Origin of the sequence: Bacillus sp. SH5-2 (assembly GCF_008368905.1) — a bacterium.
In the GTDB taxonomy this organism is placed as follows: Bacteria; Bacillota; Bacilli; order Bacillales; family Bacillaceae_G; genus Bacillus_A; species Bacillus_A luti.
On record NZ_QOSD01000032.1, the window covers coordinates 1 to 57,671 of the forward strand.

Below are 57,671 nucleotides of genomic sequence, written 5' to 3' on the forward strand. Positions count from 1 at the left end.
CCTTTTTGACACTGTTAATCCACCAGCTGTAAGCCCGCCAAACCCGCCCCCTGCAAAACTCCCAGGGAAAAACCCGCCACCCCAAGACCCACCTCCCCAGCCCCATCCACCACCGTGATGATGATGGTGATGATCATAATGATTGTGTCCACCATGATGATTATGTCCGCCGTGATTATGGTGCCCTCCATGATGATTACGATAATACACACCGTTATGTTCTACATAGTTCATTTTCCCCTCTCCTTTTCAATTTCCTCACCTTAATAGGTTTTGTATGAATAATATGGATCTTGTTGATAACCTGTATAGTAAGAATAATCCTGGTAATACGGATAACTATATCCCCCATAACCAAAACCAGGGCTTAGTAATGCACCTGCTACAAATCCAGGAAAGAAACCTCCGCCAAAAAATGGTGAGTGTCCAAAACCACCCTGGAAGCCTCCATGCCCAAAACCACCGCCGTGACCAAATCCTCCAATTGGACGACCATACATTGTATTCATCCCCCTTTTTTATATAAAGACGTAATAAGATACTGTATGTAGGACAAATGCGGAAAGTACAGGGGAATACCTATATTTTGTAAAAAATAAAAAACACTTTATAATAAGGATGTCACATTACATCTCTTATTTAAAAAGTCTATATTCAAGAAAGATTAGAGGAAATATATAAAAATGAAGAAACCTATCGTTCAATTATTATTAGTATTTACAATTGTCTCTATCGTTCTCTTACTTTTAGATATATCGGCTATCTCGCTATATACATTTGTGGGTGCCCTATGGTCTATTACAATCGTAGGGATTTCATTTGTTATTTTTATCGAAAATAGGTCTCCCCAAAGTACATTAGCTTGGTTTTTAGTATTAGCGCTTCTACCGATTGTCGGTGTACTTTTATACTCCATTTTCGGTCGTAGCCGTTGGAGAAGAAAAAAACATCTCCATCGTTCAGAAGAACAAAGAAAATTATTCCGTGAAATATTAGAAGGAAGACGAGTAGAATTATCACTCACAGTCCCCTTACATGAGCGTTCTACACACTTAACAAAAGTCATACAAAAATTTGGAGGTGGACCTGCCGCAGACAAAACAACTACAAAACTTTTAACAAATGGAGATCAAACATTCTCAGAAATTTTGCAAGCTATCGAGCAGGCAAAACATCACATACATATCCAGTACTATATTTATAAATCTGATGAGATTGGTACAAAAGTTCGGGATGCGTTAATCAAAAAGGCAAAAGACGGTGTTATTGTACGATTCCTTTATGATGGACTCGGAAGTAATACTTTAAGAAGACGATTTTTACAACCTATGAAAGAATCTGGTATTGAAATTGTAGAATTTGACCCTATTTTTTCAGCTTGGTTACTTGAAACAGTCAATTATCGTAACCATCGTAAAATCGTCATTGTGGATGGAGAACTTGGTTTTACTGGCGGGCTCAACGTTGGTGACGAATATCTCGGCCGTTCAAAAAAATTCCCAGTTTGGCGTGATAGCCATTTAAAAATAGAAGGAAAAGCGTTATATAAATTACAAGCAATCTTCCTAGAAGACTGGCTCTATGCCTCTAGCGGGTTGAATACTTATTCTTGGGAGCAATTTATGAATAGAGAATACTTCCCGGGTAAAGAAATTTCGAATGCAGACGGTGCTGTGCAAATTGTAGCGAGCGGACCAAGCTCAGATGATAAAAGTATTCGTAATACGTTACTAGCTGTTATGGGCTCTGCCAAAAAATCTATTTGGATCGCTACACCATACTTTATTCCAGACCAAGAAACTTTAACATTATTGCGCTTAAGTGCAATTTCCGGCATAGATGTACGCATTTTATATCCAGGTAAAAGTGATAGCATCATTAGTGATCAAGCATCGCAATCCTATTTCACTCCACTTTTAAAAGCTGGTGCTTCCATCTACAGTTATAAAGATGGTTTTATGCACGCAAAAATTGTACTCGTTGATGATAAAATTGCGACAATTGGAACAGCAAATATGGATGTACGCAGCTTTGAATTAAATTATGAAATTGTTGGTGTTCTTTATGAATCAGAAACTGTTCATGATATTAAACGTGATTTTGAAGAAGACTTTAAACATTCCACTGAAATTAAATGGAACGCTTTCCAAAAAAGAAGTATCAAAAAACGAATATTAGAGTCTTTCATGCGACTCATTTCTCCTTTACTATAAGCAATCAATATACTATTGATTGCTTTTTCTTTTATATTTGGCCTTCTCCTTTTCTTTGCATACCATATTAAAACAAGTTATCATAAGATGTATTGCTTTATGAAAATAATGTTAGGTGGGAAATACATGTTAGAACAATTTCATATACATGCTGATTTAAAACAGCAGCTTTCTACAATTCATGAAAAGAATAAAAAAGAAGCTGGTGAAAATGCACATTTAATCGGTACAAAAATATATAAAGCGTCTGATAACAGCATTATCGAAGACGCTATTACAGCTCTTCTTCTTGGCAAAAACATTCTATTAAAAGGACCGACTGGTAGTGGAAAAACAGTACTAGCGGAAACTCTTTCTTCTTTATTCCAAAAACCAATGCATAGTATTAACTGTTCTGTCGACCTAGATGTAGAAGGTATTTTAGGATACAACACATTGCAAACGAAAGGTGGCGCATCTGAAGTTACCTTCGTTAACGGTCCTCTTATGAAAGCAATGCAGAACGGTCATTTCCTATATATTGATGAAATCAATATGGCAAAACCTGAAACGTTGCCACTTCTTCACGGTGCATTAGATTATCGTAAAATGATTACAAACCCGTTTACACAAGAAGTTGTATACGGTGATGATGAGTACCGTGTAATCGCAGCAATTAATGAAGGTTACGTTGGTACGAGTGAACTAAACGAAGCGTTAAAAAACCGTTTCGTTATTATTGAAGTTCCTTACATCCAAGGTGATACATTAAAAGAATTATTATTAGCAGAATCAAAATTGAAAGACACTGCAACAATTGAAAAGTTCGTTGCATTTGCAAGCGACCTTATGCCTTTAGCTCACGATGGACGTGTAAGTGAAGAAGCAGCAAGTATCCGTGGTATTATCGACGCATGTGATTTAGGTGTATATATTCCTGTTATGCGCGCTATTGAACGAAGCATTATTGCAAAATTAAATGATGAAACAGAACAAATGACTGTCCGTGAATTAGCAGAAAGTTATTTCTTTGAGGGATAATTCATGAGACAAATTTTTAGTGACAAAAAAATTGATGCGTCGCTGTTTCTACAAATGGAAAACTTAATGTATGCCCTTCTAAAGGAAGATGACGCCTATCTTGAATATGGCTATAAAGCATACTACGACGAAATTGAAAAGAAAGTTGTCATTAGTCATTTTTGGGATGATCGAAAAGAAGAAGATACAGTAATCGGATTAAAAAGCGAAGTGTTCTTAAAAGCACTTGGTAATAAACATTACTCGGACATGACTTTAATTCGTTCTTATGCGATTGAATTACAAGAATCGCCCCTAAAAAAGTTTTTAACACAATTATTTGTTCTATTAGAAGATTTACGCGTTGAGGAAATCGTAAAAAGCTTACGCCCTGGCACAAAGCATATTTTTAGACGCCGAAAAGAAATGTACCGCAATTACTTCGGCTCACAAAATGAAATAAACCGTGTTCGTAACTATCATGGTGATCGTCTATTTTGTCTCTGTTACCTTTCATTAACGAGCGACAAATATGAAATGTTTAATAATGAATATTTCGAGCAAATTGAAGCTATTCTGCATGAAACATTCCAAGCTCGTAATACGGAAGATATTATGTATATCGTTGAGAAAATTCGCTATCGCTTAGAGGAGCTTCTTGAAAGTGATATGCTTAACAACTATTTCGGGCATGCACCGCTTTATTTATCTGTCATTACAGACGAAAAAAACTGTCGCGTCGAAGATTTAGCAAATGATGATACGCAGCTCATAGATGACGATGAAAATAAAAACAAAATGGATGAAAGCTTCTCAACATGGCACCGTGAAAATAAAAACAATGAAAACGAGAACTTCTTACGCTTTGAATTAGAAAGCGGAACAAAGACAAATATGATGGGTGATACTGCTCGTGAATCGGAAGATGGCGATCAGGCACTAGGTTCCGTACAAGGTACTTCTCAAAAAAGTACACAATCTAACTTTGATGGTGCTGACACAGAAGAAGCACGAGCTTCACACGCTTCTAGCCAAAACGACGGTGCATACGGTAAGTATAACACTGGCGCTTCTCATACATTTAAAGAAGCACGTAAACCAAATCCTGACGAGAAAAAAGATTACCAAGCTATCAAATCAGTCGTTAATAAAGATGTAAAAGAATTAAAGAAAATTATCGAAAAAACGATTGAAAATAAAACAAACGCAAACAGTGATAAATATTACGGAAGACTTCGTAATAAATTCCTTCGTATTTATACTGAAAAGCAGCCTCGCATGTTTTATAAAAAAGGGCAAGAATCACAAGAGCTCGACGTTGCATTCCAACTACTAGTGGACTGCTCTGGTTCTATGTATAACAAAATGGAAGAAACGAAAAAGAGTGTGGTCCTATTCCATGAAGCGTTGAAATCTTTAAAAATCCCGCACGCTATTAGCGGATTTTGGGAAGATGCTTCTAGTGCTAAACCTGAAGATAAGCCGAACGTTATCCATGAAGTTGTAACGTATAAAAACTCAACGTTACCAAACGTTGGTCCCGAAATTATGCAGCTTCGTGAAGAAGAAGATAATCGCGATGGATATATTATTCGTATCGTTTCTGAAAAGCTTGCAAAAAGACCAGAAAAGCATAAATTCTTACTTGTCTTCACAGACGGTGAGCCTTCTGCACTAGACTACCAACAAGACGGTATTTTAGATACGCATGAAGCTGTCAAACTTGCTCGTAAAAGTGGTATGGAAGTAATCGGGATCTTCATCGAAGAAGGCGAAGCGAAAGAAGCAACTTATCAATTAATGAAGAACATTTATAACCATCACTTCTTAGTTGCAAATCACGCTGAAGATTTACGATTGAAGATTAAACCGCTATTGAAAAAGTTATTACTGAAGACGATTGAATAGAAAAACAGGAGCGTTGTCGCTCCTGTTTTTTTCTTTCAATCACTTTGTTTCTGGTTGAAACTTGTATGGAATGGCTATTTCTAATAATGATTCAAATCCCCCGTCATAGTATGGGAATCGCTCATTTGCGATTGTTCGATCCACCCACTCTATTGCAGAAATTTCCTCTTCATCTTCTGCCATAAGTTCACCTTTTACTACATTTGCTCGGAATGTAAAAAATAGCGCATGATTCCCTGACTCTTCAAAGAATTTTTCATTGATCGCAACAAGTCCACCTTCCACAGCAGTTAAACCTGTCTCTTCTTTTACTTCCCTTACTAGAGCTTCCTCTAACGTTTCAGCCTTTTCAACAGCCCCGCCTGGCAATGACCAAACGTTTTGTTCTACATTATGTACCATTAATACTTTATCCGTTTCTTCATCATGTATGAGTGCATATACGACGTCAACTCTCTGCATGTTGCTTTTTTCCTTCAATTAACTCATCCATTGTAAATAAAGAATGTAGTTGTAAGCCATCTTCTAATAAATTTTCTCTTCCCTCTTTTGTTCGTTCAATTACACCTAGAACATGATGTACTTTCGCACCTAGTTCTCTTAAATCTTTCGTGCTTAATAATATTTGACCACCTGTCGTAATAACATCTTCAACAATACAAACATTTTTCCCAGTAATATCAACGCCTTCTGCTAACTTGCATGTACCGTACTTCTTCGCTTCTTTTCTTACAAATACAACTGGTATACCTGTTTGTAAAGATAATGCTGTTGCTACTGGAATTCCTCCCATCTCTAAACCTGCGAGCACTTCTGTCTCAGGAGGAATGAGCTCTTTCAATTGTTTAGCAATTTCTACTAGCAGTACTGGATTAGATTCAAATAAGTACTTATCAAAGTATTGATTTGATACTTGTCCTGATCGAAGCTTAAATGTTCCCGTTAAACGTGACGTATTGTAAATTTCCTTTGCTAACTCCCATTTCTCCATTCCCTGTCTCCCCTTTACACACAAATTAACTCATTCTATCACATTTGTAATTATTTGTATATTCCTAAAATACAAATAAAAAAGGGTCGATTCCTAAGAATCGGCCCTTCCTATTAATTCATCACTAACTCAGCTGTGAGCTTTTTTTTTAACTTAGCCAACATGTCCGTTGTCATTTTGTCTAAATCGTATTCTGCTTTAAAGCCCCACTCTTTCATTGCTGCTGTTGCATCAATAGAGTTTGGCCAGCTATCAGCGATTGTTTGACGAGCAGGATCTACAGCATAATCCATTGTAAACGTTGGAATGTGTTTACGAATTGATGCTGCGATTTGCTCTGGCTCAAAGCTCATTGCTGTAATATTAAATGCATTTCTATGCACTAGCTTACTTGGATCAGCTTCCATTAATGAAATGATCGCTTGTAAAGCATCTGGCATGTACATCATATCCATGTATGTTCCTTCTGCAATGTATGAGGTGTATGTGCCTTTTTTAATCGCCTCATAATAAATTTCAACTGCATAGTCAGTTGTTCCGCCTCCTGGAGGAGCTACGTAAGAAATTAAGCCTGGGAAACGTACACCGCGCGTATCAACGCCAAACTTTTGATGATAATAATCACATAGTAATTCTCCTGCTACTTTGTTTACCCCATACATCGTAGTAGGACGTTGAATTGTATCTTGTGGCGTATTATCTTTCGGCGTTGATGGACCAAATGCACCGATAGAACTCGGCGTGAAAAACTTACAGTTTAATTCACGAGCTGCTTCTAATGCATTTACAAGTCCGCCCATATTTAAATTCCATGCAAATAGCGGATTTTTTTCCGCCGTTGCTGAAAGTAAAGCTGCTAAATGAATAATTGTATCTACTTCATTACGCTTTGCGATATCATGTAGTTTTTGTCCATCTGTTACATCTAACGTTTCAAATGGACCAGACGTTACTACTTCACTATCTGTTTCACGAATATCTGTTGCAATAACATTTGATGCGCCGTATACATCACGAAGTTTCATTACTAGTTCAGAACCAATTTGCCCTAAAGAACCGGTTACTAGAATTTTTTTCATTTTCCCCACTCCTCATTTGCAAGCTATTCAAAAGATGTCTTTACTTAAATGATGCCCATTTCTTTCCCTACTTTTTCATACTTACGAATTGCTTCATCTAACATTTCTTTCGTATGAGCTGCTGTAGGCATATTACGAACGCGTCCTGTACCTTTAGCTACAGTTGGGAACACGATAGATTTTGCGTATACGCCCTCTTCATTTAGACGTTTACTAAATTCTTGTGTTAATACTTCGTCACCAATAATACAAGGTGTAATTGGCGTTTCACTTTCTCCGATGTTAAAGCCAAGTTCTTTTAATCCTTGTTTTAAATAGCGACCATTTTCCCATAAACGATCGTGCAACTCTGTGCTTTCCATTAAGATCTCAATTGATCTCATGCAAGCTGCTGCATCAGCTGGTGTTAATGCTGTAGAGAATAAGAATGGACGTGAACGAACTTTTAACCAGTCAATTAAGTTTTGTTTCCCTGCTACATATCCACCAATTACCCCAATTGCTTTTGATAATGTACCAATTTGGAAATCAACTTTGTCAGACAGACCGAAATGTTTTACAGTTCCTGCACCTTTTCCAAGTACACCCGAACCATGTGCATCATCTACATATGTCATTAAATCTAATTCTTCTGCAATCTCAACAATCTCTGGTAGTTTTGCAACATCCCCATCCATTGAGAAAACACCGTCTGTAATTACCATTAATTTATTGTAAAGCCCTGATTCTTTCGCCGCGATTGCTTTTTGGCGTAAATCTTCCATATCAGAATGTTTATAAACAATAATTTTTGCTTTTGATAGACGACTACCATCAATAATAGAAGCATGGTTTAACTCGTCTGAAAGAATCGCATCATTTTTATCCATAACGGCTGAAATCGCTGCCATATTACAGTTAAATCCTGATTGGTAAGCGATCGCTGCTTCTGTATGTTTAAACTTTGCAATTGTTTCTTCTAATTTAATATGCAAATCTAAAGTACCGTTAATTGTACGAACAGCTCCTGCTCCAACACCGTACTTATGAATGGCACCAATTGCCGCTTCTTGCAAACGGCTATCTGTTGCTAATCCAAGATAGTTGTTTGAAGATAAGTTAATATATTCTTTTCCGCCAATTGTAATGATCGGTCCATTTGAACTCTCAAGCGGATCAATTACGTTATAAAGCCCCTTTGATTTTAAATCCTCTAAATTTTCTTCTAAAAATTTCGCAAGTGTTTTACTAGACATCGTGAAGCCTCCCATCGTTCATGTAAGCGAATTATTGTCTTAATAGTTCTAATAATCCCTCTACTAGCTTAACACGTTTTCAGAATTTATTATAGAAAAATAGTTTAAAGTAACCGCTTACAACTTTAAATTATAAATGATTCATTACAAGAAATCTATCTTTTACTTTTCATATTTGATAGAATAAAAAAAATATTTAGGAGGGCTTCAAACATGGCATTTATAGAATCTGATGTATATAATAACGAAGCATTTTTTGAACAATATATGAAACGAAGATACCGAGAAAATAGCCCAAATGAATCGATTGAAAAGCCAGCATTCTTTCAACTCATTGGTGACGTAAAAGGAACACAAATTCTCGATTTAGGTTGTGGTGACGCCAAGTTCGGCGAAGAATTATTAGAAAATGGCTGCCGCTCATACACTGGTATTGAAGGCTCACAGCTTATGTATGAAAAGGCTGTAAAACAACTAGAAAACAAAAATGGTGCCGTTCATTTTTTAAACCTCAAAGACTACACATACCCTCCTTCTACTTTTGATTTAGTAACATCTAGACTCGCTTTACATTATATTGAACATCTTGATATCATTTTTCAAAATGCGTACAAAACTTTAAAAACAAATGGAACCTTTACCTTTAGCGTTCAGCATCCTGTTATCACCTCTTCATTTGAAAGCTTGCAAACGAGCGGAAAAAGAACGAGCTGGCTCGTCGATAATTATTTTAAAACGGGAAAACGCGTTGAACCTTGGATTGATCAAGAAGTTATTAAATATCATCGTACAACAGAAGAATATTTCACACTATTACAACAAGCTGGATTCACGATTACAAACTTAAAAGAAGCTACACCAGATCAAACCTATTTTCAAAGCGCGGAAGAATATGAACGTCGTTTGCGTATTCCCCTCTTTCTCTTATTCTCGTGCCAAAAATAAAAAAGACGATGACCCTCATCGTCTTTTTCTTTATCTCATTGCCTGAGCAACCTCTTTACGTACACGTCTTCCTTTTCCATGCGGGATACAAAGTGGTGTCCCAAATAATGGATCCGTACTGATTTGACACTCCATTCGGAATACATCACGTACTAGCTTCTCGTCTACCACTTCTTCCGGCTTACCTTGTGCATATATTTGTTTATCTTGAATGGCTACAATATTATCTGCATAGCGACATGCTAAATTTAAATCGTGTAATACCATAACAATTGTTCGTTGTTCTGTTTCATTTAATTCGAATAATAAATCTAACACTTCAATTTGGTGAGTCATATCTAAATATGTAGTCGGCTCATCCAGTAAAATAATATCTGTATCTTGTGCAAGTGTCATTGCAATCCAAGCACGTTGACGTTGCCCACCTGAAAGAGCATGCACATCACGCTCAGCAAATTCTGTCATACCTGTTGCTGCAAGTGCCTTCTGTACCATTTCTTCGTCTTTTTCTGACCATTGCTTCAGCCATGTTTGATATGGATAACGCCCTTGTTTTACAAGTTGCAATACTGTAAGACCTTCTGGTGCTTGCGGTCCTTGCGGTAAAATTGCCATTTGACGAGCGATTTGCTTCGTTTGCATACTTTGAATTGCTTGATTATCTAACAAAATGTCACCAGTTGTCGGCTTTAATAATCTAGCTAGTGAACGTAATAAAGTTGATTTTCCGCAACCATTAGAACCAATAAAGATTGTAATTTCACCTTTTGGAATTTCTAAATTCAACTCATCAATAATAATTGTTTCATCATAAGAAAGCGTCAAACGTTTCGTCTCCAATGCTTTTTGCATATTCATCTCCCTTTATGAATTCCGACTTTTATAAAGTAAATAAATAAAATAAGGTGCACCAATTGCTGATGTAAATACCCCTGCTGGAATTTCAAGGGGTGTGAAAACTGTGCGCCCAATTAAATCTGCAGCAAGTACTAAAATTGCACCAACGATAGCCGCGACTGGGAGTAATGCACCGTATAAAGAACCAACTAGTCTTCGTGAAATATGAGGTGCCATTAAACCGACAAATCCAATTCCTCCGGCAAAGGCAACTGCTCCACCAATTAAAGCTGTACTAAGTAATAACATGAATACGCGTGACTTCGTTAAAGGAACACCAAGTCCTACCGCAATATCATCCCCTAGCTCTTGCGCATTTAAATGTCTAGCAGCTATAAATGATATTACCGTTAAAATAAGAACCCACGGCGCAAGTACCATAACGTTTTGCCATGAAGACCCGTAAACAGTCCCTGTAATCCATACATTCGCTTGACTCGCTTGATAAATTGGCGCTAACAACATAAATAAAGTCGTTGCTGCTTTCGTTAATGCCCAAAAACCAACACCAATTAAAACAAGACTAATCGGTGATAACCCATCATTTCTCCATGCAAATAAATATACAAAAAGCGCTACAATCGTTGCCCCAACAAAGGCTGCTAACGGCATATAATGAATGCTTACAGTTAGCGCATTATTTTTATCACTAAATATAGCTAAAAATAATACAACTGCAACACTTGCACCACCTGTAATCCCGATGATATCAGGAGAAGCTAGTGGATTTCGAACGAGGCCTTGTAAAATACATCCTGCTACAGCAAGTGCGATTCCTACAAGGATGGCAATTAAAATACGCGGCATACGAAATTTATTTACAACCATATTTGACATCGCATCGCCATTTCCAGTAATCGCTTGCCATACATCATAAGGAGCAATTTTCATATCCCCCATGCCTGCACTCGCAAAAAATAATCCTATTAAAACAACTAGTAAACTCACTAAGACGATACAAGCTCGTTTATACATTAAAAACGAAAATCCGTCTTTTCCTATACGAAACGGGATATACTTCTTCATTTGCTAAGCCCTCTCTTACGTGCAATATAAATAAAGAATGGTGCCCCGATAAATGCTGTCATAACCCCTACTGGTACTTCTTGTGGCATGATGACGTACCTTGCTGCTATATCAGCCAAGATTAATAGTATTGCACCTAACAAACCACTATATGGTACTCTCCATCTGTGATCGACCCCAACAAGAAATCTAGCAAAATGTGGGATGACAATACCAATAAATCCAATCGGACCAGCGACCGCAACTGAACCACCAGATAACAGGACAATAATAAGTAGTACAAATGATTTCATTAAAATCGTTCTTTGTCCAAGTCCTTTTGCAACGTCTTCCCCCATCATTAATGTATTTATTTTCCCTGCCATCATAAGAGATGCGATCCAACCTATTAATAAATATGGGAATACAGATTGTAAAATTTCTAACTTTCTTCCTTGCACAGATCCGGCAAGCCAAAATAATACTTCTTCAAGCGCCTTTTCATTTAAAACAAGTAATCCTTGTGTTAATGATGAAAATAACGCACTAATTGCGACCCCTGCTAATGTTAACTTAAGAGGTGTTGTCCCTTCTTTTCCTAAAGAACTAGAAGCAAATACAAGTACAGCTGCAACCGCTGCTCCTAAAAAGGCAATCCACGTGAAAGCTGATAATGACGTTACGGAAAAAAGTACAATTGCCACAACGATGAAAAACGCAGCGCCTGAATTTAATCCAATAAAATCTGGAGAAGCAAGCGGATTCTTAGTTAAAGTTTGCATAAGACAACCTGCAATGGCTAAACTAGCACCAACACTCGCTGCAATTAACGCCCTTGGTAGACGCACATTTTGAATAATAATATGTTCATTGGAACCATTAAAATGGAAAAAAGCATCTAACGCTAATTTCCAACTCGTATTTGTATATCCGAAAATAATACTTCCCCAAATACAAGTAATGACTGCAATGATCCCAACAAATAATCCAATCCATTTTGCTCGATTTGTTTTTAATAACATGCAGCGTTTCCCCTTCAATGTATAATGATACGTTGTAAGTGTATTTCAACTTAATTCTCATTGTCAACGGAAATGAGAATTATTTTCAACCTTATGTATTGACAATCAAAAGATAAAGGATTAATATCATGCTTGCTATTGAAAAAACTTCTCAGTATGTAGGGGGTACATAATGAAATTCATGCAAAAGAAATCGTTTACAGCATTTGTATTTTTACTAGCTTTTTCATTACTTTTAAGTGCTTGTGGAAAATCAAATACGAAAGATGAAACAAAAGAAGATACAAAAAAAGAAATGATTACGGTTGAACATGCAATGGGTAAAACAGAAGTTCCTGCTAATCCAAAACGTGTAGTCATTTTAACAAATGAAGGTACTGAAGCTTTACTTGAATTAGGTGTGAAACCAGTTGGAGCTGTAAAATCTTGGACTGGTGACCCATGGTATCCACATATTAAAGATAAAATGAAAGATGTAAAAGTTGTTGGTGATGAAGGACAAGTGAACGTGGAAACAATCGCTTCTTTAAAACCGGACTTAATTATCGGTAACAAAATGCGTCACGAAAAAGTGTACGAGCAACTAAAAGCAATTGCACCTACTGTGTTCTCTGAAACGCTACGTGGTGAATGGAAAGATAACTTCAAATTTTATGCAAAAGCATTAAATAAAGAAAAAGAGGGGCAAAAGGTTTTAGCTGATTACGACAAACGTATGAAAGATTTAAAAGCCAAACTAGGCGATAAAGTAAATCAAGAAATCTCTATGGTTCGCTTCATGCCTGGTGATGTTCGTATTTATCACGGTGATACATTCTCTGGTGTTATTTTAAAAGAACTTGGATTTAAACGTCCTGGTGATCAAAATAAAGATGACTTTGCAGAGCGTAACGTATCTAAAGAACGTATTTCTGCAATGGATGGCGATGTATTATTCTACTTCACATTCGATAAAGGCAATGAGAAAAAAGGATCTGAACTAGAAAAAGAATATATCAATGATCCTCTATTTAAAAACTTAAATGCAGTGAAAAATGGTAAAGCATACAAAGTTGACGATGTTATTTGGAATACAGCTGGTGGTGTAATGGCTGCTAACCTACTATTAGATGATATCGAAAAACGATTTGTTAAATAATATGTTTCTAACCAGCTCCCCTTCTATGGAGCTGGTTATTTTCAATTTCACGTAAATGTCATATTATTTCGTTTTGTATTTTTATTCCCAATATGTTATATTAAAAAAGTAAATAAAATATATTTTCTCTATATCGGAATAAATATTTTAATCTAAATTTTCTGATTAATCACTATTTTATTTTCTTTTAGAATTCAATTATTACATTTGAAAACGCTTATTATATAGTTTTCAGGGAAAAATACAGTAACGGTTGAAGAAAAATAGATTTTTTTAGAAATTTTCTTTCTATTTCCATATAATTCTATTGACTTCTAAATATTTTGTGAATTAAAATAATTACATAAATATCCGTTATACAGGATTAGGGGGAAACAAAAATGGATGCAGCTTTAAAATTAGAAAAAGCTGGAGAACAACAATCACCAAAAAAACATCCACCAGGATTATATTTGTTGTTCTTAACAGAAATGTGGGAAAGATTTAGTTATTATGGAATGCGTGGCCTTTTAGTTCTTTATTTAACAACAGCTGCCGTTAGTGGCGGATTAGGATTTGATAAGGCATTCGCAGTGCAATTATATGGTACTTTTACAGCGGCAGTATATTTCATGCCAATTATAGGCGGATGGCTAACTGATCATTATATTACGAGACGTCATGCCATTACTCTCGGCGGAATTATTATGGCGATTGGTAACTTTGTACTATTCTCCATGAATACAAAAACAGGACTATTCCTTGGATTAGTACTATTAGTTATTGGTAATGGATTCTTCAAACCAAATATTTCTACACTGTTAGGTGAATTGTATAACGAAAATGATTCACGTCGTGACAGTGCATTTACTATCTTCTATATGGGTATTAACGTAGGTGCTTTCTTCGCTCCACTTATTTGTGGATTTTTAGCAGAAGATTTCTTTAAAACAAGCGTTGATGGCGTTATGGTTATGGGATATAAATACGGATTCTTAGCAGCTTGTATCGGTATGATTATTGGACAAATTGTTTTCAACTTATTAGCTCCTCGCTACCTTGGTACAGCAGGAACAACAGTTGTTGGTAAAAAAACAAAAAATCAACCTGCAATCGAAAAGAAACCTTTAACAAAACAAGAAAAAAATCGCACTTGGGCAATTGTAATTTTAACTTGTTTCGTAGTATTCTTCTGGGCAGGCTTTGAACAAGCTGGTAGTTCTTTAACACTTTATACAGATAAATTTGTTGATCGTACAATTTTTGGATGGGAAGTTCCAACATCTTGGTTCCAATCCGTTAATCCAGCGTTCATCGTACTACTTGCACCATTCGTATCTATGCTATGGTTAAAACTTTCTAAATCAAAGCGTGGCGATTTAAAAATACCAACAAAAATGGCATTTGGTATGATTTTACTAGGTATAGGTTACCTTGTTTTAACATTAGCGGTTCTAAAAACTGGAAGTAGTGAAGCTGATATAACTGTTAAAGCAAACTTATTATTCATCGTTATCACTTATATGTTCCATACAATTGGCGAACTATTCTTATCACCAATCGGTCTATCAATGGTAAGTGCAATTGCACCTGTTAAATTAGCATCATTACTAATGGGTGTATGGTTAGCTGGTTCAGGTATGGCTAACTGGTTAGCTGGTAAACTTGCTTCCTTTACACAATCATTAGGCTATCTTGAAGTATTTGCAAGTATTGGTATTATCGTTATCGTCCTAGGATTTGTACTTCTTCTCTGCTCTAAAAAAGTTGCAAGTATGATGGAATAACAAATAAAAAAGACGCTTCTAAAATTAGAAGCGTCTTTTCTATTACCTCTCTTCTAAAGCCGTCACGTCCACGTGAACGCTTTCTCCTGGATTAGATACATCATACACTTGAGCAATACCTCTCTGCTCATCACAACTCTCAATCCATACTGGTACACCCTCATATGTAACATCAACTCTACTTGAAGAAGATAAAATTTGTTGTACACGTTTTACGTCCATCCTGTTATTCCTCCTTTTGCTTACTACACTCCTTTCTATCTTTTCTTTTCCCTTTAGAATATATTCGATAAAGCAGTATGTTGATGAATAGTCTTTTCTTCCAAATAAAAAAGACGTATATTTCACACGTCTCTTTCCATAATATTCAAATTTTAAGAAAATAATGTTTTCACTACTTCACTTACTTTATCATTATGAATTTGATAATACACTTCTAATCCTCGTCTTTCAAAGCGTACTACTTTATTTTGCTTTAATTTCGTTAAATGTTGTGAAACCGTTGATTGTGGGATTTCTAATACTTCCTGTAATTGCGTTACATTACAAGTTCCACGTTGCATTAATTCCATTACTAGGCGTAGACGCAATGGATGTGCTAACGCTCTTAACATTTGTACATCTTCTTCTGAAATACGACATTCAAATTGATTTTGGCTCATAAAGTTCCCCTCGTTTTCGTTTTTATTTTCTTTTTATTTATTTATATATCTGTTCTTATATTTCCTGTTACGACATAACTTTATCAACCTAGAACGCTGAAAATTTTTTCCACTTTCATCAACAAAGAGTTCAGGAAAAATCCCTGCTGATTTTGAATATTATACTATATGATATAACGAAAAAGCAAAACAAAGGGTTATGAATACATTGCTTACAAATGTTGTTTTATCAGGCTTTTTGTTATATTTTCACCTCATTGAAACGTATAGTAACGATATTGTAAAATACCGTCTATAATTGATAACCTATCGTAACGTATTTGGGTTATATTTAACCTCCTTGTTACGCTAAAAGGAATTTTCAGTAAAAAGAGCTGCCGTAACATTAAATATTAACTTATTACTTTTTAATTAATATTCACTAGCTTGAACTATGATGGAATACTTCCTATTAAGTACATGTACTGTCCCACTCCTGATTTGATCAAATGGGATAAGCGGTACATTCTGCAGCTCTATATTCGATACAAAGATGGTCTCTACTATAGAGCTATAGGATCTATAATATATAAACAACTACACGAAAGGAATATGCAAATCATTTATCCCGCCCACTCAAATAGATTTGAGTGGGCTTTTTGTCTACTTTATGAACAAAGTATTTCTTTTAACACTATTATGGAATAATTATACTTTTTTACGTTGACAATAGTGTTGAAGGAGAATATACTAAGCATGTAAGTTGATTGTGAATAGTTTCACAAATAATGTGAATTTCTTCACATAAAATAGATAGGAGTTGTCATTATTATGAGTACTTGGACACAAATTTATGACCCATTAAACAACATTTGGTTATCTGCTCTAATCGCAGCACTTCCAATTTTTTGCTTCATTATTTGTTTAGTGGGATTCAAAATGAAGGGTTACATGGCTGGTCTTTACAGTGTAATTGTTGCTATTATTCTTGCTATATTTGTTTATAAAATGCCTACAACTGCAGCAGTAGCATCTGCCGGATTTGGTGTTTTATCTGGATTTTATCCAATTTGTACTATCGTTATCGCAGCTATCTTCCTTTACAAATTAACTGTTAAAACAGAACAATTCAATGTCATTCGTGATAGTATTTCAAGTATTACAAATGATCAACGTTTACAAGTATTATTAATCGCTTATTCTTTCGGCGCTTTCTTAGAAGGCGCAGCTGGTTTCGGTGTTCCGGTTGCTATTACAGCTGCATTACTTGTAGGTATGGGCTTTAATCCATTAAAAGCAGCGGGTATTTGCTTAGTAGCTAATATCGCTGGTGGTGCTATGGGGGCTATGGGTATTCCAGTTACAGTACCTGCACAATTAACTGGAATAGATGCATTAACTGTCGGTCGTCAAGCAGTTTACATTTTGCCATTCATTAGCATTGTTTTACCGTTCTTACTTGTTTCAATGGTAGATGGATTTAAAGGCATTAAAGAAACTTGGCAAGGTATTCTTGTAAGTGGTGTTTCTTTCGCAATTACTCAGTTCCTTGTAACTTACTTCTTAGGCGCTGAACTTACTAATATTTTCGCAGCAGTCGTAAGTATGGTCGCTCTTGCATTATTCTTACGTGTTTGGCAACCAAAATCTTCTGCTAAAGAAGAAAAACAAGAAGAAAAAGAATCTCATACATTCAATCAAATTTTATATGCTTGGTCACCATTCGTATTCTTAACTGCATTTGTAACAATCTTTAATTTAAAACCAATTAAAGCTTTATTTGCTCCGGATGGTCCATTAGCAAACTTAGTATTTAACATTCAATTCCCTGGTCTTCATAATCAAGTTATAAAAACTGCACCAATCACAAAAGCTGATACACCTTTCGCAGCGATTTTCAAACTAGATGTATTCTCTTCTACAACTACTGCGATTGTATTAGCAATTATCGTTTCACTTATCGTCTACCGTGTAAACGGCAAAATGATTAAAGAATTAATGATTGAAACAATAAAAGAATTAAAGGTTCCAGTATATACAATTTGTAGCGTTATCGCTTTAGCTTACGTAGAGAACTACTCTGGTATGTCATCTACACTTGGACTTGCATTCTCTTCTACTGGAAATGCATTCCCTATTCTTTCTCCAATCTTAGGATGGATTGGCGTATTCATTACTGGTTCAGTAGTATCTAGTGGTTCACTATTCGCACCACTTCAAGCAGTAACTGCCGATCAATTAAACATCGTACCATCTACTCTCGTTTCATTAAACGTAGTTGGTGGCACAATAGCAAAAATGGTTTCACCACAATCTGTAGCAGTTGCTTGTGCGGCAGTTGGACTAGTTGGTAAAGAATCGGCTCTATTTAAAACAGTGATGAAATATAGTTTAATCTTCTTAGCTATTATTAGCTTACTCCAATTAAATGCTGTATTTAATATCTTTTAAAAATAAAACACCGATCCAAATGGATCGGTGTTTTTTCACATTACATCTTCTTATTCTTTAGTAAAGAAGCTCCAGCAATTTCAGGATGCGTCATTTCGAATGGATCTAAAATAATATCCAATTCTTCTTCTGTCAGTACACCATGCTCTAAACATAGCTCCCTAACAGATTTTCCTGTTTCAATTGCTTCACGTGCAATGCGAGATGCTGCTTCATAACCAATATGAGGGTTAACTGCCGTAATAATTCCAACACTTTTCTCAACATATTGCTTCAGCAATTCTTCATTTGCTGTAATTCCTTTAATACAATATTCACGGAATACACGGAATCCGTTATTCATAATACTGATAGATTGAATTAAATTAAATACGAGCACAGGCTCCATTACGTTGAGCTCCAGTTGTCCTGCTTCTGACGCTAAGCAAATTGTATGGTCATTACCAATTACTTGGAAAGCGACTTGATTAATTACTTCTGCCATAACAGGATTTACTTTACCCGGCATAATAGATGAACCTGGTTGACGAGCTGGCAATTGAATTTCCGCCAATCCAACACGTGGACCAGATGCCATAATACGAAGGTCATTCGCAATTTTAGACATATTCATCATACATACTTTTAATGCTGCAGATACTTCTGTGTATGCATCTGTATTTTGCGTTGCATCAACTAAATGTTCTGCACCAACAAGTGGGAATCCGCTAAATGTTCGCAAGTGTTTCACCACTTGTTCAATGTAGGTAGGGTTTGCATTTAATCCCGTACCAACAGCTGTCGCCCCCATATTCACTTCATATAAATGTTGGCGAGACTGTTTAATTCTTTTTATATCACGCGCAAGCACTCGGCTATACGCTTCAAATTCTTGACCAAGACGAATCGGCACAGCATCTTGTAAATGTGTACGTCCCATTTTAATGACGTGATCGAACTCTTTTGCTTTTGCACGGAAAGCAGCATGAAGTTCTTCCATTGTAATAAGAAGTTCTTCTAACATCATAAGAGTTGCAATATGAATCCCCGTTGGAAACGCATCATTCGTTGATTGAGCCATATTTACATGCGTATTTGGGCTAATTTTTGCATACTCGCCTTTTTCATATCCCATACGTTCTAACGCTCGATTAGCGATTACTTCATTTGTATTCATATTAATAGAAGTTCCAGCACCGCCTTGAATTGGATCTACAATAAATTGATCATGAAATTTCCCATCAACAATTTCTTGCGCTGCTTCTGCAATTTCGTGTCCAATGTCTTTCGCTAAGTAACCAGTATCGATATTTGCGAGTGCCGCCGCTTTTTTCACAATTGCCATTGCCGTAATAAGTGACGGATGAATGCGATACCCTGTAATCGGGAAGTTTTCTACAGCACGTAATGTTTGTACACCGTAATAAGCTACACTTGGTACTTCCTTTTCACCTAAAAAATCTTTTTCTATACGTATATCCTTCGTTGCTATCATTTTTATCACCTATACTTTTTCATTCTAAATCCTTATCAAAAAAATCCGCCCTCTAAAAACACGAGTATCATTCAGAAGAATTTTTCAGTATCCACCTTCACTATATAGCACCTTTTTTGAAAGCGCAAACATTTATTTTTCTATATATCCTTTTTATTAAAGTTTATAGAAATTCATTCTTCTACTTTCTTTATTTCCACTCGCTTAATTTGATGCATATCCTTTTCAAGGACTTTAAAATAAAAACCGTGTTTCTCAATAATATCCCCTTCAGCAACGATTTGTTTTTGTACCATAATCCAACCACCAATTGTATCTACATCATCAGCAATTAAGTGTATGCCAAATAAATCATTTACTTCGCTAATAAGCACTTTCCCCTCTACAACCTTACACCCTTCACTTATATGTTCTATCGGTGGGTGTTCATCTTCATCATATTCATCTCGGATTTCTCCAACAATTTCTTCTAAAATATCTTCTAACGTAACAATCCCTGCTGTACCACCATATTCATCATATAATACAGCTAACGGAATGTGTCTTCTTTGCATTTGTAATAGTAAATCATGAATAGGAATATTTTCTAACACTTCAATAACTGGACGTGTATATGGTGTAATCGAGCATTCCTCATCTTGATTGCCATCCATATAACGAATAAATAAATCCTTTACATTAACCATTCCAACAATTTCATCTTTATCTTCGCCAAATACAGGATACCTCGTGTACTTTTCTTGTGCGATTACTTTAATATGTGTTTCAAATGGTTCATCTTCATATAAGCCTACAACTTCCGTACGAGGTACCATAATTTCCTTTGCAACTCTATTATCAAATTCAAAAATGTTATTTACGTATTTGAATTCTCGTTGATTAATCTCACCACTCTCATAACTTTCAGATAAGATTAATCTAAGTTCTTCCTCTGAATGAGCTACTTCGTGTTCTGAGGCCGGATGCAAACCAAATAACCCTGTTACAAGCCTTGCTGAACCATTTAAAGCCCAAATAAATGGATACATAACCCGGTAAAAATAAATAAGCGGCTTTGATAATAATAAGCTAACTTGCTCTGCTTTTTGTATAGCAAACGTCTTCGGAGCAAGTTCGCCAATGACAACATGTAAAAATGTAATCACTGCAAAGGCAATAATAAACGAAACTGTACTGGAAACTGTAGGAGATAAATGTAATTTTAAAAATAACGGCTCGAGTAAATGTTTAATGGTTGGCTCCCCTAACCACCCGAGCCCTAAAGCAGTAATTGTAATCCCTAACTGACATGCTGATAAATACTCATCTAAATTGGAAGTTACTTTTTTCGCTGCTAATGCTCCTCGTTTTTTTTCACTGACGAGTTGATCAATGCGACTACTACGTACTTTAATAATTGCAAACTCAACAGCCACAAAAAATGCCGTTAACGCAATAAGAATAACTACCATCAATAATTTTAAAATATCCACATATGTTCTTTAGCTTTCTTAGCTAAAGTTACACCTCCTTTTAAAAAGAAGTTTCACTTTAGTTTCTTCATTTATTTGAAAGCAACCCTATATAAAATTCACCAATTTTCAGCTCTCATACAATTCTAAAGGCAAGCCATCAGGATCTTGGAAAAAGACGAATTTTTTATCCGTGATTTCATCAATACGTATCGCTTCAGTTTCCACACCGCATTGATTTAAATGGTTTACAGCTTCTTCTATATTTGTAACAGCAAATGCTAAATGTCTAAGCCCAGCTGCTTCTGGAAAACTTGGTCGCTCAGGAGGGTTTGGAAATGAAAATAACTCGATTTGATACTCTTCTCCCACACATAAATCTAATTTATAAGAGTTTCGTTCCTTTCTATATACTTCATTTAATGCTTTAAAGCCTAATATTCTAGTGTAAAAATCCTTTGATACTTCATAATTCGAACAAATAATTGCAACGTGATGTACTCTACATATATTCATGGTCTCTCTATTCCTTTCTTTACCAAAGATGCATATTCTCCCTTGAAATGACAAACATATATAGCAGAATATCTCTTTTAGGGGGCTTACTATGAAATTTATTACTTTTTTCGTCGGACTGATTGTTGTTTTCTTACTCGCTTATATTGCTAGCAATAATAAAAAACATATTAAATTTAAACCAATTTTCATCATGCTTATTATACAGTTAATTTTAACCTATTTATTATTAAATACAGAAATCGGCCTCATACTTATTAGAATCATTTCCAGTCTATTTACAAAGCTACTCGAGTATGCTGCTAATGGTATAAACTTCGTATTTGGTGGTCTTGCAAATAAAGGTGAAATGCCATTTTTCCTTACTGTATTATTACCAATTGTCTTTATTTCTGTCTTAATTGGTATATTACAACACTTTAAAATACTACCATTTTTCATTCGTTGGATTGGCTACTTTCTTAGTAAAATAAATGGTCTTGGGAAGTTAGAATCTTACAACGCTATCGCCTCTGCCATTGTCGGCCAATCAGAAGTTTTTATTACGGTAAAAAAACAATTAGCTCAAATTCCAAAACACCGTCTTTATACACTTTGCGCCTCTGCCATGTCAACAGTATCTATGTCCATCGTAGGTGCCTATATGACAATGATTGAACCTAAATATGTAGTAACCGCACTCGTTCTTAATTTATTTAGTGGCTTTATTATCATACTCATCATTAATCCTTACGACGTAAAAGATGACGAAGATATTTTGGAAATAAAAGGTGAAAAACAAAGTTTTTTTGAAATGCTTGGAGAATACATTCTTGATGGTTTCCGTGTAGCCATTGTCGTCGGTGCTATGCTTATCGGATTCGTCGCATTAATTAGCTGCATTAATGATCTATTCCTCATTATATTCGGCATTACTTTCCAGCAATTAATCGGCTACGTCTTTGCACCTATTGCATTTCTTATCGGTGTACCAAGCTCTGAAATTGTCGCGGCTGGTAGCATTATGGCAACGAAGCTTGTAACGAATGAATTTGTAGCCATGATGGACCTTAGTAAAATTTCTAACAGCCTTTCTCCCCGCACAGTTGGTATAATTTCCGTCTTCCTCGTTTCTTTTGCCAATTTCTCTTCCATTGGAATTATTTCAGGTGCGGTAAAAGGATTAAACGAAGAACAAGGGAACGTCGTTGCACGATTTGGTTTAAAATTACTATATGGAGCTACTCTCGTTAGTATTTTATCTGCGATTATCGTAAGCATTATGCTGTAATTAGGTAAAATTTTATCATTTTCTTATCCCTATCTTTTGTATACAATAACGAATAGATGTCTTATAAAGTGAAACTTTAATCAGAGGGGGCTATCCCCCACCTAACTTCATTGTATTCGCTGGACTTTGAGGTGAGAGTTTTACTGCCCGTTAATACGGGATAAATAATCAAGACGTCTATTTTTTATACATGTACAATCGCTTTTATTTAGCGTACAATATTTTTTATGTGTTTGAATACGCTTTTAGATGTATACACTTTGATAGTTTTAAAGGAGAAAAAATGATGAAATCTGACATGAACAAAGATACACGAGCCAAAAAGGGACGCTCAAAGAAAAAACGCCTGCTTTGGCTCCTTCTTATTCCGTTACTAATTGTAGCACTTGGAGCAGGTGGCTACTCCTTCCATATATACAGTAAAGCAAAATCTGTTTTAAGTAATGCTTATGCTGAACTAGGTCGCGGAGATAAATCCAGCAAACGTGAAAAAGCTGTTAAACCTATGACTGATAACATTTCTGTGCTTATTATGGGTGTAGATGAAAGTGATATTAGGGAAAAAAATTATGGGAAAGCAACTCGTACAGATGCGTTGTTACTTGCAACAATTAATAAAAACGATAAATCCGTTAAACTTGTCAGCATTCCACGTGACTCACGTGTCTACATTAAATCGCGTGATAAATATGATAAAATTACACACGCACACGTATTCGGTGGTGTAGATAGTACGATTGATACAGTAGAGAATTTTTTAGATGTTCCAGTTGACTACTATGTAAAATTCAACTTTACATCCTTTATTAAAATTGTCGATTCCCTTGGTGGTATTACTGTCGACGTACCGGTTGAGTTCACAGAACAAAATAGTAAAGACGAAGCAGATGCAATTCATCTAAAAAAAGGACGTCAACATTTAAATGGAGAAGAAGCCCTTGCATTAGCGAGAACTCGTCATATCGATAGTGATTATATGCGCGGTCAACGTCAACAGCTTGTTTTAGAAGCAATTGCTGAAAAAGCATTATCCCTTAATTCAATTAATAAAATTAGCGGCCTACTAGATGCTGTCGACAAAGACTTAAAAACAAATTTAACTTTTGATGATATGATGGCAATTGCCAAAAATTCAATGGATTCAAATTTAAAAATGGACAAATTACAAGTAGAAGGTACTGATAAATATATAGGTGGTATTTATTATTACGTTCCAGACGAAAAAAGTGTCAACGATATATCGACAACACTTCAAGAACATCTCGGTGTTACGAATAAAAATGAGCATAAAAAATTATAATAAAAAGGCTGCTAGATCTTTCTAGACAGCCTTTTTATTATGATTTTCAACATATTTCTCACACATATTGTGACAAAAAGAGACAATTATTACAACAGTGTAACATTTTTTATAAAAACATTACACACATAGTGAAAATAATAGTATACTAGGACATACATACTGTTATTTTCATCATTTTTATACAAAAAATGTAATACATATATTTATACCAATTTTTCTGGGGGGAAATAAATGAAGCTAAGTAAAATACTGATCGGTTCTGCAATTGCTGGAGGCATATTACTTTGTGTAGGCGGTGTTGGCGGATATCAATATGTATCCAAACTAAATAATCAATTAGATACTACTGCATTACCCAATACTACATTTGAAGGTATTTCTCTCGATGGAAAAAATAAAAAAGATATTCAAGCTATTATTAATCAAAAAATAACTGAATTAGATCAAAAATCCCTTACCTACATATTCCAAAACGATAAACAAACTTACACATGGAAAGATTTAGGGATAAATTATAAAGAAAAAGATATTATCGACAAAATCTTTAAAGAACAAGAAGGCAACGCAATAAATCGTTACAAAATGCGGAAGCAAGCTGAGAACGGTGAATTAAAACGTGACTATAAATTAACACCTCAATTAAATACAACTGCTTATGAAAGCTTTATGAAGGATAAATATAATGAAACATTAAAAAATCCTGTTAATGCAGAATTAAAAATTGAAGGTTCTACCGTAAATATTAGCCAAAGTCAAAATGGAGAAAAAATTGATAAAGGAAAATTAACTGATTTAACGAAAAAGGCCATTACTGCTGGTACATCAGACGTTACATTACCAGTTACACTCATAAAACCTGAACGCTCTACAGAAGATATACAAAAAATGGGGATTAAAGAAGTAATCGCTGAATACTCGACTCCAATGGCTGGGCGTAATGGCAATCAATCCTTTAACGTAAATAAGTCAGCTAATACTTTAAGTGGAGTTATTGTAGCACCTGATGAAACATTCAGTTTTAATGGCCGTGTTGGCGTAACTGATGCTGCACATGGTTATAAATCCGCAGCGGTCTATTCACAAGGTAAAGTTATACAAAGTGCAGGCGGAGGCGTTTGCCAAGTTAGTAGTACTTTATATAGTGCAGCTTTAAGAGCAGATTTAGGAATTGTTTCTCGAAGCAATCATTCTATGCCTGTAAATTATTTACCACTTGGGCAAGATGCAGCAGTGGCAGATTACGGTCCAGATTTAAAATTTAAAAACAATACAGGTAACCATATTTATATTCAAGCATTTTCAAATGGAGGCAGTATTACTACGCGCATTTTCGGTACAAATACTGGTAAAAATGTTGAAGTTTCTTCTCAAGTAATTAGTAATACTGGTGATAAAATCACAGCGGTTACGTATAAAAAAGTAACACAAAACGGTGAAGTAATATCAAATGGACAAATTTCAAAAAGCGTATATAAAAGTGCCCCAAAGCAATGAAATACTATCCAACAGACAAGTTTCCAAAAGCATAAAGAAAAAGGCGTGAGTAGATCACGCCTTTTTCTTTTGCAATAATAGTATAAAGGTTTCCAGATGGTCTTTCGTTTCTTCTAAAGACCACATACGATTTCCTTGCTTCGCAGCTAATACGCACGCTTCTTCCCACGCATTCTTTTTTTTCATCGTTACTAATTCATCACGCAATTTCAAAATAATTTCTTCATCTTCTTGCTCTATAAATTCTTCCATCACGTTCACTATTTCATCCTCATGAATACTTAACGTACAGTACGATTTAAGAAAGTATTGTAATGTCGTATACATATGTACTCCCCCTTCTTATTTGTCAGATGGATAAGAAGTAATGATCTTATATCCTAATTCTCCTGACTTATCTCTCGCTAAAACAGTAACTGTTTTTACTAACTTGTCTTTTACATTCATGTTTTTCTTTATTACCGTTTTCCCCACCGGGAATGAGTGAGTTGTATTTAATACGAGACGAGCCTCTTTAGAATTTTTTAACCAATCTTGAATTTCCTTATCATGTTGCTTCAAACTATCTTTTACAGCTTTCGTCGCTGTTTCCTTATCATAGTATGTACTTGCTGCTGATACTTTATCTGTCTTCAAGCGATTCTTCAAATCTTCTTCTGATTTTCCTACATGTCTTTCAATCGTGTGACCATTTTTAGGTGGCCCTTCCATTTCATCTAAAATATTATCACTAATTTTTTCTACTGATGTCGATTGATTCCCTGTTTGTTTCTCTGTTTTTTGTTCTTTTCCTGCACATCCACTTAAAATCAGCATTAATGCTAATACACTACTCAAGAAAAGACTGCTTATTCGTTTCATCATATCACCTCTTCCATGATTATTATCATAACTTCACTAAAAGTCAATTTCACAACGAAAAAACATACACATTTTTTAAATTCCTCATCTATTTTGCCATATAGTTTCATTAAACCACTATTTTCGCCCTACCTATAAATATACCCCTATGTTTTTCAAATTATTTCCCGATTTAAAACACCCACCAAAATGACCAATAAACCCTTTAAATACAAGGTTTATTGGTCATTTTCTCAACACTTAAAATATACCCCATACTTTTATATACCTAATACCCTTATAAGGTATATAAAAGGTGTTTTATCAAAGTTTTTCTACATTATGTAAATTTGCACTTGCCTACACAATAGAAATATGGTGTAATGCAAAAAAAGATAAAGGATTTTAAACAATGGCCGAAACAATTCAAAACTTCTTAACAGACTATTATTCCATCGCAATTCCGCTTAGTATCTTAATTAACATCATCATCAGTCTTTTAGGCGTTATCCCGAGTATTTTTTTGACGGCTATTAACATACAGCTCTTTGGTGTAACAAACGGAACCATTATTTCGATCACAGGTGAGGCACTAGGAGCTATTATCTCGTTTTATATTTATCGTATAGGCCTTCAGAAATTCACTCACAGCAAAGTAAATAAGTATCCAAAGGTAGAACGCCTACTTTATGTAGAAGGTAGAGAGGCCTTTCTACTCGTTCTATCGTTTCGATTGATACCTTTCATCCCATCAAGTATCGTGACTTTATTTGCCGCTCTAGGCAAAATGTCATTACTCTCTTTCAGTATTGCCAGCACAATAGGGAAAATACCGGCCTTATTGATTGAAGTATATTCTGCCTATCATGTCATGAACGGAACGAATGAAGCGAAGTGGATTGTAACAATCGCGGGCGCTATTGGATTGTTTTATTTGTGGAAAAAATGGAGAAAAAAATAAAGAAGGAGCATAGGCTCCTTCTTTATTTTTGAAGTATTTTATTAATAACTTCCCTTAAAACCTTAGTTTATACCAACAGCACTAAATGATTGCTTAACTGCTGCTACTTCCGCAGAAGTCGCACCATATAAATCAGCTGCAGCTTGTACTGCACCAGCACGAGCTTGGCTAAATGTAGTAGATTGCGTGAAGTATTGTGTGTTTGCACGGTAATAAATTGCTCCTAGCTTATCTTTACCAATGCCAGTTACAGTCACACCAGAATGCGTACCGCCATTTGCTAATAAATAAGCTTGTTTGTTAATAATACCACTGTTTGTATGCACCCCACCGTTATCACTAGTACCAGTGTAACGCTTAGAATAATGGTCTGGGTCACCATATTTCGCTGGATCACTCATAGAACGAAGCGCATCCCCAGCTTTACCAGGCGTGTAAATATCTTCACCAATTTCCCAATCTGGGTTACGGTTATCATAGTACTCTACTAAAGTACCAAAAATATCAGAAATTGCTTCATTTAGCGCTCCTGATTCATTTTGATAAATTAAATCTGAACTGTTTTCCGTAACAGCATGCGTTAATTCATGACCAATTACATCAATTCCACCAGATAATGAAGTAAATGTTACACCATCACCATCTCCGTATACCATTTGTGAGCCATTCCAGAATGCATTGTTATACTTACTTCCGTAATGAACTGTCGATTTTAACGGAGCTCCTGCATCATTAATAGAATTTCTGTTAAATGTAGCTTTATAATAATCATATGTTTTACCTGCATAGTAATGAGCATCTACTGCTGCTGCATCATACGCTGCATTAAATACATTATCAGCATCTACCCATAATGTTCCTGGTAATGTCGTACGATTTTTCGCATCATAAGTGAAAATCGTTGCTCCGCGTGTATTATCTTGTAAGTAATAAGACGATCCAGATAACGTTGTATTAAGCGACTTTGTATCTCCTAATACACCTTTACCAGTTCCGACTTTATTTGTTCCAGTTACAGGTTTTCCAGCTGCTTTTGCATCCTGTTTAGGAGCATCTTGTTTCACCGGTGACTTATCATCATTTACGTGATCAAGTTTATTGTATTTATTTAACACTTTACCGCTGTCTGCCTCAATGAAATAGTAATAGTTTCCTGGACTTGGATCTAAGAAGTTTAGATTTACAACGTATGCATATGTTGTTTCTTCACCATTTTGGTATACATATAAGTCTGCTTTTGGTTCTACCTCATATTTCGGTGTTACACCTAAATCTTGCTGTGCGATTTCAATCGCTTTTGCGCCTTCAATCTTATTTTTATTTTTCAACTTTTCCTTCTTGTCCAAATCAGGCGCAACTGTACCTGACAACACTTTTAAAGAGCCATCTTTACTTACGTGAGCTACTTGAGTAGACCCCCATACAGGTACTCCTTCATAAACTTGTTGCATACGTACTACTGTTGAATCAGTTACAGCATCTTTCTTCACTTGCTTCACTTTGAAAGAATCTTGCGCACTCTTTTCCCCTAACTTATAATCACCTTTTGCTGCGTTTAAATAATCAAACACAACAGATTCCGCTTTCTTACCAGTCGCCCCAGTTAGATCACCAGAAATAAACTCAGGTGACTGTACTGTCTCATTGTACTTCTTCGTAGAGAGCACATTTTTAGAATCCGCAAATGCAGATCCTGCCCCTCCAAACGTTGTAACTGCCATTCCTGTCGCTAACACTAATGCTAAACTTTTCTTTTTCATGAACCTTCCCCCTAATAATTTTTTTTTGAAAAAGAGTAGTTTCATATTAGCATTATGTTTTCACTATTAATATACTAAAAATTCAATTAATTAATTTCTCAAGTATTGTAGAATTTTGGGGAACAAATATTGAAAAAACCCCTTTCCGATTGGAAAGGGGTTTTTCAATATTATACATTTACAGTTTGTGATACACCGGAATCTAATCCATAAGTATCCGGTTTACTCGTATACTGTACTCCACCGACAATTGTAAGTACTACTGCAACCGCTAAAATTCCAGCTAATGTTTTTTTCATTTTTCATCCTCCTTATGATTTTCTAACGTTTCAATAACTAACTTATAATAGTGATTACTTTGCTCAAATTGTAGTGATTCGGAAAAATATTCCGCAAGCTCCACATATACTTTCTTCAATTCTATTTTATTTCCCGCTGATTTATAAAACGGGATAGCTTCTAATTCCAAAAATCGTTTATACTCTTGCGCTTCTTCAAAATACTTATATCTAAGCATAAGAAGTAAATACAATTTTGTATTAAATCTCTCTTCAGACTTAGCAGCGCTAATACCTTTTTCAATCCATTCTCTTGCTTCTTCAAACTGCTCTAATTTAATATATGCTAATGCGATTTCATATAATGTGTCTATATAATTTAAATCTATTTGTTTTTGAAGTCGCAAACTCTCTAAATAATAATCTTTCGCTTGATTATACTTTTTCTTTTTATAGTATATATTCCCGATATTACTTAAAGTGATCGCCATTAGAACGTCTTTATCTGCAAAAGCCTCTGATTCCCTCAGTATATTCTCATACATCCCTAAAGCTTCTTCATATTGTCCTTGTTCCGCATAACTTAATGCAATGAGAATTTGGCAGTTTATCACATTCCGAAATTTATACTCATTCCTAAATGCCTCTAGTGCAATATTTGCAAAGTGCAACGTAAGATGTTGAATTTCCAAATGGCTATAAGTAAGGGCGATATTATAATAAATTCCAGTCTCATGATATCCCAGCTCTTTTGCCATGATTTCTGTCTCTAATAAATAACTTAATCCTTTTTTCCACTTATATTGTAAACAGCATAATAATCCCTTACTATACGTATACAACAACTTCTGAAAAGGCGAAAATTTCTTATATGCCTTCTTAAGTTTATCCAACTCCGCCGAAATTTCCACAAAGTCCCTTTTCATCAGTAAATAACGTATATTAAGTAGTTTATAATAATTTATAATTTCAAAATCTAAAACATGTTGCATATCTTCTTGCAATTCATTATATATACGTTCAACCTGTGCCTTGTCCAAACGGACGAGTGCATTCAACCATTCATCCAACTTCCCCTTCACATCTTCCTCTACATCTCTCAAATCCGTCACAGCAATTTCTAACCTTGTGCAGAGCAATTGTAGAATTTCTTCTGACGCTTCAATCTTTCCATTTTCTATTTTACTTAAATATGAGACAGAACAAATGCCCTGACATAATTCTTCTTGTGTCATTTTTTGCTGTAGCCGTTTGTAAAAGACTTGTTTGCCTATTTTTTCTAATGTTTGTTGCATTGTCCTCCTCCATTCTCATTACCCCCATTACTCTAATAATACATAAAATCTATAGAAATATAAATTGATAAATTCTAATTTTCTAAAAAATATGCATTATTTCATTTTTTTCTCTCTTGACTTCATTTCAATATTCCTTCTTTGCTACGAACGGTGAAAAATTGGTATACTATAACCAAATTATGGAGGTGTTTTCGCGATGACTTATTATAAAGACGATAGTTATGCCTTACATACAGATTTATATCAAATCAATATGGCTTATACATATTGGAAAGACGGTATTTATAATCGCCGTTCCGTGTTTGATTTATATTTTCGAAAACTTCCATTCGAAAACGGTTATGCTGTTTTTGCTGGTCTTGAGAAAATTGTAGAGTACATAGAAAATTTCAGTTTTACCGAAAGCGATATCGCTTATTTAGCAGAATTACAATTTGAAGAAGAATTTCTTCATTATTTACAAAATATGAGATTTACCGGTACGATTCGTAGTATGCAAGAAGGTGAAGTTGTTTTTAATAACGAGCCTTTATTACGTGTTGATGCACCACTCGGAGAAGCACAAATTATTGAAACTGCCCTATTAAACATTGTGAATTACCAAACATTAATCGCAACAAAAGCTGCTCGTATGAAGCATGCCGCAACTAATGATGAACTTTTAGAGTTCGGCACAAGACGTGCCCATGAGTTTGATGCTGCCCTTTGGGGTACACGAGCGGCCTTTATTGGTGGATTTTCATCTACAAGCAACGTTCGTGCCGGAAAACGTTTTGGCATCCCTGTAGCCGGTACTCATGCCCATTCTTTCGTTCAAGCATATCGCGATGAATATGTTGCGTTTAAAAAATATGCTGAGACACATAAAAAGTGTGTGTTTCTTGTTGATACATACGACACTTTAAAATCAGGTGTTCCAAATGCAATTCGTGTCGCGAAAGAATTCGGAGATCGTATCGATTTCTATGGCATTCGTCTTGATAGTGGTGACATGGCTTATTTATCTAAAAAGGCAAGAAAACTACTAGATGAAGCTGGGTTTACAAATACAAAAATTATTGCTTCTAGCGATTTAGATGAATACACGATTATGCACCTTAAATCTCAAGGCGCAAAAATAGACGTATGGGGTGTTGGAACGAAATTAATTACGTCCTTTGAACAACCAGCACTAGGAGCCGTCTATAAACTAGTTGCGATTGAAGATACTAACGGAACATTAAATGATACGATTAAAATTTCATCTAACCCGGAAAAGATTACTACTCCAGGCTTGAAACGAATTTACCGTATTATTAACCGAGTTAATAACCATGCAGAAGGCGATTATATTGCATTAGATGCTGAAGAACCCGGAAAAGAAGAACGATTAAAAATGTTTCATCCGGTTCACACATATATAAGTAAATTCGTAACAAACTTTGAAGCATGTGAACTGCATAAAGATATTTTCGTTAACGGCAAACGAACATACGAATTACCAAGCATATTAGATATTCAAAAATATAACGAACAGAGCCTCGCACTATTTTGGGAAGAATATATGCGAACTTTAAATCCCGAAGAGTACCCTGTCGATTTAAGCCAAGAATGTTGGGATCATAAAATGAATTACATTCAAACTGTTCGAGAACAAGTTGAAAAAAACATACAAAAATAAACAGAGAAGTTGCTCCTTCTCTGTTTTTTCAATACTATATGTATCTTCTTGGAAGATATATTAAAATAAGAAGACAAATATATTTTATTTGTAAATTTTAATATTACGGTATTTCAAAATAAAATAATATTTGGTATTATTTTATTGAGTCAATTTCAACAAAATAACCAATAAAAAAGAGGACGCAACCCGCGTCCTCTTTTTTATAAATCTTTCACTCGTAATACACGCATTGCATTTAATACTGCAATTAACGTCACACCCACATCTGAGAAGACCGCTTCCCACATTGTTGCAATACCGAACGCACCAAGTAATAAAACTAACCCTTTAACACCTAATGCAAATATAATATTCTGCCATACAATGCTTCTTGTACGTTTTGCAATTTTTACAGCTGTCGCGATTTTCGAAGGTTCATCAGTCATTATAACGATGTCTGCCGCTTCAATTGCTGCATCAGACCCTAAGCCACCCATCGCAATACCAACGTCTGCACGCGCTAATACTGGCGTATCGTTAATACCATCACCAACGAAAGCAACTTTTTCTTTCCCATGCTTCGCTGCATCGATTTTTTCAATTTCTTCTACTTTTTGTTGTGGTAACAACTCTGCATGAACTTCATCTAAACCTAACTCTTTACCAACAGCTTCACCAACTGGTTTTGCATCACCAGTTAACATGACGGTCTTCTTAATGCCTAGTTCTTTTAACTTTTGAATCGCTTGTTTTGAATCCTCTTTTACCTCATCAGAGATAACAATATAACCCGCATATTTACCATCTACAGCAACGTGAACTAATGTACCTACAGTTTCTGATTGCTTAAATGTAATGTTTTCTTTTCTCATTAATTTCGCATTACCTGCAAAAATTTCTTTCCCTTGTACTTTTACAACCGTACCATGACCAGAAATTTCACTATAGTCTTCAATACTATTTTCATCGATTGATTTTCCGTATGCATTTCGAATAGATTGTGCAATCGGATGATTTGAATACACTTCTGCAAATGCTGCGTATTCTAAAAGCTTCTCAGCTGTAGTGCCTTCACTCGGCTGCATTTTCGTAACTTTAAAGACACCTTTTGTTAATGTTCCTGTTTTATCAAAAACGATATATTTCACATCATTCAATGCTTCTAAATAGTTACTTCCTTTTACTAAAATACCACTTTTAGATGCCCCACCAATTCCTCCAAAGAAACCAAGAGGTATTGATACAACTAACGCACATGGACAAGAAATAACTAAGAATACTAACGCTCTATAAATCCACTCTGAGAATGTAGCACCTTCTAAAATAAGTGGTGGAATAAACGCCATGATCGCCGCTGTAATAACTACGACTGGCGTATAATAACGCGCAAACTTCGTAATAAAGTTTTCTGTTGGTGCTTTTTTGCTACTTGCATTTTGTACTAAATCTAAAATTTTTGATACAGTAGATTCACCAAATTCTTTTGTCACTTCAATCGTTAATACACCATTTTGATTTACAAAACCACTTAATACATCATTTCCAACTTCTACTTCACGTGGTACAGATTCCCCTGTTAACGCTGAAGTATCCATCATCGATGTTCCTTCGACTACTTTTCCGTCTAATGGTACTTTCTCACCTGGCTTAACAATAATATAATCGCCAATTTGTACATCTTCTGGTGATACTTGTTTCGTTTCATTTCCAATCTTCACATTCGCATAATCAGGACGAATATCCATTAATGACGTAATTGATTTTCGAGAACGATTTACCGCAATACTTTGGAATAGTTCCCCTACTTGATAGAATAACATTACCGCAACGGCTTCTGAATATTGCTGAATTGCAAAAGCTCCTACAGTTGCAATTGCCATTAAAAAATTTTCATCGAACACTTGGCCGCGAGTTATATTTCTTATCGCTCTCCAAACGATATCTCCACCTATTAATAAATAAGCAAGGACGAATAATGGAATTGTTATCATTTGTGGTAAATCAGCTAAGGCAGCAACTGCTGTCAAAATTCCACCGACTACTAATCGCCCTATCATCTTTTTCACATTTCCATCACCGTGATCGTGACTGTGCCCATGGTCGTGTCCAGCTTTCTCTTCACGGACAACTTTCACATCTGGCTCTAACTTTTGAACAACATTTGTTATGTCTTCTATAGTTGCTTCTACTTCTCTTTTATTGGCAACTTCTACTCGCAATTTCTTGGATACGAAATCCACAGTTGCTTCTGAAACAGACGGCATTTCCTTTACCTTATTCTCAATCTTCATTGCACAATTTGCACAATCTAAACCTTCTAATATAAATACTTCTTTTGCAATTTTTGTTTTTCGTTCTTCTTGTACTTTAATATGCGGTTCTAATTTTGTAACGAGTTGCTTCGCTTCCGTAACAACTTCATTCTCTCTATTTTGCGGCGTTTCTAAAACCATCGTCTTTGTTGCGAAGTTTACAGAGCAAGAATTTACTCCTTCTATATTCCCAACGCCCTTTTCAATTTTCATTGCACAGTTCGCACAATCTAAACCTTCTAACATCAGTTTCTTTTTCACTAATGCTTCAGCCATCGTTATCTCCCTCCTCGAGTTCTGATTTATTCTTCCTCGTTTACGTGTTCAAACGCTTGCTCGAAGATATGAATTACGTGTTGGTCAGCTAACGAATAATAAACAACTTTTCCTTCTTTACGATTTTTTACAAGCTTCGCTTGCTTTAATACACGAAGCTGGTGCGAAATAGATGATTGTGTCATTCCTAATAAATAAGCTAAATCACAAACGCACATTTCAGCTTCAAATAACGCATGTAATATTCTCGTACGTGTACGGTCACCTAATACTTTAAATAATTCTGCTACTTTACTTAAACTTTCATCAGTTGGAATTGTTTGTTTTACTTGATCCACGACTTCTTCATGAATTACCGTTTGAGAACAAGTTTCTTGTGTTGTTACTACTTTATTTTCAGCCATTATAGCTCACCTCTTTAATTGAACATATGAACAATCATTCATATATCTTATACTTTTATTATATGAGCGCCTATTCATATGTGTCAATAAAAATCAAAAGATTTTTTTGACAATTCCGTTCACATTTCAACATAAACATACCAATATTCTCCGCATCTATCATACTCTTCATACAAAAAAGGATGCACGAAAACTACTGTGCATCCTTCTCCTATTTATTCGCTTTCACTCCATCCACAATTAACGAAGCAAATTCTAATTTATCAGCTTGATTTCTTTGATCAAAACATTTCAAGCAATAAATGAATCCTTCAACATTCGCCATAGTAACATAGGTCCCCATTATTTCAACAAAAGAAAAAGCCTTGCGCGCTCCCTAGACGCACAAGGCTTACTATCTTATATCCCTTTTAATTAGCTTTTTCTAAATTATCCTGCGAACTTCCATCGTCTTTTAAATGACTATGTTTTTTCGAATAAACAAAGTATACAACTACTCCGATTGCTAACCAAACACCGAAGTAAATCCATGTTGTTAGTGGCAAGTTGAACATTAAGAATAGACAACATGCGATTGAAATAATAGGTAACGTTGGTACAAGTGGTACCATAAAGCCACGTTGTAAGTTCGGATGTGTTTTACGAAGAATAATAACCGTCACACCAACCATCGCAAATGTTAACAATGCCCCAATATTCGCTAAATTCGACAATTCTTTTAAATCGACAAATCCAGCAATTAAGGCACTACCAATACCTGTTAACCAAGTTGAGAATACTGGCGCTTCTGTCTTCTTATTAATTTTCGCAAATGATTTTGGTAATAAGCCATCACGGCTCATCGCGAAGAATACACGTGTCGTTGCATAAATGTAAGCAAAGATTACAGCCATAATACCAATTACAGCTCCAACTGCGATTACACCTGCTACTTTATCTTGTCCTACAACCTCTAACACATATGCCATAGCTTCTGGTACGTCTAATTCTTTATAAGAAACCATACCTGTCATAACGAGACAAACTACAACATAAATAATTGTACAAATAATTAACGAAGCAATAATACCAATCGGTAAATCACGTTGTGGATTTTTTACTTCTTCAGCAGAAGTCGCTAATGCATCAAATCCTAAGAAAGCAAAGAATACTGCTGCCCCTCCGGCAAAGACTCCGCTAATACCGTACGGCATAAATGGTGTCCAGTTTGTTGGTTGTACATAAAACGCACCAACCGCAATGAATAATACAACAATACCAATTTTAATTAATACCATTATGTTATTCACACGCTTACTTTCTTTCGTACCTCTTGATAGTAACCAAGTTAAAACTAACGTAATGATGATCGCTGGTAAATTCACGATACCACCTTGAGATGGAATCTTTAACAGCTCTGTTGGGATGTGTAATCCAAATCCACTCACTAAGTTATTGAAATACCCCGTCCATCCACCAGCTACCGCGGCAGTTGTTACGACATATACAGATAGTAATGTCCATCCCATTAGGTGGGCAATAAACTCACCAATTGTTGCATATGAATATGTGTATACACTACCTGAAACTGGGAGTGTAGACGCAACCTCTGCATAACATAAAGCTGCAAATCCACAAACAATTGCTGCAATCATGAATGAAAAAATAACTGCTGGACCAGCATCTCTTGCTGCTACTAATCCAGTTAATACTAGAACTCCTGTACCAATTATCGCACCAATCCCTAGCATTGTTAGGTCAAATGCCCCTAGCGTTTTCGTTAAAGTTTTACTTTTACTTTCCCCTAACAATTGCGTAACGGATTTCTTTTTAAATAGGTTGGCCACGATGTATGCCCCCTTTTGCCAAGAAGAGCTAAGAGGTATTATCTCTTAGCTCTTATCATGTTGTTTTATATATTGTTCGATTTTGTTTTGTATAATGCTTTTATTAGCAAGATACTGTTTCTGCTTCTAGTAATTCTTTAGCACCTTTGTACTCTACACCGTGAGCTTCTGCAACAGCTTCGAATGTTACATAGCCATCTAATGTGTTAATACCTTTTAATAATGCAGAGTTGCCTAGGCAAGCTTCTTTGTAGCCTTTGTTCGCAATTTGTACTGCATATGGTACTGTTACGTTTGTTAATGCAAGAGTTGATGTACGTGGAACCGCACCTGGCATGTTAGCAACTGCATAGTGAACAACGCCGTGTTTTTCGTAAGTTGGGTTGTCATGAGTTGTAATACGGTCAGTTGTTTCGAAAATACCACCTTGGTCAATCGCGATATCTACAACAACAGAACCTGGTTCCATTGATTTAATCATTTCTTCTGTTACAAGTTTTGGCGCTTTTGCACCTGGGATTAATACTGCACCGATTACAAGATCAGACTCTTTTACAGCTTCTGCAATATTGTAAGGATTAGACATTAAAGTTTTTACTTGGTTTCCGAAAATGTCATCTAATTGACGAAGACGTTCTGCGCTTAAGTCGATGATTGTTACATCCGCACCTAGTCCAACTGCAATTTTAGCAGCATTTGTACCAGCTTGTCCACCACCGATAATTGTTACTTTACCGCGTTTAACCCCTGGAACACCTGCAAGTAAGATACCTTTACCGCCTTTGTTTTTCTCAAGGAATTGTGCACCGATTTGTGCAGCCATACGACCCGCTACTTCACTCATAGGTGCAAGTAATGGTAATGAACGGTTGTCTAATTGTACTGTTTCGTATGCAATCGCAACAACTTTCTTCTCGATTAAAGCTTTTGTTAATTCTGGCTCTGGAGCTAAGTGTAAGTATGTGAATAAGATTAAACCTTCACTGAAGTGTTTGTATTCGCTTTCAATTGGTTCTTTAACTTTCATAACCATTTCCATGTTCCAAGCTTCTTCAGCTGTTTCAACAATTTTTGCTCCCGCTTCAACATACTGAGCGTCTGTGAAACCAGATCCTAAACCTGCACCCTTTTGAATGAATACTTCGTGATTGTTACGAATTAAATGTACAACACCTGCTGGTGTCATTGCCACACGGTTTTCGTTGTTTTTAATTTCTGCTGGTACCCCAATACGCATAATGAAATGCCCCCTTATAATTAACAGAAAAAAGAAAGTCTTTTTTCTTTTTGTAATAATTAATAACTTATGTCCTTATTCTAGCATAACTTAAAAGTTATGAAAACGCTAACATACTATTTTTTTAAAGTTTATATATTTAGAATAGTGTAAATATATAAAACATTGATTCTATTAGGTATCCCGTGTTATCCCATTATCTATCACTCTATTTTTATTATACTCACTCCAAATAAACAGTAATCATTTATTATTTGACAATAATGTAACAATGTAAGAAACCCAAATAACCACGTATACATATACACTTATTATTTTACACAATACTTTAGAGATATATTCTTTTCACAAAAAAACAGCTGCTAGCATTTAGCCAGCAGCTGGATAACTTATAAATAACTTCGAAAACAAATCATCTGTTGTTTCTGTAATTTTATCGAACAAATCACTTTCTTCTGCTTCTTGCTCTTTTAACATCTTAATTGTTTCACGTGCATCCTCAGGATAATCGGTAATGATACCATCTACGTTCAATTTATAATAACCTTTTAAACTTTCCATATCATTTACCGTCCATACGTAAATTGGCTTATTTAACTTTCTTGCTTCTTTTACTAATTTCTTATTTAACATGTATTCTTCTGCTACATAAAAATCAGCCTTCACATTCTTTAAGTTAGCTCTACTCGCATACAGTATATATCCTACTTTTATATTTGGATTTGCACGTTTAAACTCTTTAATGAGGGGATAATGCAATGTTTGAATAACGCATTGTTTCTCAAAGTCATTATCTTTAATTGTTTTTAGTACTTTATTTACGAAGTCCTTCTCACCACCATGAAGCTTCACTTCTATATTGAGTTTTATTTTATTTTTTGAAAGCTTAATCATCTCATCTAATGTACTAATTTCCCCTGTAAACCCATCTTGACTAAGAGTAAGCTGCCTTAACTCATCCATCGTTAAATCTGACACATGCACATTGGCATTAGCAAGGCGTTTCAACTTCAAATCATGTATAACTGCTAGTTCACCGTCTTTTGTTTGCAGTACATCAATTTCAGCATAGTCTGCTTTCGCATCAATAGCTCCTTGCACAGCTTCTTTTGTATTTTCTACACCTTTTGAAATATAACCACGATGAGCCATAATAATTGGTTCTTTATATGTGTTTGTAATAAAGATCACAATGAAGGCAACAACCATTCCTGCAGTAATAATTCCTACAATATATACACCAATAAATTTCCAACGATGTTTTTGAAAGAAACATTTATCTGCCTTCGTTTTTGAATAATCTAATCCTTCTTCTAATAAAACATCTTCGACGGGAACCTTTTGTAAATACAATCGGGTAATCGCCATAATATAAAATGGTGTCACGATAAAGCTAAATAAATACAATGTACTCGTTAAAAATACAGACATTGTTGATTCAGCTAATAATGCAAATGTTCCCTTTGGGTTTGTAAATTCATAAACACCCCATAAACACAATAAATATATTCCTAAAAATACAACATACACAATCCCTATTGAAATAAAAAATCCTACTAAAAAGAATAGTACTTTAATAAAGCTTTCTTTTACTAACTTCGCACTTTTACGCGCTGCTGTGCGAAACGGCTTTTGCTCTAAAACAACAATGGGTAGAACAAAAATCCAACGAAGGTTCAAATACGCAACTACAGCAAAGAATGTGTAATAACCAACTTGTCCCATCGTCGTCTTAAACAGTTCCCCTGTAATAAAGTTAGGAATTTGAATTTGCGGAATTAATGCCGTTTCATATCCCATATTTAAAAGAGGTAACAATACGACAGCATATAAAATAAATCCTGGTAAGCAATATGTGAAAAGAGTAGGTAAATACGTTACCGTTTTATATAAAATCGGACGTAATTTCACCTTTTGTCTTTTATGAGCGAAATACGAAATAATAATAAGCACCGCAAATTCCGTAAAGATAAGAAACAGTGCTAACAATGACAAAATTACAATTGCCAAGATGCCGTATGGCGTTTTTAAAAATGCTAATAACTCATCATTCGTTGCATTTGCATAACCACCAAAATATAATAACTTATTAAAAATGATCCCAAATAGCGGGACAAATACAATCGCTGCTAATAATTTATAAGCAAGTTGAAAGGTTAATACATTCCAAAAAGCAAATTTAACTGTTTGAAAGGAATGTCCCATTACTCCTGGTATAGATAGTTTTTTACGGTGTTGCATATATTCCTCCAAATTCTAAAACGATATTTGAGATGGATTCCACACTTCCAATTCCAATCCATCTTTTTAATAATAATATATTCCGCTTAACATGAACACTCTTATACATGCAACGAAAAAAGTGATGGCTATTCCCCATCACTTTTTCCATCTACTCTACTTTTTCTCTAGCCCTTGTCCAAATGCTTTCAAGAAGCTAAAACCGAATGTAATGGCTCTATTGATATCTGGATCTTTTAACACTTTAAAGAAATCCATTACCTTCGTTTTTTTACCACTATTTAATTCATCAGTTGCAAATTGTAATCCAGTAACTAAACTTGATGTAATTTGCTTCGTTACTTCTGGGTCAACTGAAGATAACGCTTCTCCTGCCCCCATCATATTGTTTAACGCATTTTTAACTGGCTCACGATTTAATTGCTCAACAGCAATTTTTGACACATCTTCCTTTGCAGCAAGTAAACTAATCGCTGCGTCTAAAATACCAGCTTTCTGTAATTGTGCTAATAGCTGCATTGTTTCCTCAACTGCTTCACGGTTATTCGCTAACTCAGTGAACAATTCCTCTGCTAATTGCTGTTTTTTCTCTTCTTCTGTTACAATCTTTTTTTTGATTAAAGTAATCTCTTTTGCCATTATCTCCGCCCCCTAATTCTGGTCCACAAGTGATACATATTGTTTTCGCTGCCATTTTTGCTCAATTTCAACACCGTTTTGCGGATGACGTTTTTTATCTCTTGGGTTTGAAGATGGTAATGGACGATTTCCTTTTTCACGTAATACGCGCAGTTTTACCATTGTTTGTTTATAAGCTGGTGTACATGTATAAATGTCGGTTGCTGTTCCTGTTAAAATATTGATTGCCTCTTCATTTACTGTCGCATGCATCGGCAAATATAGCTCATTTCCAGTTACACGATCTGTAACAAGTGCTTGCACTTTAATCTTCCCAAATGGTGATGCTAATTCTACAAGACCACCATCTTTCACTTGGCGTTCTAAAGCAAGTTCAGGTGAAATTTCAACAAAGACTTCGGACACTTTAGATAAAATTCCAGCCGACTTATTCGTCATATTTCCTTCATGGAAATGCTCTAGCATACGGCCATTATTTAAGAGTAAATCATACTCATCTGGTGCTATAACTGGTGGTACCCATTCATCTAATGATAGACGAGCAAGTTTATCTGGGAAGTTAAATCCGTCTACATATAATAGTGGTGTATCACTGCCATCATGACTACCCCAACATAAACTATTCCATCCTTCTAAACGGTCGTACGTTGCTTGAGAGTATAACGGGGCAAGTGATGCAATTTCATCCATAATTTCACTTGGGCTTTCATAATTCCAATCCCCGCCAAGTGCACGAGCAACTTTTTGCAAAATCCACCAATCTGGTTTGGAATCACCAAGCGGCTTCAATACTTCATACAACCTTTGAATACGACGCTCTGTATTCGTAAATGTTCCTTCTTTTTCTAAACTTGGCGCCGCCGGTAAAATAACATCAGCAAAACGAGCTGTTTTTGATAAGAACATATCTTGAACAACAAGGAAGTCTAAATTTGCTAAAATATGTTGCACATGGTTGGCGTTTGAATCGACTAAAGCCATTTCTTCACCCATGACATACATACCACGCAATTTTCCTTCGTCTGCTGCAAGTAACATTGCGATATTATTTAACCCTGGTGCTTTCGGGATAGTAGTACCATATGCTTTTTCAAATTTTGCACGAAGCGTATCATCTGAAACTGCTTGATAACCCGGAAGCCAGTTTGGTAATGTTGCCATATCACAAGCCCCTTGCACGTTATTATGTCCTCGTAACGGATATGCACCTGCACCAGGACGACGGTAGTTACCCGTAACAAGCAGTAAATTTGAAATTGCAGCTGAAGTTGTACTTCCTCCTGTATTTTGAGTTACACCCATTCCCCAAAGTACACAAGTACCATCTGCTTCATATACCATACGAGCCATTTCTTTTAACTGATTTTTAGAAATCCCCGTAATTTCTTCTGTATAATCCATCGTATATTTCTCTAGCATTTTGCTATATTCATCAAAATTCTTTACATTTTCAGCTATGAACTTTTTATCATGCCAATCTTGATCAATAATATATTTCGTAATACCAGCAAGCCATACGTAATCCGTTCCTTGACGTGGATGAATAAATAAATCCGCTCGCTCTGCCATCTCATGTTTGCGAAGGTCTGCCACAATTAATTTTTGTTCGTGTAATTTATGAGCACGTTTTACACGCGTCGCAAGTACAGGATGTCCTTCTGTTGGATTTGCACCAACGATAATAACAAGACCTGCTTCAGCGATATCTTTCACTGTTCCAGCATCCCCGCCCATACCGACAGTTTTAAATAAACCGTCGGTTGCTGGGGACTGACAATAACGTGAACAATTATCTACGTTATTTGTTCCATATATTTGACGGGCTAGTTTTTGCATAAGATAGTTTTCTTCATTCGTTACTTTCGAAGAAGAAATAAAGCCAAATGCATCACTGCCATATTCTGATTTAATATGCTGCATATTAGATGCAACCACTTCAAGGGCCTCTTCCCAAGTGGCTTCAACAAACATATCTCCTTGACGAATTAATGGTTTTGTAATGCGATCTTCACTATTTACAAAGTCCCATCCAAATTTACCTTTTACGCATGTGGAAATACCGTTAACCGGCGCATCTGAAACAGGTTGCACTTTTAAAATATGACGGTCTTTCGTCCATACTTCAAATGAACAACCGACACCACAAAATGTACAAACTGTTTTTGTTTTATTAACCTTCGTCTTACGCATCGCAGATTCCACTTCTGAAACTGCTAAAATACTACTATATCCAGGCTCTACATCTTTTACAAAATCAATCATTGGATCTAATACATCTGGTTTTAATCCTGTCATGAATCCAGCTTCACCTAACATTGATTTTTCCATCAACGCATTACATGGACATACTGTTACACACTGCCCACAACTCACACAAGATGAGTCATTTATGCTTACACCATTGTCCCATATAACACGCGGACGATCTAAGCTCCAATCTATCGATATAGTTTCATTGACCTGTAAGTTTTGACATACTTCTACACACTGTCCACAAGCAATACATTGATTTGGATCATACCGATAAAACGGATGTGACATATCCACTTCACAAGCACTTACCTTCGGCTCATACGGATATTTCTGTTCTTCAATTCCCATCATATGCACTGTATTATGAACCTTACAATTACCGTTATTGTTATCACATACGGTACAATACAATAAGTGATTTTCTAATATTCGATCCATCGCCTCAGTTTGCGCCTCTTTTGCACGCTGTGACTGTCTTTCAATATGCATACCATTCTCAAGCTTCGTTGAACAAGCACGCATTAACTTCCCATCTACTTCTACAATACACGTATCACAAGTTTGAATTGGATCTACTTCTGGTACATGACAAATTTGAGGATGTTCCAAATTACTCTCGTTAAATAATTGTAGTATTGTCTTTTCACCCGATGCTGAAAATTCTTTACCATCTACGGTTACACGGACTGTCTGTTCTGCCATAGTTTCCCCTCTCCTTACAACCAACTGTACAACACATTTATGAATCCGTTTTCATAAATGAATTACTGTACATATTTTTGAAACGCTCTGCCCAAATACTTTTCTTATGAAGTCGATTCTAGATGTTTATAAGGTATCACTACGAAAGCCTGAAAATTTCACTATTCTACATTTCTATTATATCGTATATATACAATAATAACCAAAATAATCTGATACCTTCCTTCTAATAGATGTTTTTATTTTTTCAATGTTTTATGATAAGTGTGGGAGAGAAATACATATAAAAGGGGAATTTAATATGGGGCCTACGCAAGAGAATTATACAGTTGTACGCTATCAGTCTGGTACATTTTCAAAACAACTTGATGAGATTGTTACAGAATCTCCTATTACTATTAAATTAAATGGCGAAGAGTATGTAACAGTCGTATGTACACCAAATTACATCGAAGATATGGTAATTGGTTTTTTAATTTCTGAAGGAATTATTTCTTCCTATAAAGATGTTGGAGAACTATGGGTTCAAAAAGATAACGGAATTGTCCATGTAACATCATCAAAAGTAAATCCGCTCTATCAAAATTTATACAATAAACGATACATCACTTCCTGTTGTGGAAAAGGTAGACAAGGTTTTATTTTCGCTAACGATGCTGCAAAAGCAAAAAATTTACATGATATACATGTGAAAATTACTCCTGAAGAATGCTTTCACTTAATGAATACTTTGCAACAATCTTCCACTACCTTTCGCCAAACCGGCGGTGTTCACAATACCGCGCTATGTGATCGAAACAATATCCTCCTATCAAGAATGGATATTGGAAGGCATAATGCATTAGATAAAATATATGGTCATTGTTTGCGCAACGATATATCCGTTAAAGGAAAAATCATCGCATTTAGCGGGCGTATTTCATCCGAAATTTTACTCAAAGTTTCAAAAATCGGATGTGAAATTGTTCTATCTAAATCGGCTCCAACAAAACTAGCATTGCAACTCGCTCACGATTTAGGCATTACAGTCGTAGGATTTATTAGAAATGAATCTTGTAATATTTACACGCATCCACATCGAATTGATGGTTATCAATCGAATAACTAAAATAGCTCCTCAATCGAGGAGTTATTTTAGTTATAAAAATGTAATATATTAAACACTTGAATAGTTAATAAAGTTAATATATAATTTCATTACATAAAGTGAAACTTTAATCAGTGGGGAGCTTCATCCCCCGCTGATTATCAGCCCACAAATAGCGGGATAATTAAAAACAAAACATTGTAGCATATATCTTTTCATTCTTTTACAAATTAAAAGAGACTGCTAACAAAACGCATACACAATCTTATACAAGTAATGGATTTATTTGAAATCCACCAGGGAGGTTACAACTATGGAAATTCGCTTATTAACGACAGAGGACGCAGAAATATATTTAAAAGTTTGTATGGAAGGTTTAACGAAGAACCCGGAAGCTTTTAGCTCTTCTTATGAAGATGTTCTTAAACATGAGGATCCTGTAGCTGCTATGGCAAAACGATTAAGCAATCCGGATAAGTATACTCTAGGTGTCTTCAAAGATAACGATTTAATCGGCATTGCTACTTTAGAAACAAAACCATTCATTAAACAGGAACATAAAGCAAAAATTGGCTCTGTTTTTGTTTCCCCAAAAGCGCGTGGCCTTGGAGCAGGACGAGCATTAATTAAAGCAATTATTGAAAATGCCGCTAAATTACATGTAGAACAACTGATGCTCGATGTTGTAGTTGGTAACGATGCTGCAAAAAAATTATATGAGTCATTAGGTTTCCAAACTTACGGCGTACAAGAGCGTTCATTAAAACATAACGGTCAATATTGGGACGAGGAACATATGGTTCTGTTCTTAAATGATTAATACTCCAATATAGTTCTCCAAAAGCATCTTTTTATTAAGAAAGATGCTTTTTTCATTACAACAATGTAATCTTCATGTCACCTTTATCGATCGTACCAATCCTTTCCATTCATTATACTAAAAATATAAAATGAAACTTTAATTAATGAATCATTACTACTGATCATTAAGTGAACGTACAGCATTCACTTGATACGTAGAGGAGAATGTGACATGAGACAAAATAAACGAGCTATATTTTTAATATTTACTACAGCGCTTGTAACTTCTGGTTTAGCAATTTTACCTTGGTTTATTATATAGAACTATTCCCTTAAAACTAGACTCAATAAGGAAACGGCCATCCCTATTGAGTACTTGCCTATATAAAATAAAAAAAGCTGATAGCTTCTTAAGAAGCTATCAGCTTTTATATATTATAAAATCCCTAAAAATTTATTTACACAACTTATAATAATAACCATAGATACGGCAACACACATTACAACCGTATTACGATCTTGCTTTTCTTTTGATGAAATTTCTTCTTTTGGATTCATGTGTATAATCTCCCTTTAAAAAAAGTGTGAGATAGGAAATTTTTCTTATCCGATGCGAGGTGAATACGAAAACCCTCTCTATCTCACATACACAATAGAATGGAATTGTCATTTTATAAATAAAATGACATGACGTTATGTCGCAACATAGGGTATTTTGTGTCGCTACGTTTTCTATTATAAAAAATAGTTGTGCAAAACTAGTGCATTTTTTATGTCAATTGCCTTGAGGCAAAAAATCCGCCCTCTACTCAATCACATAAAAAGAGTTTTTTATTATTTTCATGTAAACTATACAAATAGAATGAACAGTTTGGGGTGCACAAGATTATGGTTAAAATTTTATTAGTAGACGATGAAGAACGTATGTTACGATTATTAGATCTGTTCTTAAGCCCTCGCGGCTATTTTTGTATGAAAGCTACCTCTGGCCTTGAAGCACTAAAGTTAATCGAACAAAAAGACTTCGATATTATTTTGTTAGATGTTATGATGCCGAATATGGATGGATGGGATACTTGCTATCAAATCCGTCAAATATCCAACGTTCCAATCATTATGCTAACAGCTCGTAATCAAAATTACGATATGGTGAAAGGTCTTACCATGGGGGCTGATGATTATATTACAAAACCATTTGATGAACATGTATTAGTCGCACGAATTGAAGCAATATTACGCCGTACAAAGAAAGATGGCTTTGTTAGCTTCCATGGTATTGAGTGGGATAAAACAAAACATACTGTCACAGTATATGAAGAAAAAATCCCACTAACTCCTATCGAGTTTTCGTTACTTGGACTATTCTTACAAAATACAAACCGTGCTTATAGCCGAGATGATTTAATCGAAAAAATTTGGGGTTATGAAACAGACATCGAATATAGAACAATCGATTCACATATTCGCAATATCCGTGATAAATTACGCAAAAAAGGATTTCCTGTTGAAAACTACTTAGAAACTGTCTATAAAGTCGGATATAAATGGAAAGGTGAATAATTACTTCGGTCAGTGAACAATAGTATATCACTGACCCTTTATATGAAATAAGGTATGGTGAGAAAATGAGTAAACTTTCACTTAAAATTGGGACATACTTTTTAATATTAGCTTTATGTATTGAAACAATTGCTTTCGTTTCTTTTTACAAAAGTATTTCAAAAATGCGGATTGAGGAGGAAACTCTCGCTCTTTTAGAAAAAGGTAATCGTTATAGTAGCATGATTAAAAACCGCGCCAAGTGGAATGTATATTCTAAAGAAAAGAAACTCACAGAAAGCGCTGAACACAGTAAACGGCCTAAACGTGCTGTATACCCCGAGTTTGATATCAACACTGAAGCTGAACACTTAGTCGAATCAGAAGCAATTGCTAACTCTGATATAGCTATCATTATAACGGACAATAACGGCAAAATTATTTCCACTTCAGAACCTGTAACAAAAGCAATGCAAAAACAGCTTACTTGTAAAACAGAAACTCTTCCAGAAGGTGGATTAATCGTCGAAAAGAACTGGAAAAAATCAAAATTCATCACAACGGTAAGCCCACTTAACACAGCAGAGTTTCAAGGAAAGTTATATATGTTATTAAAAACATCTTTCTTAGAAAATATGTTACTTAAACTCATGAAGCAATTTCTTATCATTAGTGTTTTGACAATTATTTTAACGACTATTTCTGTCTTTGTTTTTTCTCGTGTTATTACAGAACCACTTATAAAAATGAAGAGGGCAACAGAAAAAATGTCAAAATTAAATAAGCCAATTCAATTAGGTATTAAACGGAATGATGAACTTGGAAGCTTAGCAAAAACGATTGAAGATTTGTCCAGTGAACTGACTTATATGAAAAAAGAACGTAATGAATTTCTCGCTAGTGTCGCCCATGAACTATTAACTCCATTGACCTATATGAAAGGTTATGCGAAGGTAGCAAAGAGAGACTCTTTAACGAAAGAAGAGCGAGAAGAATACTTACAAATCATTGAGGATGAAACAGATAGTGTAACCGATCTCGTCCAAGATTTATTTATGCTTGTACAATTAGAACAGCACCAATTTGTTATAAAAAAACAAAAAGTACTTCTTAGGCCTTTTTTAGAGCGAATGGTTGAAAAAACAAAAACAACATTAACTAATAAGCAAATGCAACTTCATGTATACTGTAAAGAAGATTTAGAAGTGTATATAGATGAAAGACGCATGGAACAAGTGATGTTAAATTTATTGCATAACGCTTATCAGCATTCGCCAGAAAATACTTCTATAACAATACGTGTACTAACGAAAACAAATACTTTTACAATAAGTGTACAAGACGAAGGCGAAGGTATTCCTGTGGAAGATATCCCGCATATTTTTGATCGTTTTTACCGCGTTGATAAATCCAGAACGAGAGCTACTGGAGGAAAAGGTATCGGGCTAGCTGTTGCAAAAGAAATTGTGGAATTGCATAACGGTTCCATTCTAGTAACAAGCAAATTAGGCGTAGGAACAAACTTTATAATCGAGCTACCTTGTGAATAATAAGTGTGTGAAAACACCAGTAGTAGTAAACACTACTGGTGTTATTTTGTTCATAAAACCAGCTCATATAAGCTAGGCTTTTGAAATTATTCTTATTTCAATATAAAATAAAGAGACATTTGTCAAAGATTTGGAGGGTGATATAATTGGATATCCATGTATTAACAAAAGACGAGGCAGAAATTTACTTAGAACTTCGTGTAGAAGGATTAAAACAAAATCCTGAAGCTTTCAGCTCTTCTTATGAAGATATTATTAATAAAGAGTGTGCGATTGAATATAAAGCACAAAAATTAGCACAAGATGAAAACTATACGCTAGGTGCATTTAAAGATGGAAAATTAATCGGGGTTGCAACGCTGGAAACGAAACCATATGTAAAACAAGAACATAAAGCTAAAATCGGTTCTGTATATGTGTCTCCAAAAGCACGCGGACTTGGAGCAGGAAAAGCACTTATTAAAGAATGTCTTGAACTTGCTAAATCTTTAGAGGTAGAACAAGTTATGCTTGATGTTGTTGTTGGCAACGATGGAGCAAAAAAACTTTATGAATCATTAGGATTTAAAACATTCGGTGTGCAAGAACGTTCATTAAAATATAACGGACAATATTGGGACGAAGAGCATATGGTCTTATTCTTAGATGAAAATAAATAATAAAAAACATCCTCTCGTGTATGAGGATGTTTTTTACTTTTTTCTAAACCACGCTGTATTTAATAGTTGAATCGCTTGCGCAATTTCTTCTTCTGATAAAATCGCAAACCCAAGTAAAACTACATTTTCAGGTGCAGTATCAGCTTTGTAGTACGTAGAAACAGGATATATTTTAATACTATATTTTGCCGCTTCTTTAATTAGTTCTTCTTCCCGCATTCCATTATGCACTTTTAATAAAATGTGTAATCCCGAATCTTCTCCTATCACCTCAACACGATTAGAGAAATACTTCTCTATTTCAAAGACGAGTCGATCTCTCTTTTTCCGATAGACGACACGCATTTTATGAATATGTTTTTCCCAATAGCCTTCATTTAAAAACCTTCTTATCACTTCTTGATCCATTCTTGAAACACTTTGTGTATAAAATAAATATTTCTTTTGATACGTTTTAATTAGTTTCTTCGGTAACACCATATAGCTCATCCGTAACGATGGTAACAATGCTTTCGATAGCGTCCCCATATAAATAACTTTCCCATCTGTATCTAATCCTTGCAGTGCAGGTATCGGCTTTCCTGAGTAACGAAATTCGCTATCGTAATCATCTTCAATAATATACCTACCCTCTTCTCTCTTCGCCCATTGTAAAAGCTGCATCCTTCTCGTGATAGGCATAATCATTCCATATGGGAATTGATGAGATGGTGTAACAAATACAACCTTCGCATCGCTATTTTCTAAATCTGCAATACAAATTCCATCCCTATCTAAAGATAACATTTGAACTCTGTTTTCTCCTTGTTCAAAAGCAACCATTTTCCTATGATACCCTGGATTCTCGACTGCATAACAGCTTCCCTGTAATAACTGAAACAGTAACTTTACTAATATTTGCGTACCGGCTCCTAATACAATTTGACTCGGCGAACAACGCACACCTCTAGATTCATACAAATAGTTTGCAATTTCCTCCCTTAAGCTCAATTCCCCTTGAGGGTGTCCAAGAAAAAGCAACTCATTATTATGTGGCTGCCATACATCATTTATAAGCTTGCGGTACATAGTGAATGGAAAAGTGTTCGTATCAACCCCTGTTTGGGTAAAATCAAATTTATAGTTCTCCTCCCGAAACGGGACTTCTTCTACTTTCGCTTCGCTTCCTTCTACATAAATCATTTGTTCAACTTTGCATACAAAATAACCTTTTCTCGATGCCGACTCAATATAACCTTCTGCAAGTAATTGCTCGTAAGCCGCTTCTACTGTATTCTTACTCACTTGTAAATAGCTCGCCAGTTTTCTTTTTGCAGGTAATTTTGTAAAAGCCGGAATCGTTCCATCTTTAATTTCTTTTTTTATATACTCATACAATTGCACATACAATGCTATTTTACTTTTCGCATTTAAATTCGGCGTTAATTCTAACATAATATCTGACCCCTTACTAAAACTGAAATCTGATACTTTTTACAGTACCAGAAGTTATATATAATTCCTTTTATCATGTCACACATAAAAAAATCAAGTACTAGAGAGGAGATGCATGATAGTGAACAATAGTAGACGTATTGGACTCATTATGATTATTACAGGAGCTACCTTATGGGGGTTATCTGGTCCAATGATTCAGTGGCTTTTTCAGCATACTAACGTATCATCAATTGATTTTTTAACAATTCGCTTGTTGCTTGCAGGCATATTTATTTTATCTTTCTTACTAATAAAAAAACAAAATATATTTCACATTTGGAAACGCCCTAAACAATTTATACAACTAATTATCTTCTCTATTGTTGGCATGCTTGGTGCACAATACGCTTTTATCGAAACCGTTCATATTAGTAATGCAGTCACAGCAACACTATTTCAATTTCTAGGTCCTGTACTTATTACCATTTATGTTGCCTTTGAACAAAAGAAATTCCCTGCTTATTTGCAAATACTAGCCATTGTCACCGCTCTAACCGGGACATACTTTATTATTACAAACGGTTCAATTGCAAATATTGTTTTATCGAAAGAAGCCATTATTTTTGGCCTATTAACAGCAATTGGATTTGCATTTTATACCCTTCATCCAGCTTCTCTTATTAAAGAATGCGGAACAATTGTAGTAATTGGATGGGGGATGTTAATCGGCGGCATTGCCCTGCTTATTTGCAATCGCTCGTTTGAATGGAATGAGCTTTCGCAAACTTTTACACCAAAAACTTTTTCGATGCTTATTTTAATCATCATAAGTGGCACTCTTTCTTTTCTTCTTTATATCGGTAGTCTGAAATATTTAGCAGCAACAGAAACAAGCATTTTATCTAGCATTGAACCACTTGTAGCAGCCATCATTTCAATCGCTTGGCTAAATGAATCTTTTGGATCCTATCAATTATTAGGCGGCGTATGTATCATTCTTTCCGTTATTTTCTTAACGATGCCGCAAAAAGAGAATGAGCCAACCTTTACAACTGAACAAGTATAGAAAATGTCAAAAGAGGTCGTACAAAACTTACGACCTCTTTTTATACTTTAAAGGAATTGTCCCGCTTTCTAGCAAATACAATTACACTAACAATAAAAATTAGGAGTGTGGCACCATGAAAAAAATCGGAACTATGCTACTTTTCTCCTTTCTCATTACTGGCTGTGCGCAAGTGCAACCCGATTCAAACGTACCTAAAAAAGAAATACTGGAAACATCATCCGCTCAAATTAACGCCCCTTCCTTTTTTCATCTTAGTGTTTTAAAAGATGTAAATTGGGAAGAAGCCCAATCCTTCGTAGATGGAAAAATACCTTTAAAAGGCATCGAAGGAAAAATCGCAATGGCTGATACCTCTATTATCTCAAATGAACAAAATGAAATAATGTGGTACTTTTTAGATCCTGAAAAGCCAACTGGAAAACTCTCTATTATTGCACTAAAACAAGGATCAGTAACGCCAACACCAGTCCTCTTTCAACAAGAAAATTCCAAACAAACTTGGACTGCTTCAAATGCAATAGATTCTACTACAAACGAAATCCCTCTCACTATATCGCTGCCTTCATCTGGATTATGGTTATTAAATCTATATATGAATGAAAGATATTATGATCAATTTGTAATTACTGCTGAGTAAAGTGACAGAACTAAAGTAGTTTCTTACAACAATGTAATTTCCACGTCATATACTTCGATAGTTGAAGTCTCTCTCTTCTCTTATACTTAAAGTAAGAAATGACACGAGGAGAGATGAGAGATGAAAAAAATGATAGAAGTGATCGTAGCAGTAACTGAGGTTTTAGTAAATGGTAAACAAGTTGCAATGGAATTAAATAAATAATGAGGAAACATAAATAAATAATGTTACACTTCTTCATTATTTTGATTTCTTATCTCAAAAAAGCAGTGCCTTTTTAGGCACTGCTTTTAGCTATTAATAACTTGGCATTTCTGTAATTCGTGCCACACCTGAATCAATGGCTGCTTTCGCTACTGCTTCTGCAACACTTGGAACAACTCTTTTATCTAATGGATTCGGGATTACATAATTCGCATTACGTTCTTCGTCCGTAATGATGTTAGCGATCCCATATGCTGCCGCTAATTTCATTTCTTCTGTAATATCAGTCGCGCGCACATCTAACGCACCGCGGAATATTCCTGGGAACGCCAATACATTATTTACTTGATTCGCATAATCCGAGCGCCCAGTTCCAACTACAGCTGCCCCAGCCTCTAATGCATCCTCAGGGAAAATTTCTGGAATTGGATTCGCCATTGCAAACACAATTGCTTTCTCATTCATCGTCTTTACAAGCTCTTTCGTTAGTACATTAGGGGCAGATACACCGATAAAGATATCAGCCTGATGAATTGCTTCTTTTAACGTTCCACGCACATGTTCTCGATTTGTCTTTTTTGAAACCTCAATTTGCGCTTCGTTCATCCATGCTTCACCTTCACAAACAATACCTTCTAAGCTAACTAACGTAATGTGCTTTGCACCAGCCTTTAATAATAATTTTCCAATTGCAATTCCTGCTGAACCCGCACCGTTAATAACAATTTTCACATGATCCATTTGTTTGCTAACAACTTTTAATGCATTAATAACAGCTGCTAAAACGACAATAGCTGTTCCATGTTGATCATCATGGAATACAGGAATATCCGTCTCTTCTTTTAATCGTTTTTCAATTTCAAAACAGCGTGGTGCTGCAATGTCTTCTAAGTTAATTCCTGCAAACGTAGGCTCTAAATTTTTCACAAGGGTAACGATTTCATCCACATCAGTCGTACCTAAACATAATGGAAAAGCATCTACATTCGCAAATTTCTTAAATAAAATACTCTTCCCTTCCATAACAGGCATAGCTGCTTTCGGTCCAATGTTCCCTAAACCAAGTACCGCTGTTCCATCTGAGACAACTGCCACCATATTACCGCGTGCTGTATAGTCATACACTGTTTCTTCATCTGCTGCAATTGCTTTGCAAGACTCCGCTACACCTGGTGTATATGTCAGACTTAAATCATCCGCTGAATTTACTTCTACCTTACTTGTAATTTCAATTTTCCCTACTAATTCTTTATGCAATAACAATGATCTTTCATTAATTTGATTTTCTAACATACTTATAATCTCCCCTTAATTTGACAAGCTAGCTATATGAATATAGCTAGCTTGTTTGATCATGAAAACATTTTTAATAAAATTGTCGCTGTTACAACCATTGCTGCCCCGCCTAAACGAGTCGAAATTTGCGCGAATGGCATTAATTCCATTCGATTTGAAGCTGATAAAATAGCAACATCTCCAGTTCCACCTAAACCACTATGACATCCAGTTACAATTGCTGATTCAACTGGATACATTTTCATCACTTTCCCTACAAGAAAACCTGATGCTACCATTGTAAGAACAACTGATGCGCACACGACAACATATCCTACTGAAAGAACTGCTGCTACGTCTTTTAGCGGAATATATAGCAATCCTAATCCAACCATTAACGGCCAAGTTAAATTTTTCGAAATGAATTTATATAAATGGAATGCTCCTTGCTCCATTTTTGCTGGCATTAATTTAAAGTATTTCACAAGTGCTGCTGAGAAAATCATAATGATTGCCCCAGGAATACCGATGAACTTCGAAGCAAATCCTCCGAAGATGAAGAACGTACACGCAATTAATAAACCTGCTCCCATTAATGAGAAGTCAATTGGCTTCTCTGTATTTTGTTCTTTTAATAACTCGGCTTGATTGTCTGTTTTTACTAATACACCGTTACCACTAAGCTCCGGTTTCTTCTCACCTAAACGCTTCATATACCCTGCACTTACAATTGCGAACATATTTCCAATAATAGCCGCTGGAATAAGCTGTGATACAAACGTTGCTGATGATTCATTTAAAATATCACTATAAGCTAGCGACAATGGTAAAATCCCTTCCCCGATACCACCACTCACAATTGGTACGATGATAAAGAAGAATGTTTGCTTCATTTCAAATCCAAATAATGAACCAACCAATAATCCTACTACTACAGAAGCTAACGTCCCTACTACTAAAGGAATAAACATACGAACGAAACCTTGTACTAATACTTTACGATTCATTCCTAAAATACTTCCGACTACTAAACAAGAAATATATAAATATAAAAAGTTCGATTTTTTCATTAGCATAGTCGCAGCTTCCATTGAAGCTGGATTCATCCAGTTAAAAAATACAAGTAATGATGGAATAAATAACGAAAGTATTGCTGGACCACCGATATTTTTTAAAATTGGAATTCTCATCCCAATGTCACCTAAGAAAATACCCATGATCATAATAACTGCAAATCCACCAATCATATCTGCTGGTAATTTATTATATACAGATGCCCCATAAATAATAGCAGCCAATACTACATATAACGGTAAAGGTATAACACCGATTTTTACATTCATAATTTTAGAAGCGAAAGATTCTCTTTGTACTTCATTTCCTCCAGAAAATGATACCGCTTCCACATTCTTTTGAATTCCCATATGGCACCCCCTTGTTTTCTTAATAACAATATTAAAACGCTTTCAATAGTAAAAATAGTTTTTGTAAGTTTTGTAATTGATTTTGTAATTAAAAAAAGTATAAGCGACTTATAATAAGTCGCTTATACGTAAAACTCTATTTTATTTTGGTCAATACATCTTAATTTACTCACCGGTCTCCCTACATGTTGATACACCATTTCGTTTTCTAATACTCCAATTTCTGTCAAAAACATTACATACTTTCGAATAGAAACTCTTGAAACACCAACTAATTGCGCCATTTCATCTGTTGTAAACTCTCGTCCATTCAGCGACTCGATCTTCTTCCAAATTAATTGCATCGTTTGCTTCGTTAATCCTTTCGGAAGCTCTTTCATGACAGTAGGTTCTCTTTTTTCTTTTTGCAAAATTAACGAATCTAATTCCGATTGACTAATTTTTTGTTGTTCTTTCATGAAAGTAAGTTTTTCTCGATATATAGTTAATGCCTCTTTAAATCGTTCAAATGTAAATGGCTTAATTAAATAATCTACTACGCCATATTGTAATGCTTTTTTAATACTCCCCATATCATGTACAGCTGAAATCATCATAATATCAATTTCTTTTTCTTGATTCCGAATATACATTAAAAGCTCGAATCCAGTCTCTCCAGGCATAAAAATATCAAGTAATACTAAATCTACTTGTGATTTTTCTAATACTTCTATCGCCGATTTTACTGAGTTGGCGGCATGAACAAGTTCAAACCCTCCTACTTGCTCTAAATAATGTGTATTTAACATCGCTACCATCGGGTCATCTTCTACAATTAAAACTTTAATCATATTTGCCTCTCATCCCTACCTTTAGGTATTTCAATTGTTATTGTTGTTCCCTCTCCTAACAATGAGGAAATGTGAATCTCTCCATTTATTCGTTGTATACTTTCTTTTACAAGGTACAAACCATATCCACGATTGTCTCCTTTTGTGGAATAACCCTTTGTAAATAATGTATCAATCTCATCTTCTTTTATGCCATTCCCCGTATCTTGTACTGTAATAGTCAATGTATCCCCATATTGTATCCCGATTTCAACTTGTTTCTTTTCACAATTCATCACTGCCTCTAATGCATTATCTATTAAATTTCCGACAATCGTAATAAGTTCATGAGTAATACTTTCATCATATATTTCCGGTAAGTACGCATCTTCACCTATAATTAAATTTATATTTCTCTCTCTAGAATAGCTAAGTTTACCTAGTAAAAAACCAGCAAATACTGGGTTTTTAATTTTTTTCATAACCCCGCCAATTTCATATTGATGCTCGGATACCATACTACTCACATATTTTTGGAGTTCTTCATACTGTTTCATATGTGTAAGCCCTAGCACGACATGCATCTTATTCATAAATTCATGAGATTGTGCCCGTAGTGCTTCCGCATATAGCCTAATGCCAGTTAGCTCCTCTGCTAATTTTCTAATCTCTGTTTTATCACGAAATGTTGCAATCGCGCCAACTATTTCTCCTTTTACATATAAAGGAACACG

General features: G+C 35.3%; 52 protein-coding genes (1 of these 52 running past the window's edge). 19 read left to right on the forward strand and 33 right to left on the reverse strand.

Translation table 11 applies throughout. The features are described from left to right. A partial coding sequence (locus tag DN410_RS24485) for a cobalt transporter (protein WP_149178393.1) occupies window positions 1-234 on the reverse strand: 234 nt, incomplete at its 3' end. Between the two features lie 29 nt (window positions 235-263). After that, window positions 264-500 (reverse strand): hypothetical protein, encoded by a 237-nt coding sequence (locus DN410_RS24490; RefSeq protein ID WP_149178450.1) that lies wholly within the window; start codon window positions 498-500, stop codon window positions 264-266. Between the two features lie 183 nt (window positions 501-683). Here DN410_RS24490 and DN410_RS24495 point away from each other — a divergent pair, with 183 nt between their 5' ends. The 3 genes from DN410_RS24495 to DN410_RS24505 all read left to right on the forward strand — a co-directional run bounded on the left by DN410_RS24495 (window position 684) and on the right by DN410_RS24505 (window position 5,120). After that, complete coding sequence (locus DN410_RS24495) at window positions 684-2,213, forward strand: cardiolipin synthase (RefSeq protein WP_149178394.1); 1,530 nt, start codon at window positions 684-686, stop codon at window positions 2,211-2,213. A gap of 126 nt (window positions 2,214-2,339) precedes the next feature. Then, window positions 2,340-3,233: an ATP-binding protein gene (locus tag DN410_RS24500; RefSeq protein WP_149178395.1), complete on the forward strand. Its 894-nt coding sequence runs from the start codon at window positions 2,340-2,342 to the stop codon at window positions 3,231-3,233. Window positions 3,234-3,236: 3 nt separating this feature from the next. Continuing rightward, entirely contained in the window at window positions 3,237-5,120 is a 1,884-nt protein-coding gene (locus DN410_RS24505) for a vWA domain-containing protein (protein WP_149178396.1), read from the forward strand. Between the two features lie 39 nt (window positions 5,121-5,159). Here the strand turns inward: DN410_RS24505 and DN410_RS24510 are convergent, their stop codons facing one another. From DN410_RS24510 to DN410_RS24525, 4 genes are all read right to left on the reverse strand, one after another. Beyond that, complete coding sequence (locus tag DN410_RS24510) at window positions 5,160-5,582, reverse strand: NUDIX hydrolase (protein ID WP_149178397.1); 423 nt, start codon at window positions 5,580-5,582, stop codon at window positions 5,160-5,162. Next, entirely contained in the window at window positions 5,569-6,111 is a 543-nt protein-coding gene (gene pyrE, locus DN410_RS24515) for an orotate phosphoribosyltransferase (RefSeq protein ID WP_149178398.1), read from the reverse strand. Before pyrE ends, DN410_RS24510 begins: the two co-directional genes overlap by 14 nt. 113 nt (window positions 6,112-6,224) lie before the next feature. Continuing rightward, the gene (locus DN410_RS24520) at window positions 6,225-7,190 is read right to left on the reverse strand and encodes an L-threonine 3-dehydrogenase (protein WP_000723139.1); all 966 of its coding nucleotides are present in this window, start codon (window positions 7,188-7,190) and stop codon (window positions 6,225-6,227) included. A gap of 44 nt (window positions 7,191-7,234) precedes the next feature. Beyond that, on the reverse strand, window positions 7,235-8,425 hold the full coding sequence (locus tag DN410_RS24525; RefSeq protein ID WP_000095906.1) for a glycine C-acetyltransferase: 1,191 nt from the start codon (window positions 8,423-8,425) through the stop codon (window positions 7,235-7,237). Window positions 8,426-8,638: 213 nt separating this feature from the next. Here DN410_RS24525 and DN410_RS24530 point away from each other — a divergent pair, with 213 nt between their 5' ends. Further along, a complete protein-coding gene (locus DN410_RS24530; protein WP_149178399.1) occupies window positions 8,639-9,370 on the forward strand; it encodes a class I SAM-dependent methyltransferase in 732 nt (243 codons plus the stop codon). A gap of 30 nt (window positions 9,371-9,400) precedes the next feature. On the opposite strand, the gene DN410_RS24535 is transcribed toward DN410_RS24530, so the two are convergent. From DN410_RS24535 to DN410_RS24545, 3 genes are read right to left on the reverse strand one after another with little or no spacing between them, the layout of a single operon-like run. Then, window positions 9,401-10,222, reverse strand: coding sequence for an ABC transporter ATP-binding protein (locus DN410_RS24535; protein ID WP_098667981.1), 822 nt, complete (start codon window positions 10,220-10,222; stop codon window positions 9,401-9,403). A 12-nt stretch (window positions 10,223-10,234) separates the two neighbouring features. Next, entirely contained in the window at window positions 10,235-11,293 is a 1,059-nt protein-coding gene (locus DN410_RS24540; RefSeq protein WP_149178400.1) for a FecCD family ABC transporter permease, read from the reverse strand. Next, window positions 11,290-12,294 (reverse strand): FecCD family ABC transporter permease, encoded by a 1,005-nt coding sequence (locus DN410_RS24545; protein ID WP_149178401.1) that lies wholly within the window; start codon window positions 12,292-12,294, stop codon window positions 11,290-11,292. Before DN410_RS24545 ends, DN410_RS24540 begins: the two co-directional genes overlap by 4 nt. A 172-nt stretch (window positions 12,295-12,466) precedes the next feature. On the opposite strand from DN410_RS24545, the gene DN410_RS24550 reads away from it, so the two are divergent. Beyond that, complete coding sequence (locus tag DN410_RS24550) at window positions 12,467-13,432, forward strand: ABC transporter substrate-binding protein (protein ID WP_149178402.1); 966 nt, start codon at window positions 12,467-12,469, stop codon at window positions 13,430-13,432. 380 nt (window positions 13,433-13,812) lie between these two features. Continuing rightward, window positions 13,813-15,198 carry a peptide MFS transporter gene (locus tag DN410_RS24555; RefSeq protein ID WP_000338332.1) on the forward strand — a complete coding sequence of 462 codons (1,386 nt, stop codon included), beginning with the start codon at window positions 13,813-13,815 and terminating at the stop codon, window positions 15,196-15,198. A gap of 42 nt (window positions 15,199-15,240) precedes the next feature. Here the strand turns inward: DN410_RS24555 and DN410_RS24560 are convergent, their stop codons facing one another. Both DN410_RS24560 and DN410_RS24565 read right to left on the reverse strand, forming a co-directional pair. Beyond that, complete coding sequence (locus DN410_RS24560; RefSeq protein ID WP_000382689.1) at window positions 15,241-15,420, reverse strand: acid-soluble spore protein H; 180 nt, start codon at window positions 15,418-15,420, stop codon at window positions 15,241-15,243. A 152-nt stretch (window positions 15,421-15,572) separates the two neighbouring features. After that, on the reverse strand, window positions 15,573-15,860 hold the full coding sequence (locus tag DN410_RS24565; RefSeq protein ID WP_000081429.1) for an ArsR/SmtB family transcription factor: 288 nt from the start codon (window positions 15,858-15,860) through the stop codon (window positions 15,573-15,575). A gap of 810 nt (window positions 15,861-16,670) precedes the next feature. Here DN410_RS24565 and DN410_RS24570 point away from each other — a divergent pair. Further along, window positions 16,671-18,290: a lactate permease LctP family transporter gene (locus DN410_RS24570; protein ID WP_149178403.1), complete on the forward strand. Its 1,620-nt coding sequence runs from the start codon at window positions 16,671-16,673 to the stop codon at window positions 18,288-18,290. Window positions 18,291-18,330: 40 nt separating this feature from the next. Here DN410_RS24570 and aspA read toward each other — a convergent pair whose 3' ends face one another. The 3 genes from aspA to gloA2 form a co-directional block, all read right to left on the reverse strand. Then, entirely contained in the window at window positions 18,331-19,764 is a 1,434-nt protein-coding gene (gene aspA / locus DN410_RS24575; RefSeq protein WP_149178404.1) for an aspartate ammonia-lyase, read from the reverse strand. A 173-nt stretch (window positions 19,765-19,937) separates the two neighbouring features. Then, window positions 19,938-21,236, reverse strand: coding sequence for a hemolysin family protein (locus DN410_RS24580; RefSeq protein WP_149178405.1), 1,299 nt, complete (start codon window positions 21,234-21,236; stop codon window positions 19,938-19,940). Between the two features lie 108 nt (window positions 21,237-21,344). Next, entirely contained in the window at window positions 21,345-21,731 is a 387-nt protein-coding gene (gene gloA2 / locus DN410_RS24585) for an SMU1112c/YaeR family gloxylase I-like metalloprotein (protein WP_149178406.1), read from the reverse strand. Between the two features lie 91 nt (window positions 21,732-21,822). Between gloA2 and DN410_RS24590 the strand changes: the two genes are divergently transcribed. The 3 genes from DN410_RS24590 (at window position 21,823) to DN410_RS24600 (ending at window position 25,798) form a co-directional block, all read left to right on the forward strand. After that, window positions 21,823-23,001 carry a NupC/NupG family nucleoside CNT transporter gene (locus DN410_RS24590; RefSeq protein ID WP_149178407.1) on the forward strand — a complete coding sequence of 393 codons (1,179 nt, stop codon included), beginning with the start codon at window positions 21,823-21,825 and terminating at the stop codon, window positions 22,999-23,001. Window positions 23,002-23,284: 283 nt separating this feature from the next. Then, window positions 23,285-24,301, forward strand: coding sequence for an LCP family protein (locus tag DN410_RS24595; protein ID WP_304520158.1), 1,017 nt, complete (start codon window positions 23,285-23,287; stop codon window positions 24,299-24,301). Between the two features lie 234 nt (window positions 24,302-24,535). Then, window positions 24,536-25,798, forward strand: coding sequence for a VanW family protein (locus DN410_RS24600; protein ID WP_149178409.1), 1,263 nt, complete (start codon window positions 24,536-24,538; stop codon window positions 25,796-25,798). A gap of 54 nt (window positions 25,799-25,852) precedes the next feature. Here DN410_RS24600 and DN410_RS24605 read toward each other — a convergent pair whose 3' ends face one another. Both DN410_RS24605 and DN410_RS24610 read right to left on the reverse strand, forming a co-directional pair. Further along, entirely contained in the window at window positions 25,853-26,125 is a 273-nt protein-coding gene (locus DN410_RS24605; RefSeq protein ID WP_149178410.1) for a hypothetical protein, read from the reverse strand. Window positions 26,126-26,140: 15 nt separating this feature from the next. Then, entirely contained in the window at window positions 26,141-26,659 is a 519-nt protein-coding gene (locus DN410_RS24610) for an RNase A-like domain-containing lipoprotein (protein ID WP_149178411.1), read from the reverse strand. A gap of 391 nt (window positions 26,660-27,050) precedes the next feature. On the opposite strand from DN410_RS24610, the gene DN410_RS24615 reads away from it, so the two are divergent. Then, window positions 27,051-27,599, forward strand: coding sequence for a TVP38/TMEM64 family protein (locus DN410_RS24615; protein WP_149178412.1), 549 nt, complete (start codon window positions 27,051-27,053; stop codon window positions 27,597-27,599). 62 nt (window positions 27,600-27,661) lie between these two features. Here the strand turns inward: DN410_RS24615 and DN410_RS24620 are convergent, their stop codons facing one another. The 3 genes from DN410_RS24620 to DN410_RS24630 form a co-directional block, all read right to left on the reverse strand. After that, on the reverse strand, window positions 27,662-29,359 hold the full coding sequence (locus tag DN410_RS24620; RefSeq protein ID WP_149178413.1) for a M4 family metallopeptidase: 1,698 nt from the start codon (window positions 29,357-29,359) through the stop codon (window positions 27,662-27,664). 170 nt (window positions 29,360-29,529) lie between these two features. Continuing rightward, window positions 29,530-29,658: an NprX family peptide pheromone gene (locus tag DN410_RS24625; RefSeq protein ID WP_000751601.1), complete on the reverse strand. Its 129-nt coding sequence runs from the start codon at window positions 29,656-29,658 to the stop codon at window positions 29,530-29,532. Beyond that, window positions 29,655-30,932 carry a tetratricopeptide repeat protein gene (locus tag DN410_RS24630; RefSeq protein ID WP_149178414.1) on the reverse strand — a complete coding sequence of 426 codons (1,278 nt, stop codon included), beginning with the start codon at window positions 30,930-30,932 and terminating at the stop codon, window positions 29,655-29,657. The genes DN410_RS24625 and DN410_RS24630 overlap by 4 nt, the downstream gene beginning before the upstream one ends. A 199-nt stretch (window positions 30,933-31,131) precedes the next feature. Between DN410_RS24630 and DN410_RS24635 the strand changes: the two genes are divergently transcribed. Then, on the forward strand, window positions 31,132-32,595 hold the full coding sequence (locus tag DN410_RS24635; RefSeq protein ID WP_149178415.1) for a nicotinate phosphoribosyltransferase: 1,464 nt from the start codon (window positions 31,132-31,134) through the stop codon (window positions 32,593-32,595). A 203-nt stretch (window positions 32,596-32,798) separates the two neighbouring features. Here the strand turns inward: DN410_RS24635 and DN410_RS24640 are convergent, their stop codons facing one another. From DN410_RS24640 to fdhF, 8 genes are all read right to left on the reverse strand, one after another. Next, window positions 32,799-35,165: a heavy metal translocating P-type ATPase gene (locus tag DN410_RS24640; RefSeq protein ID WP_149178416.1), complete on the reverse strand. Its 2,367-nt coding sequence runs from the start codon at window positions 35,163-35,165 to the stop codon at window positions 32,799-32,801. A gap of 26 nt (window positions 35,166-35,191) precedes the next feature. Beyond that, window positions 35,192-35,569, reverse strand: a complete 378-nt coding sequence (locus DN410_RS24645; RefSeq protein WP_149178417.1) for an ArsR/SmtB family transcription factor — start codon at window positions 35,567-35,569, stop codon at window positions 35,192-35,194. Window positions 35,570-35,979: 410 nt separating this feature from the next. Then, entirely contained in the window at window positions 35,980-37,395 is a 1,416-nt protein-coding gene (locus DN410_RS24655; protein WP_149178418.1) for an amino acid permease, read from the reverse strand. Window positions 37,396-37,498: 103 nt separating this feature from the next. Beyond that, window positions 37,499-38,632, reverse strand: coding sequence for an alanine dehydrogenase (gene ald / locus DN410_RS24660; protein WP_149178419.1), 1,134 nt, complete (start codon window positions 38,630-38,632; stop codon window positions 37,499-37,501). A 369-nt stretch (window positions 38,633-39,001) separates the two neighbouring features. Next, window positions 39,002-40,873, reverse strand: coding sequence for a glycerophosphoryl diester phosphodiesterase membrane domain-containing protein (locus DN410_RS24665; RefSeq protein WP_149178420.1), 1,872 nt, complete (start codon window positions 40,871-40,873; stop codon window positions 39,002-39,004). Beyond that, window positions 40,860-41,024, reverse strand: a complete 165-nt coding sequence (locus DN410_RS28215; protein WP_218947488.1) for a hypothetical protein — start codon at window positions 41,022-41,024, stop codon at window positions 40,860-40,862. Before DN410_RS28215 ends, DN410_RS24665 begins: the two co-directional genes overlap by 14 nt. Before the next feature lie 5 nt (window positions 41,025-41,029). Continuing rightward, on the reverse strand, window positions 41,030-41,512 hold the full coding sequence (locus DN410_RS24670) for a helical membrane plugin domain-containing protein (protein WP_001040509.1): 483 nt from the start codon (window positions 41,510-41,512) through the stop codon (window positions 41,030-41,032). A 12-nt stretch (window positions 41,513-41,524) separates the two neighbouring features. Beyond that, window positions 41,525-44,467, reverse strand: a complete 2,943-nt coding sequence (fdhF, locus tag DN410_RS24675) for a formate dehydrogenase subunit alpha (RefSeq protein ID WP_149178421.1) — start codon at window positions 44,465-44,467, stop codon at window positions 41,525-41,527. A gap of 301 nt (window positions 44,468-44,768) precedes the next feature. Here fdhF and fdhD point away from each other — a divergent pair, with 301 nt between their 5' ends. Beyond that, window positions 44,769-45,575 (forward strand): formate dehydrogenase accessory sulfurtransferase FdhD, encoded by an 807-nt coding sequence (gene fdhD / locus DN410_RS24680; RefSeq protein ID WP_149178422.1) that lies wholly within the window; start codon window positions 44,769-44,771, stop codon window positions 45,573-45,575. A 292-nt stretch (window positions 45,576-45,867) separates the two neighbouring features. Next, window positions 45,868-46,374 carry a GNAT family N-acetyltransferase gene (locus tag DN410_RS24685; RefSeq protein ID WP_149178423.1) on the forward strand — a complete coding sequence of 169 codons (507 nt, stop codon included), beginning with the start codon at window positions 45,868-45,870 and terminating at the stop codon, window positions 46,372-46,374. Between the two features lie 416 nt (window positions 46,375-46,790). Here the strand turns inward: DN410_RS24685 and DN410_RS28590 are convergent, their stop codons facing one another. Then, window positions 46,791-46,913 (reverse strand): hypothetical protein, encoded by a 123-nt coding sequence (locus DN410_RS28590; protein WP_088233340.1) that lies wholly within the window; start codon window positions 46,911-46,913, stop codon window positions 46,791-46,793. A gap of 330 nt (window positions 46,914-47,243) precedes the next feature. On the opposite strand from DN410_RS28590, the gene DN410_RS24690 reads away from it, so the two are divergent. From DN410_RS24690 to DN410_RS24700, 3 genes are all read left to right on the forward strand, one after another. Continuing rightward, a complete protein-coding gene (locus DN410_RS24690; protein ID WP_149178424.1) occupies window positions 47,244-47,915 on the forward strand; it encodes a response regulator transcription factor in 672 nt (223 codons plus the stop codon). A 65-nt stretch (window positions 47,916-47,980) separates the two neighbouring features. Further along, on the forward strand, window positions 47,981-49,444 hold the full coding sequence (locus tag DN410_RS24695) for a sensor histidine kinase (protein WP_149178425.1): 1,464 nt from the start codon (window positions 47,981-47,983) through the stop codon (window positions 49,442-49,444). A 146-nt stretch (window positions 49,445-49,590) separates the two neighbouring features. Beyond that, window positions 49,591-50,103 carry a GNAT family N-acetyltransferase gene (locus tag DN410_RS24700; protein ID WP_000351212.1) on the forward strand — a complete coding sequence of 171 codons (513 nt, stop codon included), beginning with the start codon at window positions 49,591-49,593 and terminating at the stop codon, window positions 50,101-50,103. A gap of 33 nt (window positions 50,104-50,136) precedes the next feature. Here the strand turns inward: DN410_RS24700 and pdxR are convergent, their stop codons facing one another. Next, the gene (gene pdxR / locus DN410_RS24705) at window positions 50,137-51,537 is read right to left on the reverse strand and encodes a MocR-like pyridoxine biosynthesis transcription factor PdxR (RefSeq protein ID WP_149178426.1); all 1,401 of its coding nucleotides are present in this window, start codon (window positions 51,535-51,537) and stop codon (window positions 50,137-50,139) included. A gap of 121 nt (window positions 51,538-51,658) precedes the next feature. Between pdxR and DN410_RS24710 the strand changes: the two genes are divergently transcribed. Beyond that, window positions 51,659-52,585, forward strand: a complete 927-nt coding sequence (locus DN410_RS24710; RefSeq protein WP_149178427.1) for a DMT family transporter — start codon at window positions 51,659-51,661, stop codon at window positions 52,583-52,585. A 115-nt stretch (window positions 52,586-52,700) separates the two neighbouring features. Next, window positions 52,701-53,225, forward strand: coding sequence for a DUF4871 domain-containing protein (locus DN410_RS24715; protein WP_149178428.1), 525 nt, complete (start codon window positions 52,701-52,703; stop codon window positions 53,223-53,225). A 297-nt stretch (window positions 53,226-53,522) separates the two neighbouring features. On the opposite strand, the gene DN410_RS24720 is transcribed toward DN410_RS24715, so the two are convergent. The 4 genes from DN410_RS24720 to DN410_RS24735 form a co-directional block, all read right to left on the reverse strand. Beyond that, window positions 53,523-54,722: an NAD(P)-dependent malic enzyme gene (locus DN410_RS24720; RefSeq protein WP_149178429.1), complete on the reverse strand. Its 1,200-nt coding sequence runs from the start codon at window positions 54,720-54,722 to the stop codon at window positions 53,523-53,525. Window positions 54,723-54,781: 59 nt separating this feature from the next. Further along, a complete protein-coding gene (locus DN410_RS24725; protein ID WP_074540599.1) occupies window positions 54,782-56,128 on the reverse strand; it encodes a 2-hydroxycarboxylate transporter family protein in 1,347 nt (448 codons plus the stop codon). Window positions 56,129-56,250: 122 nt separating this feature from the next. Then, window positions 56,251-56,958 carry a response regulator gene (locus DN410_RS24730; protein ID WP_149178430.1) on the reverse strand — a complete coding sequence of 236 codons (708 nt, stop codon included), beginning with the start codon at window positions 56,956-56,958 and terminating at the stop codon, window positions 56,251-56,253. After that, on the reverse strand, window positions 56,955-57,671 hold the end of the coding sequence (locus tag DN410_RS24735) for a sensor histidine kinase (protein ID WP_149178431.1). The gene runs 888 nt beyond the window's last position; only the last 717 of its 1,605 coding nucleotides appear in the window; its start codon lies beyond the right edge, outside the window — the gene reads right to left on this strand; it ends in the stop codon at window positions 56,955-56,957. The genes DN410_RS24730 and DN410_RS24735 overlap by 4 nt, the downstream gene beginning before the upstream one ends.

Coding starts and splice junctions, on each gene's coding strand:
- pyrE (WP_149178398.1), bottom strand. CDS start 6,111: ATGGAGAAATGGGAGTTAGCAAAGGAAATTTACAATACGTCACGTTTA.
- DN410_RS24615 (WP_149178412.1), top strand. CDS start 27,051: ATGGCCGAAACAATTCAAAACTTCTTAACAGACTATTATTCCATCGCA.
- pdxR (WP_149178426.1), bottom strand. CDS start 51,537: ATGTTAGAATTAACGCCGAATTTAAATGCGAAAAGTAAAATAGCATTG.
- DN410_RS24620 (WP_149178413.1), bottom strand. CDS start 29,359: ATGAAAAAGAAAAGTTTAGCATTAGTGTTAGCGACAGGAATGGCAGTT.
- DN410_RS24630 (WP_149178414.1), bottom strand. CDS start 30,932: ATGCAACAAACATTAGAAAAAATAGGCAAACAAGTCTTTTACAAACGG.
- DN410_RS24715 (WP_149178428.1), top strand. CDS start 52,701: ATGAAAAAAATCGGAACTATGCTACTTTTCTCCTTTCTCATTACTGGC.
- DN410_RS24635 (WP_149178415.1), top strand. CDS start 31,132: ATGACTTATTATAAAGACGATAGTTATGCCTTACATACAGATTTATAT.
- DN410_RS24595 (WP_304520158.1), top strand. CDS start 23,285: ATGATGAAATCTGACATGAACAAAGATACACGAGCCAAAAAGGGACGC.
- DN410_RS24500 (WP_149178395.1), top strand. CDS start 2,340: ATGTTAGAACAATTTCATATACATGCTGATTTAAAACAGCAGCTTTCT.
- DN410_RS24555 (WP_000338332.1), top strand. CDS start 13,813: ATGGATGCAGCTTTAAAATTAGAAAAAGCTGGAGAACAACAATCACCA.
- ald (WP_149178419.1), bottom strand. CDS start 38,632: ATGCGTATTGGGGTACCAGCAGAAATTAAAAACAACGAAAACCGTGTG.
- DN410_RS24665 (WP_149178420.1), bottom strand. CDS start 40,873: ATGCAACACCGTAAAAAACTATCTATACCAGGAGTAATGGGACATTCC.
- DN410_RS24565 (WP_000081429.1), bottom strand. CDS start 15,860: ATGAGCCAAAATCAATTTGAATGTCGTATTTCAGAAGAAGATGTACAA.
- DN410_RS24645 (WP_149178417.1), bottom strand. CDS start 35,569: ATGGCTGAAAATAAAGTAGTAACAACACAAGAAACTTGTTCTCAAACG.
- DN410_RS24695 (WP_149178425.1), top strand. CDS start 47,981: ATGAGTAAACTTTCACTTAAAATTGGGACATACTTTTTAATATTAGCT.
- DN410_RS24505 (WP_149178396.1), top strand. CDS start 3,237: ATGAGACAAATTTTTAGTGACAAAAAAATTGATGCGTCGCTGTTTCTA.
- DN410_RS24685 (WP_149178423.1), top strand. CDS start 45,868: ATGGAAATTCGCTTATTAACGACAGAGGACGCAGAAATATATTTAAAA.
- DN410_RS24490 (WP_149178450.1), bottom strand. CDS start 500: ATGTATGGTCGTCCAATTGGAGGATTTGGTCACGGCGGTGGTTTTGGG.
- DN410_RS24605 (WP_149178410.1), bottom strand. CDS start 26,125: ATGTATACGACATTACAATACTTTCTTAAATCGTACTGTACGTTAAGT.
- DN410_RS24520 (WP_000723139.1), bottom strand. CDS start 7,190: ATGAAAAAAATTCTAGTAACCGGTTCTTTAGGGCAAATTGGTTCTGAA.
- aspA (WP_149178404.1), bottom strand. CDS start 19,764: ATGATAGCAACGAAGGATATACGTATAGAAAAAGATTTTTTAGGTGAA.
- DN410_RS24600 (WP_149178409.1), top strand. CDS start 24,536: ATGAAGCTAAGTAAAATACTGATCGGTTCTGCAATTGCTGGAGGCATA.
- DN410_RS24550 (WP_149178402.1), top strand. CDS start 12,467: ATGAAATTCATGCAAAAGAAATCGTTTACAGCATTTGTATTTTTACTA.
- DN410_RS24730 (WP_149178430.1), bottom strand. CDS start 56,958: ATGATTAAAGTTTTAATTGTAGAAGATGACCCGATGGTAGCGATGTTA.
- DN410_RS24560 (WP_000382689.1), bottom strand. CDS start 15,420: ATGGACGTAAAACGTGTACAACAAATTTTATCTTCTTCAAGTAGAGTT.
- DN410_RS24670 (WP_001040509.1), bottom strand. CDS start 41,512: ATGGCAAAAGAGATTACTTTAATCAAAAAAAAGATTGTAACAGAAGAA.
- DN410_RS24570 (WP_149178403.1), top strand. CDS start 16,671: ATGAGTACTTGGACACAAATTTATGACCCATTAAACAACATTTGGTTA.
- DN410_RS24610 (WP_149178411.1), bottom strand. CDS start 26,659: ATGAAACGAATAAGCAGTCTTTTCTTGAGTAGTGTATTAGCATTAATG.
- fdhD (WP_149178422.1), top strand. CDS start 44,769: ATGGGGCCTACGCAAGAGAATTATACAGTTGTACGCTATCAGTCTGGT.
- DN410_RS24495 (WP_149178394.1), top strand. CDS start 684: ATGAAGAAACCTATCGTTCAATTATTATTAGTATTTACAATTGTCTCT.
- gloA2 (WP_149178406.1), bottom strand. CDS start 21,731: ATGAATATATGTAGAGTACATCACGTTGCAATTATTTGTTCGAATTAT.
- DN410_RS24525 (WP_000095906.1), bottom strand. CDS start 8,425: ATGTCTAGTAAAACACTTGCGAAATTTTTAGAAGAAAATTTAGAGGAT.
- DN410_RS24720 (WP_149178429.1), bottom strand. CDS start 54,722: ATGTTAGAAAATCAAATTAATGAAAGATCATTGTTATTGCATAAAGAA.
- DN410_RS24545 (WP_149178401.1), bottom strand. CDS start 12,294: ATGTTATTAAAAACAAATCGAGCAAAATGGATTGGATTATTTGTTGGG.
- DN410_RS24640 (WP_149178416.1), bottom strand. CDS start 35,165: ATGGCTGAAGCATTAGTGAAAAAGAAACTGATGTTAGAAGGTTTAGAT.
- DN410_RS24530 (WP_149178399.1), top strand. CDS start 8,639: ATGGCATTTATAGAATCTGATGTATATAATAACGAAGCATTTTTTGAA.
- DN410_RS24590 (WP_149178407.1), top strand. CDS start 21,823: ATGAAATTTATTACTTTTTTCGTCGGACTGATTGTTGTTTTCTTACTC.
- DN410_RS24725 (WP_074540599.1), bottom strand. CDS start 56,128: ATGGGAATTCAAAAGAATGTGGAAGCGGTATCATTTTCTGGAGGAAAT.
- DN410_RS24535 (WP_098667981.1), bottom strand. CDS start 10,222: ATGCAAAAAGCATTGGAGACGAAACGTTTGACGCTTTCTTATGATGAA.
- DN410_RS28590 (WP_088233340.1), bottom strand. CDS start 46,913: ATGAATCCAAAAGAAGAAATTTCATCAAAAGAAAAGCAAGATCGTAAT.
- DN410_RS28215 (WP_218947488.1), bottom strand. CDS start 41,024: ATGGAAAAAGTGATGGGGAATAGCCATCACTTTTTTCGTTGCATGTAT.
- DN410_RS24510 (WP_149178397.1), bottom strand. CDS start 5,582: ATGCAGAGAGTTGACGTCGTATATGCACTCATACATGATGAAGAAACG.
- fdhF (WP_149178421.1), bottom strand. CDS start 44,467: ATGGCAGAACAGACAGTCCGTGTAACCGTAGATGGTAAAGAATTTTCA.
- DN410_RS24625 (WP_000751601.1), bottom strand. CDS start 29,658: ATGAAAAAAACATTAGCTGGAATTTTAGCGGTTGCAGTAGTACTTACA.
- DN410_RS24690 (WP_149178424.1), top strand. CDS start 47,244: ATGGTTAAAATTTTATTAGTAGACGATGAAGAACGTATGTTACGATTA.
- DN410_RS24540 (WP_149178400.1), bottom strand. CDS start 11,293: ATGAAGAAGTATATCCCGTTTCGTATAGGAAAAGACGGATTTTCGTTT.